The organism is Paenibacillus sp. G34 (genome assembly GCF_056856875.1).
This window is the reverse complement of record NZ_CM166469.1, coordinates 4,556,045-4,613,715: the sequence shown is the minus strand read 5'-3', so window position 1 is coordinate 4,613,715 and position 57,671 is coordinate 4,556,045. Positions and strand designations below refer to the sequence as shown.

Here is a 57,671-nt window from a genome sequence, read left to right as displayed (position 1 = left end):
AGTCGGGAGACGACAACAGTCAGATAAGCAAAGGCAGAACCGTTATAACTACAGATGGTGAAGTAGATGATATGAATTCTGTGATTCGTTTCTTGTTGTACGCGAGTGAGATGGATTTGGCTGGAATTGTACTCACCAGTTCGGTCTATCATTATGCAGGAGATCAGGAAGCAGGAATCCAACCGTTTCGCTGGACCGGTACGCAATGGATTTATGACATGATTGATGCTTACAGCGAGATCTATCCCAACTTGTCCAAACATGCGGAGGGCTATCCGGAACCGGAACAGTTACGGGCCATGACCAAAATCGGAAATATTACCGACAAGGGCGAGATGGAGAAGGAAACCGAAGGTTCCGTATTTCTCGAAACCCTTTTTCTCGACAACGATCCGAGGGATCTGATCGTTCAGACATGGGGCGGCACCAACACGACAGCCAGAGCGCTGAAGTCTATTGAAGAGAAGTACAAAGGTACGGCAGATTGGGAAACGATTCGTAAAAAGGTAAATGACAAGCTGGTCCTCTATATCATTCTGGATCAGGATGATAGCTACACCCACTATATTGCGGAGAATTGGCCTGAGATTCGGATCCTGAATGACCAGTCTAACTTCTGGCACTTTGCATATGCCTGGAAATTCCATGCGGAAGAAGTGAACAGCAAGCTGCACGGCGACTGGATGGTCAAACATATTTTGAATGGACATGGCAAGTTGCTGGATATGTATGCCACGATGGGGGATGGCAAAATGATTGAGGGAGAACTGGCTGAAGAACAGCGTGGCAGTGCCGAGTACCTCAAAAATAATCCGCAATATGACAAGTATGATTTCATCTCAGAGGGAGATTCTCCATCCTTCTTTTACCTGATTAATAACGGGCTGCGCAGTATGGAAGATCCATCGTATGGTGGATGGGGTGGACGCTTTGGTGTAGTCAACGACAAGCTGTTCCGAAACAATGTCCTGGATTATGATCCTTACACTAAAAGGTACGAAGCCGAATATTCCTTGATGCGATGGTTCGATGATATCCAAAATGATTTTGCAGCACGGGCAGACTGGGCGGTCGCAGATACCTTCGAAGGTGCCAATCACAATCCAAGGTTAACAATTAAGGAGGGATTGGATCTGAGTGTCCAGCCCGGTGAACAAGTTACGCTTCACGCTGAAGGCCAAGACCCGGACGGTGATCAGCTGACGTATAAGTGGTGGAGATATTTTGAAGCAGACACGTATGAGGATTCCAACGTAAAACAGGAAAAAGTCGAGCCTGAAATGGCAGGTGATCTACAGCTTGGCTTGCATCGTGAACTGGCTAAAGGAGAGAAGATCGATACCATCCCGTTAAAAGGAAGTCAAACCGATACCGTAACATTCATGGTGCCAAAGGACGCCAAATCGGGGGATACGATTCATATCGTTGCTGAGGTTCAGGACGATGGAGAACATCAATTAAAGCATTATCAGCGTGTGATTCTGACTGTGAAATAATTCATCATGGGTATACCAGGGGCATCGCTTGTCATGTAAATCATTGACGAGGGATGCCCTTTCGTGGTCATATGCTCCTGAACAGGGATCAATGAACAGAGAGAATAGTTAACGGGCTGTGAGAGCAAATAGGTTAATATTACTTATTTAAATCCCAACATTTTCCGTTATAATAATTGAATAGATGACTTGTGAAAATTTTTTAGCAGAGGTGAGTAAGATGACGGTTGATGTCCTTGTACGCAACAATGTAAATGTACTTGGTACAGGCGTTCAGACGATTATGTTTGCACATGGCTTTGGGTGTGATCAGGATATGTGGCGACATATCGTGCCTGCTTTTTTTGAACAGTACCAGGTTGTTCTCTTTGATTATGTTGGTTCCGGGGAGTCCCAAATTAAATATTATGATGCTCTTAAATATAATGATCTTCATGGTTATGCCCAGGATGTACTTGAGATTATGGAAGTGCTGGAACTTCGGGATGTGATCTTTGTCGGGCATTCCGTCAGCAGCATGATTGGCATGCTTGCCTCCATTCAGGCTCCACACTTTTTCAAAAATATCGTTATGCTTGGACCATCTCCGCGTTATTTGAACGATATGCCCGATTATTATGGTGGATTTGAACGGCGGGATATTGATGAATTGCTGGAGATGATGCAATTGAATTTTATCGGCTGGGCGAGTTATTTGGCACCTATTGTGATGCAAAACCCGGAACGAAAGGATCTGACGGAGGAGTTAGAGAAGAGCTTTTGTTCCCGTGATCCGCACATCGCTCGGCAATTTGCTGAAGTGACATTCCTGTCCGATTGCCGGATTGAATTGGATTTAGTATCGGTGCCAACCTTGATTTTGCAATGCTCGGATGATAGTATCGCTCCTGTGGAAGTGGGGGATTATTTGCATTCCCATCTGAAGAACAGCAGGCTCACTCAGATGAATGCCAAAGGACATTACCCTCATCTGAGTGAACCCGGCGAGACGATTCGATTGATTAAAGATTATCTGGCTAGTGCATAACATGCAGAAGAAAGGCTGTTTTTATGGACAATCAATTAGATACGGCACCTTGTGGATACTTCTCGATATCAGATTCAGGCGTGATCTTATCGATAAATCAAACGTTGCTGAGCATGATCGGGCGTGAACGGGATGAGTTGATGGGCAAACATATTGAATCCGTGATGTCCGTCACCAATAAAGTGTTTTTTCATACGTATTTCTATCCGTATATTCAGTTGTATGGTCATGTGGACGAGATGTATTTTTCGTTTCGCAATCGTGACCAGGAAGACGTCCCGGTGTTGCTCAACGGGGTGCGTCAGATGCGGGATGGGCAACATGTGGTGGACTGCGTAGTCGTCATTATGCGCAAACGGATTGAACATGAAAAGGACATTTTAAATACCAAGACCAAGCTGCAGGAATTATATCAGGCAACACAAGAGGCGAACCAAGAGCTGGAGCGTCTACATGAAGAATATCAAATCAAAGAACAGGCGCTGATTAAAGTCAATGAACAATTGGAGTTGATGGCGTCTACCGACTTATTGACAGGTCTCAAGAACCGCAGGTTTTTCCAAGAAAAAATGGCTCATCATCTATCGCTCTATCAAGAGGAACAGCGAGAATTTTCACTGCTTGTAATGGACATTGACCACTTTAAAAGCATTAACGACACCTACGGACATCCCATCGGTGATCTGGTACTAGGTAACTTGGCTACGCTACTGTTATCCATTTCGCGTGAGGTCGATGTGGTGGCACGTTACGGTGGTGAGGAGTTTGTAATCATTCTGGCGAATTGCGGAGAGGAACAAGCCGTTAGTATCGCAGAACGATACCGGTCACAAGTAGCTTCAGCGGATTGGGGGGAATATCACGTTACGGTGAGCATTGGCGCGGCAACGATCTCGGCAGCAGATACGGAGCTGTCTGTGTTTCAAAAAGCAGATGATGCGCTCTACGCATCCAAGACGGGCGGGCGAAATCGGGTAACCCATGCCGCTAGTTTGATCCGGCGTTAAGCCGGGCTAAGTATTATAAAAACGGATCAGTAGGCAGAGAGTCTTTGCTTACTTGATCCGTTTATTTATTAGTAAAGACGATGATTAAAAAGGAAGACAACGTCTATCTCGGGGCCAGATAGCCGTAGCTTATGGCTGGTGAGCCTGTTCGCAGGCGATAATCTCCCTTTGAGCTGTTCACAAACGCTGGATTGACGTAGCGTGAGTGTGTGTCATTACCTGTACCTTGTTGGTACGCTGCAACACCGGAATAGCTTTTATTTTTCCAAACCCAAAGGGCCTCCTGCGCCTCGCCGTTAACGTAATAAAGGTTGTGGTCGAACACATTGCCTGCATTGCTTGTGTATTCGTTGTAGATCAGCACGTCTGAGCTGTCAGCGGCAACAATATTACGGGTGAAGGTGTTATTTCGGGTGTGTGACTGGATCAGAAGCTGTCCGTTGCCTGCGTTTAACGTATCATTGTGTGCGAGTGTATTGTACATGATCTGGCTGTTTTCCGTTGCGCCCCGTTCTTCGTCATAACCTCCCATGGCGATGCCTGTTAGTCGATTGGCATAGATCAGGTTATCACGAACGGTGATGTTGCTGGTGGATCGACCGGCATGTTCTGAGGCTATCTCAATTCCGATATCATTTCGGTATACTTTATTGCGATCGATGATGTGATGGATGCCGCCGTCTACATAGATCGCTCCGGCCGAATTACTTTTATTCGGAAGTGGAAGACCGTAAGATGGATTGCGGGTTGATGTGATGTTATAGATGGTGTTGCCGCGAACGATACCGTTTCTTGCCCGATCATACGTGTCATCCTCTGAAATGCCCTCATATCCAATCAGATCAATACCGATGTTGTCCGTATCATGAATGGTATTGTTTATAATGGCGAAGGTGTCAACATTGCCGTTAACCGCAAGTGATTCGCTGGAACCTAACACGAGGTCATACAATTCGTTATCTTTAACGATGATATTGCGTAGAGCCTGTGGATGCTCTGTGCCGTAGATGGCGATTCCGTGTGCATCTCTGCCTTGCAGTCCAGCGCCTTTTGGCGTTGCCCGGTTAGCTATAGCATGAATCTGGTTTCCGAGAAGCTGCACGTTCTCCCCTGCTCCATGTACATAAATCCCGACAGGGACTTGTCCCGTCTGAGTGGTGGAGAAGCCACGAATCTCCAGATTGGAGATCGTAACATGGCTGACATTATCCAGTTCGATCATGCCTTCGACACCACGTACAGATAACTTCTTGCCATCGAGAATTGCTTTCTCTCCAGGATAACTGGAGATTAGCGTAGGTTTGCCTGAAGAAAGCCCGCTACGGGTTATTTTGACTTTTTGGGTGTAGACACCTTGGCGCAAATAGATCGTACTACCGGGAGAAGCATGATCCGCTGCATACTGAATCGTCTTCCATGGAGAATGGATGGTTCCGGGATTCTTATCGTTTCCCTCTGGTGAAATATAATAGATGGTCTGATCATTCGTTTCAGTATGGATAGCTGGTTGTTGAGGAATGGAGAAGGCTTGATCCTGGCAGCCCGAAGATGTGAACAACGTCAGGATTAGAGCAGGGAGCAGGATGAAACGAAACAAGGTTATTCCTCCTTTAATTACAATGTGAAAGCTAATTATATCAGATTTGAATGGTAGAATAAGCCATGATATGCTTGGAAAAGTCATGAAATGGAGAGGAGTCGTCAAATGATGAATAAACTGTCTGCTGAAGAATTAATCGATCAGGAAAATCATGCCTGGCCGGAGCTCAAAGCGCTTATGGATCAGGGGGAGAATACATATACCTATGTTCCGGCAAAGCCGGAGATGGGCAAGAATACGCTACACCAGCTCCAAGTGAGCACGCGTTCCTATCTGGGGGCTGTTGCCTATGAGACAGAGGGCATGGTGGTGGATCATGGATGGATTACGCTACTAGGCGCAGGCGGTGAAAGTGTATATGGCAGTCTGGCCAGCTGGAATGGCTTGAGTGCTGAACCTGCTGTAGAGGCACTAGCGGGCATGATGGTTGTGGCCTATGATGTGGCTGGAGGCTTTTTTGCACTGGATACCGGGAAGTTCGATGGCTCGGGACAGATTTATTATTTTGCACCGGATGCCTTGGAGTGGGAATCAACAGAGCTCTCGTACTCCGAGTTTATGACTTGGCTGGCTGAGGGTGATCTGCAATTATTTTACGAAACGTTTCGCTGGAAAAGCTGGCAGGAAGATATGGCGCAACTGGACAAAGACCAAGTGTTTGCTTATTTTCCTCCGCTCTGGACAAAGGAAGGTAGCGGAAAGAAAAGCAGCAAAACGCCAGTTCATATTGCTGAAGCCTGGAAAGCGGCACTCGAAGCGAAGTGAAAGGTACTTGCAGTCAGGTGAGTTGACGTTGGCTGGGTGAGTTCGTTTGGAATTGATCAACCTGAGAGAGGACGAATAGGGATGAGTGAGCAGAATGATTATGCAAGTCTGGCGCGTATTCAGTCTCATTATGGCATTGCTTTTCCGCAGGAGTATCTGGAATTTATTCAGCTGCACGGCGATGCTTCCTTTGATCTGATACAGGGCAGAGAGACGGAAGATTGGGAAATTCGTTTTCATGTACTGGATGATCAGTTTATCGCGAATAATGCTGCGTTGGTGGATGAGGTTAATCCTGATCCGCGGCGAATTATTCCGATTGCGTGGAGTGTCAGCAGTGGTAACAATTATTTGCTCGATTATCGGGAGAACAAAGCGTCCCCTTCTGTACTGGTGATGGAGCATGAACTGGCGATGGTACGAGAAGATGCGGAGAGTGAAGCAGAGACGATGGAAGAGGCACAGCAGTTGATGGAGGAAAACGTGAGGCTGCTTGCTGCTCATTTCCGGTCATTTGCCTCCCTTCTCCAGGTGCGGCCACCGCAAGTGCAAGAATAAGATTAGCATGTCAAGATAATCGATCGTAAAAATAGATATGTAAAAGTCAAAAAAAGGCTCGCAAACATATGCAGGCCTTTTTTGATTTAAGTAAAATGTGATTTTTCCAGAAGATCTATCCGGTGACATGAGCACGCTTCATTAGCTACCCGATGTTACAGAGGTTCGCGCTTGGTAAGTGAAGTAGCCTTACTGTGCCATAGCGTCAGTCCAAGCGAAATGAGACATACCACCAGCAGGCAGCCATACACCACGTGATAAGCTTCTTTTACCGTTACGCCTGGTATAGCGTGCAGTAGCAACCCGCACACGGCGACAGACACCGAACCGCCAAAGAACTGGATCAGTTGTAGCAATCCCATCCCTGAACCAATCTGGTTTCTAGGCAGTACACGTGAGGCTTCGTTATTCAGGGAAGCCATAGAGGCCGATAGTGCTGGCGAGAAGAACACATATCCGCCTGTAATGATCAGGGCAGACTGATCAAGTCCAAGCATGAACAAAACAAGAACGGCGGCCAGCATAGACTGTCCGATCAGCATAAACCGTATATTGCCATAACGGTCAATCCAGCGACCGACATAACGGGTACAAAATGCCGAGATGATCGCTCCGGGAGCGATTAACAGGCCAATAGCAAGGGGAGAACGATGATACAGATCCGCAAGCACTAACGGCATGAGGAACAGGTTCCCGAGATTGACTACCAGCACGCAGAAACCAATAATAATAAGCCGGGTGAAACCCGGTGTTCGAAACACCTGTGGGTTAACAAAGGGCAACCTTGCTCTGCGAATATACAGAATATGAGCAGCCAGAGAGGCTATGCCGATGACAAGCCATATCCATGAACGCTGTGTAATGGCCACGAGCAGGGTGGTCGCATTAATAATGGTGAGCAGAGCACCCGTAAGGTCAAATGGCTGCTCTTTGTTCGCAGTTTCCCGTGGTAAAAAATAGACCAATACCGGCAGGGCGAGCAGCACCAGCACCGTAATCGCAAACAACCCGTTCCAGCCCATGTACTCACTGATCAGTCCGCCGACAATTGGACCAAGACCAAAGGCCATCGCGCTGCCTGATGAGATGAGCGCCAGGGCTGCACCGCGCCGTTCTAACGGAATGTAACGGCTTGCAATGACCAGACCTAGGCCAGCCATAACCCCTGCCCCTGCGGATTGCAGAATACGCGTTGTAAGCAATAAAGCAAAGTTATGCGCGAACAGACCAAGTACGGACGAGCAACCGAGAATCAGCAGCCCAATCGTGACCAGCTTACGTACCGGTATTCGGTCAGACAAGCGGCTGTAAATTACGGTAGACAGGGCATATCCGATGGAATAACTAGAGATAACCCAGGACCCTAGGTCAGAAGTGATCTGAAGATCACGGATAATAACCGGCAGCGAAACGTTAAACATGGTCGTATTCATCACCACGATGAAGAGGCAGCATGTCCAGAGCGGCATTACAATTTTTTCTTTCACTTAACCATTCCTGTCTTGTATGAAGTTATTGTATGATATGAATAAGCCTTAGCATGTAACATATTGAGGATATTGAGGACAAAACAATATTTTATTTTACTCCTCAACTGTTAATATGGCAATAGTGTCATAGTTTATGAGTTCGGTACATAACAAGCAAAGCAGGGCTTGACCAAAATTTTGACTAGAATCAAAACAGTAGTACAGTGCAATGCGCACAACAAAAGTAACACAGCACAATTTTACATGAAGGAGATTAGTTCTATGAAGTCAGAATTATTAGAGTCCCACAGCGTGTTTCCAACCCTGGATATGAGGAGAACAGCTGCTTTCTACGAAGAAAAATTGAAATTTCGGGTGGTTGAATATTTGGACGTCGCAGAGCCCCATGTCTGCCTGTACCGTGATTCTACGGAGATTATTTTAACCCAAAGCAATGGACAGAAGGTCATCCCCAACAGAGAATTATACGGCTACGGATACGATGCCTATTTTATTACCAAACAGCAGGAAGAGCTCGAAAAAGAGTTGATCGATGCAGGTGTAACGATTGTTCGTTCCTTCCATCATTCTGATTATAATAACAAAGAATTTGTGATCGAGGATATTGACGGACGATGGATTGCCTTTGGTATCAAGCAGGGTTAGTAGAAGGTACTGGAATAGAAGCAAGACCCAAGAAGCAATACCCAAAAAGCAATACCCAAAAAGCAAGACCCGAGAAGCACCGAACAATCTATCTATGGTGTGAAAAAATAACCCGGATAAACAAACAGGCGCCCTTCAAAAAAGGGGCGCTGTTTGTTTATCCAATCTAGGCTGTAACGATGCAGAACATGCATAAAACCAACTGCATCGTCACAGTCTGTAATAACTAAGCCGCCGCAATTGGTTCGACGCGATTGCGAATCCACTTGATGACATCCATCAGGATGACGGCACCAAGTGCGAGTCCACCTGCGACCAGGAATTCATCCCAGCCGAAGGTATCAGGAATGGCAAAGATGCTGCGAACACCCGGAATCAGTGTAATGGCATAGAGGCAGAGACAGACCACAATCGAACCAAGCACGAGCTTGTTGGTTAGGAAGCCCACCTGGAAGATGGTCTGGGTGTTGGATCGTGCCGCAAAGGTTTGCAAACTGCGCGCCAGGATTAGTGTAGTAAATGCCATGGCGACACTCATCTCTTCCGAGATACCGAGTCCGATATACTGCGACACAATCACGGCAACGCCGATGAGCACCCCGCGGGTAATGACAGCCTGCAACGTTCCGCCTGCAAAAATACCTTCGTTAATGTCACGTGGCTTGCGCCGCATCACATCCGGTTCGGCCTTCTCCGTGCCGAGTGCAATAGCTGGCAAGGAGTCGTTAACAAGGTTAATAAACAGCAATTGTAACGCTGTGAAAGGATTGACCCAGCCGACAACCAGTGCGAAGAGGATGGCGATAATGGCGCCGAGATTACCGGCGAACAGATAGGCGATGGCCTTTTTAATATTATCAAATACCATCCGTCCAACGCTGACCGCATTCACAATGGATACAAAATTATCGTCAGTCAGGATCATCGCCGCCGCATCTTTGGCGACATCCGTTCCACTTCCCATGGCTACGCCGATATCGGCCTGTTTCAGTGCAGGAGCATCGTTGACGCCATCTCCGGTCATGGCTGCAACTTTTCCTTTGCGCTGCCATGCACGCACGATCCGAATTTTATTTTCGGGGGATACCCGTGCATAGACGGAGATATGCTCCAGCTGCCCATCCAGCTCTTCATCCGTCATCTTATCCAGCTCGGCACCGGTGATCGCGAGATCATCTTTGTTTGCCAGTCCGATATCAATACCAATAGCCTGAGCTGTAGTTTTGTGGTCACCCGTGATCATAATGGTGCGAATGCCTGCTTTTTTCGACTCCTCAATCGAGCCATAAACCGCTTCACGCGGGGGATCAATCATGGCTGTCAGGCCGACTAATGTCAGATCGGATTCGTCTTCGGGAGTGACCTCTTTTTTGTCATCAAAACGTTTGTATGCATAAGCGAGAACCCGGAAGGCACGTTTGGAGAATGCTTCATTCTTCTCTTCAAACTGCGTGCGAATCTCAGGAGTCATGGGTTGCACTTCACCATGGATAAATACATGACTACAGCGACTGAACAACACATCCGGGCCACCTTTGGTCAGCAAAGCAGTCTGTCCCTCAAAGGTATGCACCGTGCTCATGAGCTTGCGGTCCGAGTCAAACGGAAGCTCGGCTTCCCGTGGAAACTGATCCCGGATTTCGTTGTAATCCTTGTTCACGCTGTTGCTAAACGCAATGAGTGCAACTTCGGTGGGATCACCAAGCTCCTTGCCCTCCTGGTTGATGTTCGAATCATTGCAAAGTACGGCAATATGTAACAACCGACGTTCTTCTTCCGACCATTCGGCAGGATCATCGGGAAACTCGTCTTTTGTACCATGGGGAATGTAATAATCCACAACAGTCATTTTGTTTTGGGTAAGAGTACCGGTCTTATCCGTACAAATAATACTTGCTGATCCCAACGCTTCCACCGCGGGCAATCTGCGAATAATCGCATGTTGCTTGGCCATCTTGCTGGTACCAAGAGAGAGTACAATGGTGACGATGGACGAGAGAGCTTCAGGGATGGCGGCCACAGCGACGGCTACAGCAAACATCAGCGCATTGATCAGCGATGGTCCGATATTTTCGGTGCCTTCTGTCAGCCACACTCGTCCTGCTTCAATGGCAAAAATAAGAATCGACAGACCCAGGATGAAAAAGCCCAGTTTTTTGCTGAATGATTCCAGTTTGCGTTGCAGTGGTGTTTCCTTCGCCTCCGCATTTTCAATCAATTCAGCGATTTTACCGATTTCGGTTTTCAGTGCCGTACCTGTAATGACAATCGTGCCGCGACCATATACAACTAGCGATCCACTGAATGCCATATTGCGCCGATCCCCAATTCCAGCCTCTTCCGGAATCACATCCGCATGTTTTTCTGCAGCTTCGGATTCACCAGTCAGCATGCCTTCGTTGATTTTGAGACTGCCGGATTCCAGAATACGCCCGTCTGCCGGTACATAATCTCCGGCATCTAACAGAACGATATCACCTGGAACCAGTTCCCGTGCAGGAAGCGTCTGCTTCTGACCATCTCGAATGACCTTGGCCTCGGGGGCTGACATCTGGCGAAGGGCATCTAGTGAGCTTTCCGCTTTCTTGGTCTGCACCACACTAATGATAGCGTTAAGCAGAATGACGAGAAAGATGATCAAGGATTCGATCAGATGCCCAAGCACAACTTGTACAGCAGCTGCGATGAGCAGCACGATGACCATCGGATCTTTAAAATTTTCAAGGAACAGTTTCCAGATCGGTGTTGCATCTTTTCCTTTTAACTCGTTATATCCTACGGATTCTAATCTCTTCGTTGCTTCGGATGTGGAAAGACCTCTATCGGAACTTTGTACCTCCTGCAATACTTCGTCTGCACTGCGCCTGTAATGTTGCAATCGACCAGCTCCTCGGCATGTGATTTATATGTGTATTACCCGATTGGACAAAAACTAGAATCGCCAATGGATGTAGTTTTTTTCAGCATTGGATATGCAGTATGACGATGGGACTCGGCAGCATCCGTTATCTATGTCATTATTCATAATTCCAGTGATACTTATGCGTAGAGACAGTATCACTGGAATGAAAGTTTCCATTTTACAACAGGAGCTTTAATTACTCTTTAAATCAAACGGTAGCCCGGAGGCAGTTGGCCTGTACGCTGAATTCTTCGAACTTGGGCTGCCGTTAACCACTGGTTAGATGCGATCAGGGATTCAACATCCCCTCTTCTAAGAAAATCATCCAGTTCACGGATACTGCGATATCCCCGGAGAATTACAAAATTGTCACGGAAACGTGACCGATCAAACAAAACAAGCGTGGCATTGGGATTGGTAGAGAAGAATCTCAAACTTTCAATGCCTGTCAGCACGGCATCCAGATCTGCAATACCCAAGTTACCGCGATAAACTCTTCGTAAACCTCTAAAATTCTCCTGACTGTACACAGTGAGTATGATTGAATAGGAGTGATGGATTGGATAATCGTCTGTTAAAAGTACTAAAAGGGATAATATGGATGTTAGTTTACAAAACTGTGTGTAATATCACAATTGTCTACCTCCAGCTCTGTTACGCTATTTCATAACGAAGAGTTAATCTGGTTTGGAGGGAATTCATATGTTTTGTTATCAATGTGAACAGACGCCGAGTGGTGGGTGTAAAGTAATTGGGGTATGTGGTAAAAATGAAACGATTGCCAGCTTGCAGGATACAATGATCTTTGCCCTGAAAGGGATTGCGGCTTACGCAACACACGCACGGCAGCTTGGTTATACCGATCCTGAGGTGGATCGGATTACACACGAAGCTTTATATATGACGTTGACCAACTCGAACTTTAATCAACAGGAACATCTGGAGATGGCGATGAAAGTTGGTAATGCCGCTATTCGAATTATGGATGTACTGGATCGTGCCCATACCGATCGATTTGGTATTCCACAGCCGATCACGGTGAGTCAAAATCAGATTGAAGGTCATTGTATCGTCGTGACGGGTCACAATCTGTACGCCCTAGAAGAATTACTTCGTCAGACAGAAGGCAAAGGCATCAACATCTACACGCATTCCGAAATGCTGCCTGCGCATGGTTATCCGGCATTAAAGAAATATACTCATCTTAAAGGGAATATCGGTAAAGCCTGGTACGATCAGCGCAGACTGTTTGAGGAATTCCCGGGTGCCATTCTGGCAACAACCAACTGTGTTATGCCGATCAAAGGCACGTATGCAGATCGTTTCTTCTCTTATGAAGTGGCAGGACTTGAGGGAGTAACCAAGATTACAGGAGAGGATTTCTCACCTCTTATTGAGCGTGCGTTGTCATTACCTGCGGCGAACGTACAATCCGAGCAGGTGTTAACGACAGGTTATCACCATGAGACGGTGATTGGACTTGCACCGGAGATTATCCAAGCGGTCAAAGACGGACATATCCGCCGCTTCTTTGTCATCGCAGGCTGTGACGCACCGGGTAAGGGCGGTAACTATTACCGTGAACTCGCTACGTCGCTGCCGAATGATACGGTCATTCTCACCACGTCTTGTGGCAAGTTCCGTTTCAATGATGTGGATTACGGTACGGTGGGAGACACGGGCATTCCGCGGTATATCGACTTGGGTCAATGCAACAACTCCGGTTCAACTGTGAAAATCGCAATGGCTTTGGCCGACGCTTTTGGCTGCACGGTGAACGAGCTTCCTGTAAGCATTGTGCTGTCATGGTTTGAGCAAAAGGCGGTAGCAATTCTGCTCGGCCTGTTCAGCCTCGGCATTCAGGATATCCGGATTGGGCCTAAACCGCCTGAATTTATTTCGGAAGGTGTACTGGATGTGCTCGTAGACATGTTTGGTCTGAAACTGATCACAACAGCAGAAGAAGATATGAACGCAATGCTGGCTTTGTCTTAAGCAAGTGTAGTTATATGAATAGATTAGATAAAAGAGTCGTGCTCCCCGCACGGCTTTTTTGGTGTTGTTAGACAATTCCGGCTTAGGATTGCACAGAAATTGCTGTTCAGGTAGGATGAGTTCAAACAATAGCATTTGTTTAAAAACAACATGGCAGCCTGATACTGATAGACGATCTGATTACGGCTAACGTTGGATGTGAGTACGGGGAGTATGACGAATAGAATGCTTGATCAGGATTGAGCCTGCATGCGTGTAGGCTCTTTTTCAGGAGTATGATCGTGAAAGGATAAGGATATGCCTCAGAATATGGAATGGATCGCTCAGTGGAGGTCAACCAAGGCATTAAACAGTACATGGATATCCGCCGGGGAGCGGCATTACTTTGCCAGTCATAGCCTGATATTTATTCTGGATGGCAAAGCGACATGGAGTATTAATGGCCAATGTGTTCACGGCTCCTTTGGAGAATTAATTGCGCTTGAAGAGAAATCGGTTCTGGAGGTCATTGACGGAGGCGATATGGATCTGGCAGGATGGCATGTTCAGTTCGATACTTACGCTGTATTTGAGGAAGGAAGAGAAGTAGAGAAGTACGATTGGCATGTACCCTCAGGGGAAGCCTATCAGAAAGTGCAACTTCCAGGAGGAAGTCTGGCTAGCATTATTCAGCATATGAGTGAAGAAAACTCGGGTCAGGGAAGGGCGCCATGGGTTGGAAATCAGCACTTGTTATATGAACTGTTGAATAATCTCTATCAGCAAAAGCGGGATAACGAACTGAGACCGGAAGATGGTATACTCCGTTCCGTCGATTATATGCGGGAGCACTATGATCAGGTGATTACGAGGGGACAGTTGGCGCAGATCGCCGGCATTACGCCGTGGCACTATTCCCGCAAATTCAGTGAGCAATATGGTAAGTCACCCCTGGATTATCTGGCTCATTATCGGATCTATCGTGCTCAGGAAGAACTGTTATTAACTTCAGCCACCTCACAGGATATTGCTAAAAGGTCCGGGTTTGAGGATGCTCATTATTTCAGTCGTCGCTTCAAACAACTGACGGGGGAATCACCGAAACAATATAGACTGAATTTGAAGCATCGTAGAATAGTAGTGCTCTCCCCAATCTGTGCAGAGATGATGATTCATCTGGGTGTTATTCCATATGCCGTTATGGTCACTGAGATCCTGTTGTCTCCACATCAACGTGAGCAATTTATCGAGCATGGGGTGAGGCTGCTTGAGGTTACTCAATATGATATGGATCTGGAACTTGTGAGGCAAGTTCAACCAGAGATTATTGTGGGCAATAGCATGACAGAAGAGATTAAAAGAAAACTGCGCACAATTGCACCACTTTTGACAGGACTTCATCAGAACATAGAGCCTTTGCTCTATCAATTGGCAACTTGGTTCCATAAGGAAGAAGCAGCCCAAGGAATACAGTTACAATTGAAACAACAAGTTAGCGTAGCACAACAGAAGTTGCAACCCATCATTCAATCCGCCTCGACAGTTATGCTGCTAAGGGTAGAAGCTTTTGGTTACCGTTATTTGGGTGGGCACTCATACGGAATATCACAGTTGATATATGATCAGCTTGGATTAGCAATTCCGCAAGCACTGGAACAAGGTACAGCCTGGTTCAATCCTTGCTCACTTGACTTGTTGGTACAGGCCAATCCGGATTATCTGTTTGTTGAGAAACGAATGATGCAACATTTCAGTGCGGACAAGAATATGGGAAAACTGCTGGAGAGTCCTCTATGGAATGAACTGAAAGCGGTAAAAAACAACCGGGTATTCCACATAGATACTCATCTATGGGTCGACGGTCATGGCATCACGGGCCAATATCTGATTCTAAATCAGATGATCAGCAATCTGGTGGGTGCTTCTTCATAATAAGCACAATAATCCATCTGAATACGCACGATAAGCTATGGATGCAACACTTCTTATTTGATAATATTTGATAATAATTATCATTATCAATACATATAAGGGGCGAAGCATATCATGTTACGAAGTTTTAGAGGATTCGGTATCATGCTGGTGGTGATCTGCATTTTGCTGGCGGCATGTTCCAGCGGAACCAAAGAGGAGACAACAGCGGGTATATCAGGAACTCAGAGTGAGGAAGCAACAAGTACAACAAAAGTTGAACCGAATAGCAGTGAAACCAAAGTGGTGAAGGATCAGTTTGGAGAGGTGACCATCCCTGCCCATCCTCAAAATCTGGTTGTTTTTGATTCTATCTACGCCGAGTATTTAATTGAGATGGGAGTTACACCACAGATCGTGTTGTACACGCCAGAAGTTGAAGCGGAATATCGACCGGCTTATTTTAAAGAACACGGTGTTCGGACGATAGAAGTAGAACAATATCAATACAATTATGAGCAGTTGCTTGCGTTATCTCCGGATATGATTCTTACAGCCGGCGAGGGTATGGAACAGGGCGTATACGATGAATTATCCAAAATCGCTCCGACTGTGGCACTGGATGCCAATAGTGAAATGGAACGGGCGATGCCAAAATTAGCGGCCATCTTCGACAAGACTGAGGAGTCTGCTAAGGTTCTGGCCGAATTTGACCAGAAGGCTACACAGGCCAAAGATAAGATTGCAACTGCTCTGGGAGACAAGACGGTATTAGTTCTGCGTGTGGAGCATAATCGTTACCGTTTCATGGGTCCAAAAGGGGGAAGCAGCAGTGTCTTTTTCTATGAAACCCTCGGTTTGAACAGTCCGGAGGCCATTAAAGATTCTACAGATTGGTTCAGTCAGTTCTCTCTGGAATTTTTGCCTGAGTTGAATCCGGATTATATCTTCTTGGAAGACAGAACCCTCGTAGGTTATGACACGAAGAAATCCATGGAAGATCTGAAAGCAAGCCAGGTGTGGATGAATCTGAAGGCAGTGAAGAATGATCATGTTTTCCCACTGAAAACGAGTGAATTTGTATCCGGTGTGGGTCCGATCGGTTCGGTTAAAATTAATGGACTATGTTGTTGGAAAGTTGGTGCCTTAATGAATACTGAGAAGCAACTGGACATTTATGATATTACGATCGTAGGCGGTGGGCCTGCTGGAATGTACTCTGCATTCTACAGCGGAATGAGAGCCATGCGCACTAAAATCATTGAAGCCAAACAGGAACTCGGCGGATTTATGCGTACCTATCCAGAGAAGTTAATCTGGGATGTGGGGGGAATCGAGCCTGTACGTTGTGAGAAATTGATTGAATCTTTGGAGGTACAAGCGAGAACATTCGACCCCACTATTGTATTCGGCCAACAGATTGATCAGATGCATCGGCGTGAAGATGGTGTATTCGTGCTGACAACCAAGACGGGAGAGCAACATTACACACGCACCATCCTGTTATGTGCAGGTCGGGGAATGACACAGGTTCAAAAGCTGGACATTGAGGGTGCGAACCGTTATGAACTAACCAATCTGCATTACACGGTTACAGACGTTTCCCGTTTTATCGGCAAACAGGTTCTGATCTCGGGAGGTGGCGATTCTGCCATTGATTGGGCCAATGAAATAGCCAAAATTGCGAATGAAGTGATTGTGGTACACCGGCGGCATGAGTTCACTGCACATGAAACGCCAGTCGCCCAGATGAAAGCTCATGCTCAGGTCTTTACGCCCTATGGGATATCTCATTTATACGGTTCGGGTGACCGGATAAACCGTGTTGAACTCAAACATATGGAGAATGGGGAATTGAAACAGATCGACATGGATGAAGTTATCGTGAGTCATGGGTATGATCGTGACTTCGGCAATCTGGTACAGTGGGGACTCGAACGTGAAGATTATGGGGTGAGTGTTGATGCGCGCATGCGTACCAACATTCCAGGTGTGTTTGGAGCCGGTGACTTTATAACTTATGGAAGCAAAGTGCGACTGATCGCAGGAGCCTTTAACGATGCAGTGCTTGCAGTTAACAGTGCCAAGATGTATCTGGAACCTGCAGCATCCGATATGGCGGGTGTGTCTTCTCATAATGCCCGGTTCTTTGAGAAAAACAAAGCTATTACCAGCAGATAGACAGGCCAATGTATCTGTCAGGAATAGGAGAGAGTGCGAGATTCATAGGATGAAAGTCAATATCCTTGCCAGCCACCCGAGAAGTTCTTGGTGTGGTTGGCAAGGTTTTTTTGATGTGTTTCAAGTTATATTGGCCAGTTAAATGCGGGATTGCAAGATTAGGCGAATCGCCTGTTTTATTGATTGGAATCAAGGAAAGGGAAATATTTTTCTGTCATTATGGAATAATCAATCATCCATGGGGGGTCGCAACGATGTTGGAATATACATTTGAGGATATGAGAAAGATGAATCGTGATAAGTTGGGAAATATGGTGCCGCTGGAACTGTTTCGCACGATTAGGTTAATTGGATTAAATCAGGGTTTGCCGATGGGCGGCAAAGGCACCACACTTACCATTGGACGTAAAATTGGAGAGAATCTGCCTGTACATACGGTCGAGGAATTATTGCAAATGTTTGAAGAACTGCGGATTGGTATTCCTCGGGTAATAGAAAGAAATGAGCATAAGATCATAGTTGCTGTGGATGACTGTTTCTGTAAAGGACTGCCTACACTTGAAGATGAGAAAATGGTATGTGATCTGGAGGGGGCAATTCTCGAAGGGGCACTTACCAAGATGATGAAACGAAGGGTGACTGTAAAAGAAACCAAGTGTAACGTAAGCGGTCATGAACATTGCGAATACGAGATCAAGCTGTAATTACATGATATAATTATTGCAAGATGGCTTATAGAGAATTTAAGAAATTTAATTTGCACGGGAGGTAGCGATATGAAAAATATAAGACATTTAATATCTCCTCCTCTTGAGTTTGAGGTTTTGGAGCATGACGATGTAATTGCAAAAGTGAATGTCGATTATGTTAATCAAAAAGTTGAAGTATGGCAAGATGAAAATGTCTCTCCTGTTTTCTTGCCTTTTCCCAATAAGCAACAGATCAGTGTAGGGGATGTGTTGGATTACTTTGAATCCAGATGTTTTCCTCGAACCAGACATCATGCTGATCAGATTCTGCAATCGCTAGGACTGAAAGAATACGTTGCTTCAGACATTGTAAAACAAACACATGGTGTATTGTATGATGACTATATCTGGATTAGATTTTCTAATGAGGAGTTGTCTTGTGCCGATGTCCATCCCCGTTTTGCAAGTGAGCAAGGATTTACGACAGACATTTGTGAGTAGCAGTAAGGGTGACCAGTTGAAATGGAAAATTGAAAACAAGTGGGGGAAAGCAGATAAATTTGGTTATGAAGGATTAGCAGAGTGGGTAGCTTTTGAGTTAATCAGTCGATCAAATATTCCCCTTCAACTCAGGGTACCTTATAAAAGATGTGTTTTGGTTGAAAATGGGATTAGCTATCAAGGATGTTATTCAGAAGATTTTCTTCTCCCAGGTGAAAGTATTATAACGTTACATCGTATATTGGAAAGTTACGGTGTTAAATTCGATGAGTTGCAACAAGGTCGAGGGACAAGAGATTCTGTACTTTTATTGATTGAATTTCTAAAAAGTGTATTAAAAATAGATACATTAGAGTACTTTTCAATGATGCTGCCATTGGATGCAATTTTATTAAATGAAGACAGACATTTGAATAACATTGCTTTTATACATGGAACTAAAGGATACAGATTGTGTCCACTTTTTGATCATGGTCTAAGCCTTCTTTCAGATACATCTGACTATCCGCTCCACATGCCTACGAGTGTTGCATTACGTAAAGTTAAAGCAAAACCGTTTAGCAGTGACTTTTCAAAACAAGCACGTGCACTGGAGACCAGCATTCAATTCAATCGAATCTCTGTGATGGAATTCATTGAAGAACATGATAACGAACTGGGAAGAATTGCACAGATTTTGAAATCACAGATCAAAAAGTATGATCACTTGTTCGTTTAAATGCTGTATATTTAGTAACCAATTTTCGAACTCGATCAAAGAACCAAAAATGTGAATATATGGTGAAATAATCTATTGAATTCGTCCGGTATATCTCCTTTTCTTATATAATTAAAACAATAAGAAAGGAGTTGCCAAATGAAAAAATCGTTATGGATTATTGCCAGTGTGGCACTTGTAGTCGTACTCGGAACATACTTGATCGCCAATACAGTAGGCCAAAAGAAGACCGAACAGGCGGATGCACCGGATATCCGAAAGCTGGTTAAAGATATCAGTACAGGCCTAGAAACACCGCAGTCTGCTTCCATCAGTGCCACAACGTTAAACGTGACAGATTCAGGAAACCAGGAAACGTCCTACGATTTGCCGGAAGATGAGTTTTTCCTCTCCATTGCTCCTTATGTAGAACAGACACATCCCTGTGAGATTCATAGTTTAACGGGGTGCCAAGGAGAGATGGCAAATGAACAATTCAGTGTGACGATTCATGATTCCAATGGCAACACTTTGATGAAAGATGAAGTGTTGAAGTCCGGTGCCAACGGATTTATGGACTTTTGGGTGCCACGAGACAGAACATATCTAATCCGTATTGTTCAGGGCGGAAAGGTAGCTGAAACACAATTATCTACATACAAAACGGATCAGACCTGCATCACGACCATGCAGTTAATCTAAGCAGAGGTTCAAAACCTAGCAAACATTAAGCAAAGAATAGGCAGAAACAACGTACAAATTGATGCTATAAAGGTACAATAAAGAAGAGGAAAGGCTGCCCCAAGGGTCATGTCTTTCCTTTTTCTATTGGTAATCAATCATGAATGTGAAAATTATGAGGCAACGTTGACAAAAAAGAAGTTCATAGGTGATAATGATAATTGTTATCATATAAATACATACAAACATAGAGGAGATTAGAGATATGAAAAAAGGGTTACATGCACTTTTGATCATGATGGCATTTGTTTTGGTTCTGGCGGGATGTGGTAAAAATGCCACAACAACAGAACCAACTAAAAATACGGTTTCGGGCGGTGCTCCTGCTGAAGAGTCTGCTGGTCCGGTTACCGTGCAAGATAATCGTGGGGAATTTACACTGGACAAGCCTGCTAAACGTGTCGTGACACTGGAATGGACATACACAGAGGATGTTGTTGCTTTAGGAGTCCAGCCTGTCGGTAACGCAGATAATGCCAATTATAAAGTTTATGTAACGGATCAAGCTGCTCTGGATGATAGTGTTACAGATATCGGAACACGCAGTGAGCCGAATATGGAGGCTATTGCAGCACTCAAGCCGGATCTCATCATCGCCAACGCAGACAACAATTCGAACGTGTATGATCAGTTGAAAGCTATTGCTCCAACACTGGAGTTTGATCCATATAACGGCGATGGTTATAACTATGACAAAATGACGACCATTTTTAATACAATTGCAACAGCTCTGGGCAAAGAAGATAAAGCAAAAGAAGTGCTGAGCAATCTGGATCAGCATTATGCAGAAGCCAAAGAAAAGCTGGCTGCCGCTGGAAAAGAAAATTTCCACTTTGTACTGACACAGGCATTCACGTATCAAAATGCAGCTTCCCTGCGTATGTTCAGCGACAATTCGGTTGTAGCGGGTACCTTGAACAAAATTGGGTTGGTGAATGATTGGCAGCCGGACAAACTTGAAAACTACGGTTTCTCCACGGTAGGTATTGAATCTTTATCCAAAGTACAGGACAGCAATTTTATCTATATTACACAGCCAGACGATGATGTATTTGGCACAGCGATGAAAGATAATTCCGTTTGGAAGGGTCTGAACTTTGTGAAGGAAAAGCGTACGTATCAATTGGGAAGTACGACATGGACATTTGGCGGCCCGATTTCTTCCAAAGTACTGGTTGACGGTGTAGTTGAGGCGATTACCAAATGAGTCTGACTCAACAAGGAACGAAGCCAGCCACGAACTGGCGTATGATAAGCATCTATGGGGGCGGTCTAACCGCCCTTATCGTGCTTTTTTTTGTAAGTCTGTGTTATGGGGAAGCGGCCATATCATTGCATGATGTTTGGGGCGCGCTTACAAACAGACAGGGTACGCTCGAACATAATATGGTATGGGATCTGCGTATGCCGCGTACGGTGATCGGTATTCTAGCAGGGGGCGCACTGGCTGTTGCCGGGGCGTTGTTGCAGACCATTACCCGCAACCCGCTTGCAGCCTCAGACACACTTGGAATTAATGCAGGGGCTTATTTTGTAGTGGTGTTAGGTGCCATTCTTTTTCCAGGTGTATTGAGCCAGTCACCGTTTCTTTTTGCTGCTATGGGTGGATTGGTTGCAGCGTTCGCAGCTTATTTTATGGGCGGCGGTCGTACGTCAACGCCGGTACGGCTTGCGTTATCAGGAATGATCGTGTCCATGGTGCTTGGTTCATTTACAAGTGCATTGCATATTTTTTTCTCTATGGAAACTCAGGGCTTATTTCTATGGGGCTCAGGAACCCTGGTCCAGAATGACTGGACCGGTGTGAACTACGTCTGGCCTTGGGTCACAGGTGTAACGCTGCTGGCTCTGATTTTGTCCAAACAGTGGGATATGCTGGAGCTGGATGAATCGACCGCCTCTTCTTTGGGTCAGAGAGTTGGACTTGCTCGAACAGGTGGACTAATCATTGCCGTCATTCTGGCTGCAGTGATCGTCAGCGTCATCGGACCGATTGGCTTTGTCGGTCTGGTCGCTCCACATTTGGTTCGCCTAAGCGGAGTTCGCTCCAATCGGCTTTTGATTCCGGGTGTATTCATCTGGGGGGCAGCGTTGCTGGTAGGAGCAGATGTCCTTGCCAAAATGATACACAACTCCAGTATGGAATTGCCAACCGGTGCCGTGATGGCGATCATTGGTGCACCGTGGCTTATCTGGCTTGTGCTGACTCGCATGAAAGCAGGAAATGGTGCTGGCATGACGACATCGATGAGTACCGGTGGGCGCGTACGCCGTTTTACCTTCACACCTATGGCTATTCTGTTTTCTGCCATTACGATCCTATTGTTGTTCCTCAGTACGATGTTCGGTGGAATGCGTATTCCACTGGCCGATCTGCTACCGAGTTTGTTCCAGTCGGATGGGTTATTCTCTGGAATTGTGCATCTTCGAATTCCTCGTACCTTGGTGGCCGCAGGGGCAGGGGCAGCTCTTGCGATCAGTGGGGTACTGATCCAGATGGCCGTTCGTAATCCACTGGCTGATGCATCGATTGTAGGAGTATCTTCCGGTGCAGGGCTTGGTGCCATGATGGTATTCATCCTGTGGCCTGGGTTACCGATGTATGTATTGCCTGTTGCAGCTATTATAGGTGCCGCCATTGCCGCTGCGGTTGTATTCTCGCTTTCTTGGAAAAAAGGATTGAATCCTTCCGCCGTTGTATTGCTGGGCATTGCCATGTCGGCCATTGCTGGCGCAGGTATACAGATTCTGATTGTACGCGGTGCCGTGTACGGTAGCAGCGGTTATATCTGGCTGACAGGTAGCACATATGCCCGTACTTGGGATCAAGTCAAAGTGATCGGGATATTCCTGCTCATTTTGGTGCCAGTGGCCTGGTGGCTTGCTCGCAAGTTTGAACTGCTTGTCTTTGACGACAATAGCGCTTCCGGGCTTGGGGTGAATGTACGTCGCACTCGCTTGCTGGCAATGACTGTGGGAGTACTGCTCGCGGCTGGCGCGGTCGCTTGTGTGGGAACGGTTGGATTTATCGGTCTGATTGCACCACATATGGTTCGTTTGCTGACTGGACATAAACTGAGGCAGTCGATGTTTCTGTCCGCGCTGGCTGGAGCCGTGATGCTGGTACTCGCAGATACGATTGGCAGAACGGTGATGGCTCCAACGGAAATTCCGTCAGGCATTCTCATTGCGATCATTGGTACACCATATTTCCTGTATCTGATGTACCGTTCAAACTGGCGCAAAGCGATGAAGTGAAAATTGAACTAAAAAGCACCAAACCCGAATCAGAAGGGTTTGGTGCTTTTACTTTTGTTTCAAAAAATCTGTATTACTTACTACTTTAAAGGCTGATCAGCCTAACTTTTCAGGAATGAGCATACCGCTCGCTTCAACATAGTGAAGGGCTTGTTGCAGTTGCTCTAAATCCTGTACCAGCGCAAACCGCACGTATCCTTCACCTGAAGGCCCGAAGGCACTACCTGGTGTAACAATGACTCCTGCCCGTGTAACGAGATCTGTAGCGAATTGCTCTGATGAGTCATAGTGCGCGGGAATCCGTGTCCAGATGAACATCGTAGCTTCCGGTTTGCTGATTGGCCAGCCCAGTTTGGCGAAGCCTTCGCACAGCATGTCCCGTCGTTCCTCATAGATGGATCTTACCCGCTCTACATCACTCTGATCTCCTGTAATGGCGGCAATAGCTGCCTTCTGAATCGGGATAAACATGCCGTAATCCATATTGGATTTCAGCTTTTTCAGCATGGAGACAATCGCCTTGTTTCCCATACAAAAACCGATTCGTGCTCCAGCCAGTCCGTACGTTTTGGATAGGGAATTGAATTCAATTCCAACTTCCATAGCACCGGGATAGGCTAGAAAACTGCCACATGTTTTCTGGTCAAACACAAGCTCGCTATACGCGTTATCATGCAATACGATAATATCGTATTTCTTGGCAAAAGCGATCAAATCCTCGTAAAAGGAGTCCGGAGCCATCGCTGTTGTTGGATTGTTCGGATACGATACAAGCATGAACTTAGCCCGTTCGGCTACTGCCTCAGGGATGTCTTGCAATTGGATAACATAATGATGTTCCTCTTTTTGAGGCATATAATATAGTTCAGCCCCAGCCAAAAGGGGGCCATCTGCAAACACCGGATAACAGGGATCAGGTACCAGAACGAGATCACCTTCATCGACAATCGAGAGGGAGATGTGCGCAAGTCCTTCCTGCGAGCCGAGCAACGAGCAGATTTCTGTCGCCGGGTTCAACTCGACTTGATATCGATTCCTGTACCAGTCACTTGCCGCCTGAAGCAGTTCCTTCTGATCGTTAACTGCGTAGATATAGTTGGCCGGATCAGCAGCCGCTTCACCGAGTGCTTTCATAATGTGCGGAGCCGGTGGGATATTGGGTGTTCCGACGCTAAGATCGATGACAGGTTGCCCGTTGTCCAGCCGGCGGCGCTTTATGTCCAGCAATTTGGTGAAGATGCCTTCACTAAAGTGATCCATTCGTTTTGCAAATCTCATGATAAGTCCATCAGCCTCCAGTGCTCTTCGTACGCATGTATTTAATAATAAATGGATCGCGTACAAAAGAGAAGAGCAGGAGGGGAGTACAGCTTATTCCACTTTAAAATGACTCAATTCTTCCTGCAGTTTAGCGGACAGTTGATTCAACTGATTGGACAGATCGGCCACTTGTTGAATACTTTCCAGTTGTTCCTGTGTGCTTGCGCTAACTTCTTCCGTGGAGGCAGAGTTCTCTTCCGTAGTGGAGGAGATAATCTCCAGCGCCTGGAAAATCTCATCTTTATGCTGATGCACACTGGCAGTACTATTGGTGATTTGTGCCATACGTAGCTTAAGTTCTTCCAAATCTTGATTGATGCTGTAGAACACTTGCTTAGTGTCTTCTACAGACTTCGTGTTCTCTTCCGCAATCTTCATTCCTCGCATCGTGTGTTCCACCGAAAGGGAAGTTTTCTCTTCAATGATACTTACTTTTTTGTTAATTTCCTCTGTAGCCAGTGCAGTTTGTTCTGCCAGCTTACGCACTTCTTCTGCAACGACAGCGAATCCTCTGCCATGTTCCCCGGCGCGTGCAGCTTCAATAGAAGCGTTAAGCGCAAGCAAATTGGTCTGAGAAGCAATTTGCTTCACCGTATCCACAAAACTGGAAATTTCATTCCGGCTCTGATCAATCTCTTGAATAATGGAAGAAATGGATTGAGTAGAACTGTGGTTCTCCGCTGACCATTTGGACAGTTGCTCTACAACCGCAAGTCCTTGACCGCTTTGATCAACAGAGGTCTGTACCATAGATCCCATCGCCTGTGCATCAGCAGCGATTTCATCAATTTGGCTCGATAATGAGCTTGTTTTACGTAAAATATTTTCCGTTTCAATCGACTGATAATTGGTTGCATTGGCAATTTCATTGATCGCCGTAGATGTATCGTTCATGGTTACAGCGGTTCTGGATGATATCGACTGCAAGTCATTGGATGAATGATTCAGCACTTGAGCTGAATTGCCAACGATTTGCAACATGCTTTGAATTTTCTGCACCATGGAATTCAGGCCAGTGGCGATCTGTCCAATTTCATTATTGGATTTGATATCCAGTGTAACTGTCAAATCACCTTGTTCAATCTGCTTGATTTTACCCAATAGCTGCGGGATGGTGCGCAACAGACGACGCAGAGTAATGTAGCTGATAATGACTAGAAGAATTGTAGCTGCAGCAAACCCGCCAAGGGTAAGCCATGTGAATGTCCTAAGTTCTGATAAAACTTCTTTCTCCGAAATGGTGAGACCTACGGACCAGCCTGTATCCTTGCTTGTAGCATACCCGATGTAACGACGTTCCCCATTATCGTTTATAAGTTGGATGCCAGATTCACCAGCCATCATTTTTTTACCAACTTCACCCAGATCACCAGTAGTTTTCAGGATGTTCTCCTTCAACACTTTACTCTCATCCGGATGATACAGAATATCCCCATTCTTGGATAACAATATGGAATAACCTGTGTCCCCCAATGAGTAGCTCTCCATAATACTCGGGATATTACTAAACAAAATATCTGCCGCGGCAAAGCCAATCATGTTGTTGTTATCATCCTTAATTGGATAAAAAATGCCCATAAGTACTTTGCCTGCCGAGATGTCAATGTACGGATCAGAGAAATAAAGCCCATCAGCGTCTTTTACCGGCTGGTAGTAAGGACGTGCCTGAATATCGAAATCCGGTGCGGAAACAACTCCGTCATTTTGTAACCAGAAGCCTTTTCCATCCATGCCGGCAATCCAGGCATCATTGAATGAAGGTTCTGCTTCCACAATCTTAGCCAGTGTATCTCTTGTTTCAGCAGCATAAGTAGAAGTGGCTGCTTCTGCAGCTGATTTCGTTGTTTCTATGTATTGCCTGAATAATTTGTTAGTGGACATTTGTTTGACCAGTGAGCCTTTTTCTTTAAACAGTGCATCGAACTCACTGACGATGGCTTGTGTTTTGGTCTGGAGCATGGATTCCTGCTGTTTAACCAGAATGTTTCTTGTGCTTGTGAACATGAATGTTCCCAGTACAGCGAATACGACAACAATGATAATGAGCAGTACAGCAGCCAGAGTGTTGGCCATACTGGAAGTACGTGCTCCTCTGTTCCCCCGCTTTTTAAAAATGTTTGACATGTTCCATCTCCCCAGGTTTTTAATACGAAGTTCAAAACTTCTGAGTTATATGTCGGCATATAATATAGATTTGTGTATATTTTTGTCGAATTAAAAAAGAATTAAGAAAACTCCGGATCACAGATGGGAGATTGATTTGGTATAATATGTTTATAAAAAGTTGTAATTTAATTAATTCTTAACCATCGGAATATAGGTTGAATGAAATGCATGATGTGAACTGGACTGAACAGGACAGGGGGAAGGGGAATGACTCAATTTTGGCATGCTTCGATACAGGGAATGCCCTGGAATGAAGAAAAAATGAACCAGGCGGTGCAGCATTTGCGCCGCAGGGCAACGGTTCATTTTCGTGTTGGCGTGGATACGTATGAGGATTTGACTGAACTGGACATGAACGTTTTTGCAGTCAGGCCTGATCTGATTCTTCACATATCCAATACGGATATTGAAGCGAAATATCCATCAAACTTTCTAGGACGTTTAGCGCAGTTGAAACATGTGTCTGCCTTACAGCTGGACTGTGCACAGGTGCAGGATCTGACCATACTAGGAGCCTTGAAGCAATTGGTATTTCTGAGATTGAACTCACCCGCGAAAGCAACGGATCTGTGTTTTATTGAACAATATCAGCAGTTAGCTTATCTTGAACTGCACGGCAAATTCAAAAAAATGATCTCCTTAGAAAAATGTCAGTGTCTGGAGACCATCATCCTGAACTGTCCGGTGGATAGTCTCGAGGTGTTAACACAACTGCCGAAGCTCGAGTATTTGTCTCTGGATCATTGTGAGTTAAAGAGCGAGCTGGGAGTGTTGGCACAGTCCACCATCCGTATGCTCAAGCTTAGCTCGGTGCGGAAATTGATGAATATCCAGGGACTGGAGCAGATGCACGGACTTGAGTATTTGCATGTATCCCTGCCCAAATTGGAACAATGTTGTGATTTCTCGCAGATGCCCCTGCTAAAACAGCTTGAACTGAGTTACATGAAATCGCTCCAAGATATCGAGTGTTTATGGACAGCCCGTGCACTTGAGGTCTTGGAGCTGAAGGAAATCAATACAGCCATCAAAGCGGCTTCATTTGTTAGACTGGCAGAGCTTGATCAGCTTCGACAGGTGGATTTCCGTTTTATTGATTTTAATAAAGGGCGCATTGCAGCTATACGAGAACAGCTTATCCAACAAGGGAAGTCACATGTCATCTATGAACATATTCCCGAACAACAACGAATCCAGTCAATGGCCATTGAGCATGTTTCCCGATATTTAATGTGAAAATCCAGCGTTCAAATTCGATAGAATTCAGCCCTTTTTACTACGTATTCATATCGGTAAGAGCAGGTACGTTAATCTCTTTTACACAGGCCGCTCTGGACAAGCTAACGATACACTGCACGATGGACACCATATCTTGAACAGGAATGCGTGTCCCGTCATACTCTGACAGCGCGCGTTCCATTCCATCTTCGTAGGGAATCTCTGCTGCCAGTTCTCCCGGATTAATGCACGTTACGGCGATGTGATCCCGCCGGGTATGTTCTCTGAGTGCTTCTGTAATTCCACGGATGGCAAACTTGGAGGCAACAAAAGAAACCTGAGTGCTACCAGCATTGCTTAAACCTGCTGTGGAGCCGATAAGAATGATCTTGCCTGCTGCAGACTTGCGAAGCTGAGGCAGTAGAGCTTGAATGCATACAATGGTGGACGTTATATTCACATGGATCAGCTCTTGAATATCGGAAGGCTCATCCTGATCAAAGGTGTAGTGTTCCTCAAATCCTTCCTTTTCCCAAATACCTACGTTATAAATAAGCACATCCAACGTTTCGCCCTGTAGCTGCTCTGCAATCTGTTTGGCGGCTTGAAGCTCCGAGAGATCGGCCTGAATCCATACGCGCTGTACACCGTCTTCCAGTTGCAGACTTTCTGGTTTGCTGCGGGATACAACCCACACTTTATCTCCTGCCTGCGGCACTCCGCGGACAAATGCGTCCCCTAATCCTTTACTAGCACCAAATACAATATATTTTTTCATATGTAAAAACCTCCAGACGATACAGATTGGATTCACACTCAAGTGTCCTGTTTGTTATGCCAAAGGAGTTACTTCATAGGAGTGTGGCATTTAAGAATCCAACCTACATCAAAATTAATAATGATAATGATATTTTACTATATAGGAGGGATATGGGAGATGAAGGTTACATGAGAGATGCTTCATTCGTAGAGCTTCCTTTGTTCATCGGATAACAAAACAATGTCTTCTCCGCGTTGTTGCCTTAGCGCGATATTATCCCTTCCCCAAGTACACATCACATCCACAATCGTATTCGCTGTGACACCATATTCCGTAAGACTATACTCGACCTTGGGTGGCATTTGCTGATACACATGTCTTGTGACAAGACCATCACGTTCCAATTCGCGTAATTGTTGAATCAGTACTTTTTGGGAAATGCCGGGCATGCTGCGCTCTAGTTCTCCTGTTCGTTTGACACCTGACATTAATAAACAGATGATGATCGCTTTCCACTTACCGCCAATGATTTCGAGTGTAGCTTCAATGCCCAAACGATATTCCTTCATTCATATCACCTCGTTGGATTTATACGTATTTACAGGGATAACTATTTATTTTCTCACAGTTACAAAGCAGAAGTCCATACACACCTTGAGGTAAGTATCTTACTTCATTGTGTGTATTTTCTTTTGGAGTGACGGGGTGGATAATGAACCGTAATCAAGAAAAGAAATCAGTCTGTTTTAAAGAGAGGAAGGCATGCAATGAAAACACTGATTATTCTGGCACATCCGAATATGACAACTTCAAGAGTAAATCGTCGCTGGAAAATGGAGCTGGAGCAGCACGCAGATGAGGTGCATATTCACGAATTATACGAGACTTATCCTGATTGGAACATCAACGTTGTTCGCGAACAGGAGTTACTGGAGGCGCATGATCATATTATTTTGCAGTTTCCGTTCTATTGGTATAGTTACCCGCCGCTGCTCAAAAAATGGCTGGATGATGTGTTCACGCATGGATGGGCTTATGGATCGAAGGGCAATCGATTGCATGGAAAGCGGATGGGACTGGCCATGACAATCGGAGATCAGCGGGAGAATTACGGAAAAGGACAGCCGGTAGGTTTTAGTGTAGAAGAACTGATTACACCGTTCAAGGCAAGTATGAATCATGTGGGCGTTACGGCACTGCCGCATTATGCTGTCTTTGGTGCCTCATTCCAGGCAAGTGATGAAGAGATTGACCACAGTGCTAAAGCGTATATCCAATATATTAAAGCGTTCAAGTGAGATGTTTTTATAAAAATAATGAAAATGACCTGGCTCCGCACATAGCGGAGTTCCAGGCCACAGTTTTATTGCAAGTGTACTTCAAGTGTACCTCGATTCGCAGTACTGATTCTAAAAATCAGCAGTACGTTCATCACGCTTACTCCACACGGAAGAAGTCAAAATCAGCATAACCTCCGGTAGATTTGGTAGCGTAGTTAAACAATGCAAAGCGGTAACCCATAAAGTGTGGCAACGTATAGGACATCTGTAGTGTATTGCCAATGGTTGTCCAGTTCGTTCCATTCAGACTGTAGGCGAAATAGGCTTTATCTGTCTGATTGGTGAAGTCACAGATAACCCGCAGATAAATTTTGTTCTGGTTCAGGGGCACACTTGCCACCTCTGTCATCGTGCCAGAACTGGCATTTGTCATTACGATTGACTTGGTATTACCTGTCATCTTGACACCCACAAAGCCATATTTGGCCTGAAAAGCGGCTAGGCCGGCATAATCGCCATCCTTCATACCCGCCGTTTCCAAGGCGGTAATGCCTGTACTTTTTGGCCCAAACGTGCGTTGTGTCAGTGTATTGCGAGCCTCCAATATATTTTTGCTGAGCTTGCCTGTGGTCAGCCGCATGAAGCCGGGACGCTGGCTCAAGGACCATTTTGACGGGTCAGGATTATGATTCCACTGCCAGAACTTCGAGAGAGTAGATGTGCCCGAGGGCGCATTAAACTCATCTGAACCGAAGATTTTAGCGGCTGGCTGTCCTTCCACAGGCATGTTCATCGTCAATGGAACTTTCCCATTAACTCCGAATACAGGCCAGTTATCGGACCAGGTTATCGGTACTAGATATGGAATACGTCCAACGGCTCCTCGATCGCGAAACAGGAAACCATACCATGAACCAGATGCGGTATCTATGATCCCTCCTTGCGCGATGCCTGAATCTCTGAGTACCACTTTGCCCGTATAGGGCCCTGTCAATGAGTTTGCGCGATAGGCAAGCTGGATTCGTCCATCACCGGAAGGCCAAGCAATCAGGAAGACGTAATACATACCGTTAATCTTCTGAATGTGCGCGCCTTCTGCTTTTACAATCATATTGGAGCCAGCAATATTACTAGCATTCGGGATCAACACTTGATTCATACCGCCGGATTTCACAGCTTTGGCATCAGGTGTTAACTCGACGATGCTGATGTTATCACTGCCGTGGACAAGAAACGTACGGTTTCCGTCAAAGAGCAGGGAGGGATCATGGTAATAACTGTTCAACGTGTAAGGCGTCCACGGTCCGGTTTCGATGTTACTGGTCTGATAGATGTAAGTCCTTCCTGTGGAAAGGGAACCGAATGCGACGTAATAGGTGCCATTATTGTAGCGAAGGCTACTGGCCCAAGACCCGCGCCCGTATTCGTTCTGACCGTTATTCAGGTTCTGTACATCACCATTGCCAAGTGTGTCATATACATAGTTCACAATGCTCCAGTTGACCAGATCGGTTGACTTCATGACAGGAACGCCCGGGTTCATGTGCATGGTGGTGCTGGTCATATAGAAGGTATTGCCCACGCGAATGACATCGCTATCCGGTACATCTGCATAGATGACCGGATTGTTAAACGTTGCCGCAGAGGCAGACTGCGGGGTCAATGGCAACGATGTTAACAGCAGAGGAAGTGTGAGCAGGAGCACCCCGATTTTTTTCCACATAACTACTCCTCCTGGAATGTCAAAATCCACAGAAAATAGATAAATTAATTACGAAATTTCAAGATAATCGATGTAAGCATCCCAAGTACCGTTATCCGTTGTCACAACCAGCTTGATCTCCTGATTTCCTGTGGCGTGTGTGATGTTTGGCAAAGTTTGAACCGTTGGCTGTGTTCCGGTAAAAAAGAACGAACCAGCGGTTACCCCGCCGATAACGAGATCAACACGGGCTGTACTATTGTTGTTGGAAGCACCCCGAAGAGAGAACTGATGTGTAGGGTTAGCAAAAAATTGATTGTACGATGCAGAATCATTATTCGCATAGAGTGCCACACCGTTAAATGGAGAACTAATCAACCCGGCATATTGACCGGCAAGGGTCATGCTTTCCGCTTCAACGCGAGTCACGTTTGGATTTGGATTCGGGTTGGGATTTGGATTGGGGTTACCACCGGAACCGGAAGTAAACTGCCAGTAATCCAGATTGAACAGATTTCCGTTACCTGAGCCTGTAAACACCAGATATAGATGATGACGTCCGGTTGTATTGGTGATATTGGTTTCGATCTCACGCCAGTTCTGCATGCCACCCGTCGAAGTGACGTTAAGCGTGCCGATCAGTGTACCTGTCGGGCTGCCAAGGCGAAGTTCGATGTTACCATTTCCAGTAGAAGCTACGTTGGCCTTGAATTTCGATGCACCTGTTGAACCAAAATCCACATTACTTACAGCAACCCAGTCTCCATTATTGATATTGGTTACATTTTGGTTAGCCGTTGGTCCACCGCTTGCTTGAGTCGGCTGTGTATTGATGCCAGCTTGCCAAGCAATCGTCTCGGCTTCCACTCTGTTATACGGATTAAGGTTAGCTGTCTGAGGCACACCTGTCATGTTCCCCTGTACTTCTTGAATCGATCCGTCTGCGTTATGTGTCAGTCTGTTGATGTGGGTAGAACGATATCCTTTGCCATCACCGAGGAAGGCTTTACTCACTGTTTGTGCATGATACGCGACATACCATTGGTTATTGAACTGGAACACGGCATGATGGTTGTTGCCACCTACACCGAAGAATGTACCCGGATTTTTGAGGAAATGTCCTTTGTATGTGAACGGCCCCATCGGACTGTCACTTACCATATATCCGATTTCACCTTTTGGGTAGGCTGCCGGATGGTTTCCAGCAAAGTTGATGCAATACGAGTAATAATATTTGCCGTTGTACTTATGGATACCGGAATCTTCAAACATATAAGGTGCATCAATAGTCGTAGCACTGCCAACCACACTTGTCATGTCGGCGCCAAGACGAATAACTCGTGCTGTTTTTGGATTTGCAATGGAAGCTGCATTGGTATCGTTCGGAATACCGCCACCTGCATACAGATAAGCGGAGCCATCGTCATCGACAAGCACAGCCGGGTCAAAGAGCCAAGTTACGCCCGACATCCCAGGAGTTCCGTGGGTAACAAGTGCCCGTCCGATTGGATCAGACCATGGGCCGATCGGGGAATCTGCTGTCAAAACACCGATTCCTGCACCGGAGTTGGCGAAATACAGGAAAAACTTATCTTTACCTGCAATTGTTTTCTTGGCCATTGCTGGCGCCCAGGACTGGCTTGCCCATCTGGCAATGCCTTGTCCATTGTTAGCATTGTTTGCACCGGCTACCGGAATATAGCCGTGGTCCGTCCAGTTCACCATGTCAGCCGAGGAGATTACGCTGATTCTTCCGATGGTGCCGTAGTTATTTTCGCGGACAGAGCCATCATTGTTGTAGAGGAAGGTATCACCTGTCATGTAGACGTAGACCCGATTGTTGTGAACAAGCACGTAAGGGTCGGCTCCCAATTTGTGATCAACTAGTGGATTGGCATTTACAGGCGTTTTGGCCACGGCATTATTCGCTGCATAGCTGGACTCAGCGGGTAGAATGGAAAAAACCAGAATTAGTGACATCAGCAGAGCTAGTGGTTTACGGATGATCATACGTTCGCCTCCATTGAATTAGTGTGGGATAGTGTTATTGGGTGTTACCCTTAATGGTTGGACAGAGCTGTTGGATGAGAGAGTTACAGTGAGAAGAAAAAGAAGTAGGATGAGTTAATGTTCTTTATCACACCTCCTTTCAAAGAAGAGATCGATTGAATCATTCATGTTTGTGATCTATGGCTTAAGCCATACAACCTGTACAGAGAATAGCTATCTACTGTAGCAAGTTGACAGCGGTAACCCAGGAATAGGGTGGGGGAAGTACGAACTTGTGTGTGAAAAAGTATATAATTTGTCCTGTTGTGCAATGTAATCGCTTTCAATAGAATGGTTTTAAAAAGAAAAAAACAGAGTTGTGACTCGTTTTATGTAATTATTTTTCATTTTTGTTTTAAAATGTTTTTTGTGGTTGACGATATCATATCACATTTCTGTCACAATACAATCACTTTCTATCAAAATTTGTAAGAAAAAGTGGAGTGGAAGGTTGAATGCTTTATTTCAACATATTGTGCAACATGTCAAATCGGTATTTTTAACACTTCATATGTCTTTATGATTCATTGGACTCGAGTATAAACAGTAGGTTTATTCAATGTAAGAGTGACATTAATAAGATCTATCCAATGGTAGCCGTAGCTCCTTCATTTCGTGAGGAACGGTCATTTTTGTGTTGAAATACATACATCAGGATTATACCTATTTACAAGCTTTATAGGATGAAATTTTAGATGTTCATGGCAGTTATGGTTTGATAATGGTGAACTGTCCCCTGTCTATGGTCCACACCGCTGATCTAGTGAATGAATATGACTAATATGTGATCCATGATGTCAAGAAAAGCTAGAGTAAGAGGCTCACAAAAGGTGGGATGGGAAAATGGCTATATTATCAACTGGACCGATCGAGAATAATGCCGTTTCCGGGGTAAGGCCGACACAACAGGTAACGATCAGATTGGTGAGTCGGGCTGCTGTAGATGCGGCAAGTGTATCTGTTCAGGGTTATGTGCTGAGTACAACAAGAACGCTGTATGTAAGTGAATTGATCAGCATTGCACCGAATGAAGCAGTAACCCGAAATTATTTTGCAGATGTAGATGCATTTGAATTTGTGTTTGGAATAAGTGATGAACGAGTGGGAGACGTCGGAATCTCAGTGTGGGGCAAAGATTCGTCAGGTCAGTTGGTGGATGCACACCGGGTAGTGGAACACGAAAAAACAGTTCAAGATTTGTAGAAAAAAAGACTTTTTTCGAAAGAAGGGAATATAGCGATGAGCTTTTTATCGACAGGGCCGATCGAAAACAACGCTGTTAGTGGTGTAAGACCAACTCAATCCGTGACGGTTAGAATTGATAACCGCAGTGATGTAACAGCCTCATCTGTTCTAATAGAAGGGTATTACATGAGTGGCGGGTTGAGAGTGTTGTATGTCAGTGAATCTTTGGACATCGCACCTAATCAAGTCATAACGAATAACTACTTTGCTAATCTGGATGCATTTGAATTCACGTTTACTACAACAGCGACGGTAAATGATCCTGTTCAAGTTTCAGTATGGGGTAAGAGTAGCACGGGTTCTTTGGTAACAGCACATCGTTTGGTTTCTTCCGAATTGTTGGGTGAAGTGCTTGGTACGACTGGAGTTACAGGAGCTACAGGTGCAACCGGAGCAACGGGTGCGACTGGTCCAGCAGGAGGAGCTACCGGAGCAACGGGTGCGACTGGTGTAACTGGCGCAACTGGAGCAACGGGCCTGGCGGGAGTAACGGGTGCAACCGGAGCAACAGGTCTTGCGGGAGTGACGGGCGCAACCGGAGCAACAGGTCTGGCAGGAGTAACGGGCGCGACCGGAGCAACAGGTCTGGCAGGAGTGACGGGTGCAACCGGAGCAACAGGTCTGGCAGGAGTGACGGGTGCGACCGGAGCAACGGGCCTGGCGGGAGTAACGGGCGCGACCGGAGCAACAGGTCTTGCAGGAGTAACGGGCGCGACCGGAGCAACGGGTCTGGCAGGAGTAACGGGTGCAACCGGAGCAACAGGTCTGGCAGGAGTGACGGGTGCGACCGGAGCAACGGGTCTGGCAGGAGTAACGGGTGCAACCGGAGCAACAGGTCTTGCGGGAGTAACGGGCGCGACCGGAGCAACAGGTCTTACAGGAGTGACGGGTGAGACCGGAGCGACAGGTCTTGCGGGAGTAACGGGCGCAACCGGAGCAACAGGTCTTACAGGAGTAACGGGCGCGACCGGAGCAACAGGTCTTGCGGGAGTGACGGGTGCAACCGGAGCAACGGGTCTGGCAGGAGTAACGGGCGCGACCGGAGCAACAGGTCTTGCGGGAGTGACGGGTGCAACCGGAGCAACAGGTTCTGGAGCGATTATCCCTTATGCATCTGGGTTACCAGCTTCGTTGACTACTGTTCTGGGCGGACTTTTGAATACCTCCAGCTTGGTTGGCTTTGGTAATAATGCGTCTGGAATAACGATTAATGGAGGAATCATCGATCTCACCGGCGCTGCCGGAACTTTGCTTAACTTTGCGTTCTCGGCATCACGAGCAGGGACGATTACTTCACTGGCTGCTTATTTTAGTACGACAGCTGCACTTAACCTGGCTCTGTCTACAGTAACGATAACTGCACAATTATTCCGTTCGACTACACCAAATAATACCTTTACGGCTGTACCAGGAGCACTGGTCACCTTGGCACCAGCGTTGACTGGCGCATTGTCATTAGGCACAATCGCCAGCGGATTGACCTCAGGTCTGAGTATTCCGGTAGCCGCTGGTGACCGTCTGCTTATGGTCTTCTCAGCATCAGTAACCGCCGGAGCTGATCTGGCTGCAACAATTGCGGGATATGCAAGCGGCGGTCTTACTATCACTTAATGAAATCTTTTACAGTAAAATTTGTAAATTAAAGAAAAAAAATAACCTTTTGCCATATGGTGAGAGGTTCTTTCATCTAAGTTGACTTATACGTATGCTCACTTCATTTACATGCCGAGTCTGTAGTTATTTTATAACGAAGAGGATACCAGAATGTGGAGTAAAAGGATTGTTCTATTTTTAAATTCCACTTACAATATTTAATGTAGAAAAATACATAATTTAGGGAGAAAAGAATGAGTAGAAAATGGTTGGTAGCGTTATTAAGTGTGATCATGTTGTTAGGTGTAGTACCTGTATATGGGGCTGAGGATTCCGCTAAAACTTTAGTATGGGAAGGTTATGAAGATGACGGAGATTTGATGGGCATCAACGTTACAACATTCACAGGTAATAGAAGCAAAACAGAGTCTATATTCCCTAAGCGAGTTTCAGATGTAAAATGGGTTGGAGAGTGGATCTATTTTCTGATTGAAAATGAGCAAGACCCTTGGAATCGTCAGATGGCTAAAATTAAGAAAGATGGATCGGCATTAACCTCACTTAACAAAGAGGATAATTTTGCAAGGTTTACTGCTGTAGGAGATACGATTTATTTTGTTAAAGATGAAAGGACTGCGGAAACGCCAGATGCGTTGTCTTTCGGCTCAATGAAAACAGATGGTTCAAACGAACATACGATATTGTCTAAATCTCCTTTTTATAATTTTAAAATAAACAACGGACATATCTATTATACAAACAGGGATAATGACAAGTTTTATCGTATGAATTTAGATGGTACAGGGTTGAAGAGCTTATCTTCTAAAGGTGTGGAGTTATACGAATTTTATGGGAAAGTTATGTTTTTTTTGGAGATCGTAGATGGAGGTTATAGCTACAAAGGTCATTTTTCCGATTTAAATGCAAATATAAAAAAAACATTTGCCTCTAAAGAGTATATTGATCCCGTAGCATATATAAATAATAAGTTTTATTATCGAAGTTTTTCGGTAGACAAGAATGGCAATAATAAGAGTGACTTGTATCTTTATAATCGTTATACAGGCAAGAAGAGCAAGCTGCGTTCTTTAGACGCAAATGATCGATTTATAGGTACAGTAGGCGATGGTCTTGCATTTCTTTCTTTTGAGAAAGGCACGATTTATAAGCTTGGATATGATGGTAAAATCAAAAAGTAATTCATTGCAGAAAAAGGGATCTCTCGCTAAAAAGGCTTGAGGTCCCTATTTATGTGTCCGTAAAATTGAGCCATTATTTTATGATTCGATCAGAAGGTTAAAATCGGCAATAGAGCTTCCTGGGTTTCACTTCGAATTTGTTAAGCTGTCTACGACAAATTGAAGCTGGGCTTCCAGTGAAATGGGATCACTGAATACGAAGCCTCGGCTATTTTCACGATAAACACGATTGTTCTTGACAGCAGGAAGGTTCTCCCACACCTTGCCTTCAAATATCGGAGCAACATTTTCTTCACCAGTCCAGCCACTAATAAAAATGTAATCCCCTGCGTATTGAGGTAACAATTCCAGAGAGAGCTTGGCCCAGCCTTTTCCACTGTCAATGGCCTCTTTTTGAATTATAGGGGGTGCTTTCAGATCAAACTCTCCATAGATAATATCTCCACCTCGGCCAAAGCTGCCATAGGCATAAAACTCTTTGGCACTTCCTGAATCAAAGATTGATACAGAACGATCACCAACAGCTTGTCTCACCAGCGGTTTGTATTTAGCAATTTTGGTATCCCAGTCTGCAATCCACGCGTTTGCCTGTTCTTCTCTGCCCGTCATTTTGCCAAATTCGATCAATTGCTTGCGAAAAGGAACTCCGTATTCCACGGCAACGGTCGGTGCAATTTTGGACAGTTTTTCTATCGTTTCTGCATCATTCCAGACCACGATTAAATCCGGCTGCAGCTCCATTATTTTCTCGTAAGGTACGTCATTTCCAATATTTACGACATCATCAAGCTTTCCTTCAGTATAACTGTTGAAAGATTCGTCCCCAGCTCCAACGGGTTTAAGCCCAAGGGCTAACAAGTGCCCTGTGAATGCGCCTGCCACCATAACTACACGTTGAGGATTTTTGGGGATCTGCACGTCGCCGTTAATTGCAGTGTAAGTTACTAACTCCGAATTGTTGCTTGTTGCCGTGCTAGATGTCGTATTTGTGCCAACCGCCGGACTTGATGTGCTGCCACTCGTTGAAGCTGTGCTTGCTGGTTTGGCGCATGCAGTAACTAAAAGAGTCAGGCACAACAGCAAAGTAATGCCGACGGGTAATTTTCGTTTATACATCCGTAAATCTCCTTTTTCGTCTTTTTGATAATGATTATCATTACTGTTATCAATATAACGACGAAGTTTACGGGGAGCAATGGATGATCCAAGCTTTATAATAGGATGATCGGCGTTTTTTGCTGAGGAAAATCCCTCGCTTTTAAATTGTTTTGGCGTAATACCGGTTTGTTTTTTGAACATTCGAATAAAGTAGGATACATCTGGATATCCGACGGTTGCCGCAATTTCATGTAGAGACAAGTTTGTTCTGAGCAGAAGTTCTTCTGCTTTCATAATCCGAACGCGTATCAAATAGTCAATAATACTTGTGCCAGTTTCACGCTTGAAGCATTTTGAAAGGTAGGGCCCGCTATAGTGAAAGGTTTGTGCGAGTGTTTCCCTGGTCAAGGGTTCAGCATAGTATTCCTGAATGTAACGTATGAGCTGAGAGGTCAAGTTGGGTGATGTTGTTGTAACTTGCTGCTGATCCATTTGTTTAAATAAATCGTAGACGAATTGATAAAACAGCGCTTTGACATGTAGATGCTCTAACCGCTTTGAAGTATGCCATTCGCTAAGCATTTGTTCGGCCAGTTTGTAAAGGATAGCGGGGTGGAGAGGAACAAAGCCATATTGAAGACGGAATGGCACCAGTTGATCCATCTGTCCGATGACATGCCTTTCAGCAGATTTTGGCAAGAAAGCTTTATAAAGAATCAGATAATAATGAAAGGTATCCTCTGTGAGGGTAATATCCAGACGTGCGCCTTTGCCTCCATGTAATATATAAAAAGGTTTTGAGACATGCTGAGTTCCGTCTAAAGTTACAGTTGCACTGCCATGAGTTACGTACAGAAAGGCACTCGCTGGAAAGAAATAAGGAGCAACACGATCACCGGCTTCAATAGTAATATACCGCACATCCATGAGGTTTAACGTCGCCCAATTCCAGACTAGCAGCTGTTCTTGTATATCTATGCTTGCTTCCAATGGAGAGAGTCTCCCTTCCTTAAACTAAAACTATAAAGCCCGTCATGATGGAATTATTGTAATGTATCTAAAACTATTTTCAATGGTTACGTATGATTTGAACAGGATATTTTCTCCACCTAACAAAGAGAACCAGGGAGATCACCCTCAAGTGTGGAGTCTTCTGCTAAATTTAGAAGCGGGTTAATATCAAAAAAACCACCCCTGTCCCGCAAAATGAAGGGAGAGAGGTGGTTAGTTACACGAACGATATTTAAAACTTGGATTGATGATTTTTTAATTTAGCGTATCAGTGGTACAGCTTCAATTCAGCAACAGACCACCACCACTCGGCAGTGTCCCCAGTCAAAGCAATTTTGACATATCGTGCCTTCTGGTTCGTGAACATCACGGAGATCAAAGGATCTGTTCCCACAGCTTCTGAAACCGAATCCCATTGCTCGCCATTTGTTGAAGTGACGATTGTAAAATTGCGGGCATAGTCATTGGTGCTACTACCTGAGTCCATAATTAACCGGCTGAAATTCTGGATGCTTCCCAGATCAATCTGAATCCATTGGTCTGGTTGTTGTGTAGATGCAGAGGTCCAGCGTGAGTTAAGATCATCATCCAGCAGTGCGCTAACGTCTTCAGATGTGGAAGCAGTAACTGTCCAAGACGTCCGATCCAGTTCAGTAGGCAACAAATGATCCTGTTCTCCGGGTGTCCATGGCATCTGATCAGCAGTATATACTGTGATTTCAGCTACAGACCACCAGTGAGAATCCGTTCCGGTCTGAACAATTTTGATATAGCGTGCCTCATGGGGAGTGAAAGCAATAGAGAGCACAGCATTTTCTCCTTCGCCTGTAGCTACAGCTTTACCCCAATTCATGCCATCCAGTGAGGTGAATACTTCAAAACCACGAGCATAATCGTCACTGCTGTGGGCACTATCCAGTACAATCCGGTTCACCGTCTGGGGATCACCCAGATCCAGCTGAAGCCACTCACCACCCGTTTGTGTCTGACCCGAAGTCCAGCGTGATTGGTCCGAACCATCCAGTATCGCTGTTGCAGTTTCCTCATTGGAAGATGCTGTGACGGACCATCCATCCGGAACCAGACGTTTTTGCTTCCCTGTTCCATAGTGCTGAACGAACAACTCAGAGACCGACCACCATTGGTCGGATTCACCCGTCTGTATGATCTTCACATAACGAGCCTGTTGCTCAGCGAAGGAGATAGAAAGACGTCCTGACGCTCCTTCGCCTCCAGCAATGGATGTTCCCCAGTTTTGCCCGTCATCGGAAACGAAAATGCGATATTGCCGCGGATAGTCATCCTTGGCGTTCCCAGAGTCCAACTCTACCGCATCAAAAAGACTCGTTTGTCCAAGATCAATCGTGATCCACTGTCCCTCCGTTTGCTTTCGCCCGTTCGTCCATAACGTCTGTTTATTGCCGTCTAACATGTGAGCTGTGACATCCGTTCCTTGTGTGGAGGATGCGGTTACGATCCAGGTTGAGCGATCAGGCAAAGGGGTAGGCTTTGGATGCTCAGGATCTTGGGCCAATTTTCCGAATCGGGCAAGCTTGAGTTCCGAGATCGACCACCAGCTGTCTGCGGGAGCAGTCAAAACAATTTTGATATAACGCACAGTCTGCATCCCCAAATCGACGGACAAGCTCGGAGATGAGCCTGTTCCCTGTGCAATCGGCTTACTCCAGTTCTCATCGTCCTTGGAAACGTAAACTTCATACCCATGGGCATAATCACCCCAGTTATTGCCGGAGTTCATAAAGAGAGTATCCATCATCTGCTCGCTACCCAGGTCAATATGGAGCCAGTCTCCAGGCTGTTGCGTTTGTCCAGATGACCAGCGGGTAGCCAAATCCCCATCAATCAATCGTTCCACTGCTTCCGAACTGGAAGAGGCGGTAATCGTCCATGTGCTGCGATCGAGATAGGTGACGCCTTGTGAGGCATCCGGTTCCTTGACTACCATATGCTCCAATGGATTGACCTTTACTTGAGCCTTCGCATATACGGTAGCTGAACCCAAAGCCCCGTCCGCATTATAAAAGTGAACCGTTTTGGCGGTATCGGACGGATTCCAGATTTGCGCTGTGTAGACGCCGTCCTTTTCGTAGACGGTTACTGCCGGAGAATCAGCCCAAATATCCATTGTACGTGTTCCCGTGGATGCCATACTATGCATGAACCAATATGCGTTAAAGACCTCGTTTTGCTGCATGTCTTTCGTATTCCACTTTGCAAGAGCGGCCTCCGGGTCCCCGATGGATTGGAAAGGCCAGATGATGTGTTGCCATGTGCGCTCCTGCTGACCACCCAGATCCTTGATCAGACCGTTGTAAAGTGCGGCTGTATTCTTCGGATCACGGCCATAATAGGTCATCCACTCCGCCGGCGGCAGCCAATGAATGCCGTAAATATGCTCGGCGTCGTTGGAGAAGTACGTGCCATACAGGTAAGCACTGCCGTATACATGCCCTACAGTAGCGTGTTTGTATCCTTCCAGCCAGTTGTCTTCATCGTAGTTGAACCAATATTGCTCAGCTGCTTTTTCTTCGGTGACAAAGCCCCAGATGCCTGTATCGCGATAGGCTTTATTCCCTGTGACCTCGCCCCACATATATTGCCCAACCCAACTGAACAGGGCTTCGCCCGCAGCTTCCTGATTGTTTCCGCTGCGATTATCGGCATAACCGCCTGCCCAGGAATGGCCTGAATAGGGATCAAAATTACGCATCCATGGGAATTGGTTGTCTGTGCGCGAAGGATTGGCGTAATCCCGGATCAGCAACTCAACCATATCTCCATAATCCTCTACAAATGTTGGATCATACATAGCTAGCACCGCAGATGCAAAGACGTAATAGCCATACGTAAAATGATGATCCGTTAGCCCGGTGTTGACCCCGAACCCGCTTCCGTAAGGGAAGATCGTCCCCCATTGCTCCGAGTAATAAAAATAATAGGAGTGCAGACGTTCATCCGGTGAGTAAGTGTACCAGTCTGTCAAAATGTTTCTTAACAGGGAAAGGTAGTGGTCCCGACGTTCGTGATCTCCAAGCTGATCGCTAATGAGCACACCCAGCGCAAGAGGATGAAGCTTTTTCCCCTGCCAGTAGGGATCTTCGCTCATTAAATTGCCTGACGTATCTGCATCAAGCTGATCCAGATAACTGATTAATTGCGCGCGTGAGTATGTCGGATCGTCTGGCTCCACGAATTGCGGAATAATGCCGTAGAAACGATCCTGTGTCGTAAAGCTGTTGCCTTCGCTTACTTTCATCATCCCACGAATGGAAGGATAAGTGAGCTCCGTGAGTGGAGTTGTTGCAATTTTCCACTGGTGCGGAAACAAAGCCATTAATGTGCTGCTGGAAAAGTTGGCACGCTTTGTTTGTGTAACGGAGCTGAAGGTCGTTGTAACTTGGGAAGTGCTCTCGTTATAGTTGTAATCAACCTTCGTATCCGTCACAAAAGCATAGGCATGCTGGTAATAGTATGATAATTCTGATGCAGACGGCAGGGTAGCCAGCGACAAATAATTTTCGCTTGATCCCAGCTTGATCTTAAGTGTATTGCCGAGCTTTATGAGTGTGGTTCCTTCTGGTGCATAGAGGCCGTAATTTCTTGTAAAGGTTTGGGGCGAAGGAGCCCTGTCCTGATTGGTGACTTCTACACCAATATGATCTCCAGTCCATGATTCACCGTCTTGCAGTACAATCTCACGGTTTTGATCATCAAACAGACGTGTGATGTTCGGTGAACGGAGCAGGATCGTGTCCGGGTTCTCGAACGTGTTGTACAGGAAAGGGGAGCCTTTGACAAAGGTTGTATTGACCTTTGCCGTGTCATCATCGCTCATGATGATGTTTGCGGAGTAATCTCCGTATCCGGCTACCTTGGTATTCACCTTGGCCGGATTCATACTGCTTGTAGTCAGGATAAGGTCTGCTTCACCATCTGCATCCATCGAATTGCCGTCAGCAGAGAGGTATCCTGCACCAGGATTCAAAATATGAAGTCCCTGTTTGGTGTATCGATTTTTGAACGGAAGTGTAACGAGACTATTTCCATCGCCTAAATCTGAAACAAGAATTGACTGCCACCAGTCATTAGATGGAATCGGAGCGGTGATGTCGGCTGTGCGATTTTTCGGGTTTTTAGGTTGTAGCATCGTGATGTCATTAATGGCATAACTTCCGGCCCCAACCTGTACTGAGCTCATTTCTGGGATAGCCGGGATGGTGTAGACCGGTTGTTCATCACCTTGAATATACTCATATACATCAAAGGCATAGAGCGAATATCCGTTGGTTGTACCTCGGCCAAGCCCTGCAAACTTGACATATCTGGCTTCTGCATATACAGGAATGTCATCTCGTCCACCGTTACTGTGTAACTCCCGAACCAACGTAGTCCATTGCTCTGCATCGTTGGATACCTGAATGTCGTATGCGCGTCCAAACGCATTTTCCCATTGCAGCGAAATTCCTCCGATTTCATGACGCTCGCCAAGGTCCACAACAATCCATTCCTGATCCTTGTATATGGAAGACCAGCGTGTACCTGAGTCACCGTCTGTCACATTGCGAGCTTCATAATTGCGCTTTTCCATCTTGGCCTTATCTTCGGCAGAGCGGCTAGGTTCATCAATCTCTTCCGACGATGCCATTACCGATTTACCAAGGGCAAGGTTGGTAGCAACTGGTTTTGGAGGTGGATTTGCTCCGCCCGTTCCATACACATTGAACTCGTATAGAGATACACCGTAGGCTTGCTGTGCTCGTTCATGACTGAACAAACGTACATATCGTGCATTTGCGGAAACCTCAACTTCCGTCAGACCGCCTTGCCCCTTCGTTGTGGAGTATATTTGCTCCCAGTTAACTTCGTCGTTAGACACTTCGAGGTCAAAGGCGGATGCATAGGCATTTTCCCACTCAATTGAGATGTTGGAGATGGAAGCAACTGCACCCAAGTCAACATAGATCCACTGAGGGTCTTGCTGCCAAACACTTTCCCATCGGGTATTTTTGTTGCCATCCACGGCATGATCGGCTGTATTCCCGCCAAGGGATGAGGAACTATAGACCGGTCTGTTGAGGGATAAGAGATATGACCCCTCTGCTGCAGCGTGTGCTACCTTGCCTGGCCATAGCGGTACACTGCTAATCAACAATAGCATAGATAACAGCAAGTTTACGCAGATGTTACGTTTGTTTCGTGTGTGACTCGTTCGTCCCTTCATATCTTCTTCTCCTTTGTTAGCTCTTGTCTGTTCATCAGACAGAACTTTCTCTTTTTCCTAACAACCTGTTATATGTATGATTCTGTTCTCCCGTGCCGCATGCCTGAGATCGATTTCAGGTTGAAAACATGGGATATGCGGATGTTCATTTGTTGTATATCGATCTTTTGGAGTGGATTATAAAGTTTTTTTAATCGTTTTCGGAGAAAAGGAGACATATGTCCTAGAGGAGATAAGTATGGTGTGTAACTATGAAATGCCGAATTAGGATTACGGTCGGATAGCAATATAGTAGTACTTCCTGCTGTCGGTTAAGTGTGACATTATCCTCCATGAGCAATTATGTTAGAGGCAATTTATATTACAGAACGTCAAAAAGCTCGCGAGCTTCATGATTTCTATATGAAAATTGAATGAGGTCTTTAAACATAAATCAATGACTTTCTTTAAAATAAATTGATTTATCCACAGTAGCCCAAAGCATATGCTATTATCCTAGATAGAGATGTTTTCTTGCTGGACCAGAGCAGTTTGTTCCAATTCAAATTGTCGGAATGTTTGATCTTTGGAGGGAAATCATGAAGCGTGCTTATCTTTTTATCTTGCTCGTGGCTATATCGATAACTAGTGCATGCGAGCAGACTGATCCTAGTGTGGATCAAGAGAATAAGAGACTTCCTACTGCCGAAACGGGGAAGGGAGAATCAGTGAGTCTATCTACATTGGATTCCCAGAAGGCTTATGATCTCTGTGTAGAGGCATTATCTGGGTATTACAAAGCCATATGGAACGGTCTGGAATTTGACGTTAGCAGGTATATGGATGACCCAAATCTAAAACAATATTCAGAAAAAAAGATCAAATCACAATATAATCTGTTTCGCAAGAACAATCTAACCTATAACCAAGTGAGAGAGGTCAAGATGGAAGCTGATAAAATAGATTATATTAAAGGGGAGCAAAGTTTTTATTATCTAAAACTGAATGCGCGTATTATTAAGGATGTAGGGAACTACGCTGAGCCTTCTGAATTTCTAGTACAAAATAGGAATGGTAAGATAATTATTGTTGACTGGTACACATCTGGCAAGGATAGTTACGATTCCATGATGCGTGGAGAGAATCAGGTAATTAATAATCCTGCCATCTGGAAGAATAGCGAATGGGTGGATAAATTAAAATAGTGGATCAGGTACTGTAGGACCGTAATACTTGTTATAAACTAAACCCTGGCTTCAAAGCCCGAAGTCTGTGTTAGTGTCCTTCCCTTCAGGCTGTCAGTAGAGTATCGACAAGTAGTAGTCTCTGAATGTAGTCTCTTTTTTTATCTGCTCGGTCCCGCAGTATGTTGAATAATCAGTGATTCGGCATCAATGGTCACCGTAAGATCGAAAAAACGGTCAGTGTGTCCCTCTCTCCAGTCCTCACGAATATCTTCGGAATAAAACCAGAAGCGAAGTAGCCGCCGCTCTGGATTTTGAAGAAGTTCAACAGCACAGTCAATGGAGCATATGGACAGATCAAGCGTAAGTGGTGGTGACCACTGCTGCACTGCGTCAGTCCATTCTGCTACAAGTTGCTGCGCGGTTTCAATAGCAATGAGCAAATGGAGTGTATACTCTGAATCGGCCAATTGACCCGCAATCATTTCCTGCTGCTGGATGTTTGGGGCGTATAGAAGTGCTGGAACATCCTTGCGGTCGATATTAAAGATGCTGCTTGGAAATTGCAGATTGGAATGTATTCCATGATGTGACTCCGGCATAGTTGTACACCTCTCCTAAAACATGATTTTTTCATATTCTCCATTATATCTAATAGGTTATTTTAAAACAGAATGAACAAGCCATTTCAAGCGCATTTTCATTTACATGATAGGGATATCTTCAGAAATATCGCTCCTTTATTCTTTTCTATTTTTCAAAACACATGAAAGCAGGTGCAAATATTAATACTCATGTCTTAATTTATGATGGGTTTGTCAACTTTGAAATCATGCTCGCAACTTATTTAATGAAAACTCAAGGGGAAATTATAACTGTGGGGTTAAGTTCCGATATGGTCAATTCTCACGAAGGTTTTGCAGTTAAACCCCAAAAAGATATAAAAGAAGTGGATTGGGACGAAGTAGAAGTACTGATTATTCCGGGAGGTGATATTGGAGAAATTGAAGGGAATAAGCAGCTAACATCAATTATCAAGAAGTTAGACATTAATGGAAAGTATATTGGTGCTATATGTTCAGCAGTGGAACTTATTAAGCAAGCAGGGGTTTTAGAAGGGAGGGAGTATACTGACAACCATACAAACCATGTCGATACATATAAAGTTAGTCGGAATATAATAACTGCAAAAGCTAACGGGTATGTAGATTTTGCAATTGAGTTAGGGAAAATGTTGAATATTTATTCAGACAAAGAGGATTATGATGAAACCGTTAGATTTTTTAAGTGTTTTGAAAATAATTAGTGAATGTTTAATGCTATAATATCGGTGAAAAGGAGTGTGAAAAAATGGATATTCAACAAGCTACGGAAGAAAAGCTTGAACGTGCAATGCAAAGGGGTGTCCCAATGGATGCCGCCATTCTTGAGGATCTTATGCATAAAAATTTACTTACTGAAGAGGCAGTCCAACGTTTATCAGATCAAAGAAATTATCATAGTAAAGAGGCTAGAGAAAATGTAGTTCCAGTGCGCATTGCAGATGATGTTATGAATATTATGGATGCTTTAATTACAAGCGGGCACTCAAATAGCCGATCGGAAGCCGCTTCTTATTTAATAATGTTGGGAGTCCAAAACCATTATTCTTTATTGAATCAACTCTCAAAAGAGGTAGTAGTTTTGGAAGAACAGCAGAAAAAAATTAAAAACCTCGTTGAAAACTCATTCATATTTCCTGAATTGCCTCCTCATGAATCAATATAATCAGCTATCAGCTCTACCTAACACTGAAGTTATTTGATGGTAGTTTCAGGGGAGCGAATAAGAGAATAATACATTCTCGTCTCAAATAAGTCTAAGAACGTTATCCAGTAGAAGGCTGGAAGCTTTGTGTGCAAAGCAGACTTGGTCGTTATAGATGATGAAGAGCTCACAACAAGCCTACTTTAACACGTTTTATGAATAATAAACTAAGGGAAATCATTGTTATCCCTATGCTAGTTATTAATTTAATAAGAAGACTTTCATCCATCACCCAGGAGATTGAAAAACTATTGATTACACTGTGAAATAAAATGCATAACCAGATACTTTTACTCAAGTAGTAGATGACTGCGAGTGAAAATGCCATTCCGATAACAAGAATGCTAAAAAGTCCGAAATTCCAATGATACTGACTGGTCCCCTTAATAAAAAATAGGGGGAGATGCCATACAGCCCAAATGAGAGCGGTAACAAGGGTTGCACCAATAAATCCAATTTTCTTTTCAAGCAGAGGTTGTAAAATATAACGCCACCCTAATTCTTCTAACCCTCCTCCAATAATCATAATTGGAATAGATAATATTGCCATATATACGGGTGAACTTGGAGTGATACCTCCTAGAAGTGCTGGAATACCAAAATATGCAATGGTAAGTATAAGCACATAGATGTATGTATTAAGAGGTTGTTTAATTGCAAAAGCTTCTTTTATAAAAGTTTTGAATCCTGTTATTCTACCGTAATGTCTTAAAATAAAATAGGAAGCAATCGTTGGACCACACCCACCAATAGTAAACAGGATCATTCCCAAGGGGGTTCTTAATTCTAATAGTTCAATCTGACTAGCTAACATTAATACTCCCCATGAACAATAAGTGATGAGGAAAGTCCATAATATGTATTGAAATAGTATTTTGGTATTGCTTATCTTCATATTAGTTTCCACCTTTTAACATTGCAAGCTAGCATCAGCAACGCATTTTTTCGTCCTGTTTATAGTATAAAGAGTGACTGAGCTTCCTACCTCAAGCCGTAGAAGGAATCGAACTAAGTCCATAGAATGAATTTGCGAATTGTAATCATTGACGAATGTCTAAATCATAATAGAGCAAATTTATTTAAATATCCGCAATGCCAAAGAGCCCGCGTTCTCCGCAGGCTCCTTGTTTTGTCGAATTATAAACAGAAAATATTGCAGATGATTGCATCGTCTTTCCAAAAGAATAGTTCGACGTCCCCAAATATGTCCGGCAGTGGCATCGATCGGTTATCCTTAGATTTTCGCAGGTGCTTCAAACCCATGAGAGGATGCCTCAGATTCGTTAGCGCTCGCTCCATACTTTGATCCAACTGGCGGCGAATCCAGAGTACAATCCTCTCGCTCTAATTCAGTTCTGTCTGTCCACTTGCGAGTCGGTCTGCGATCTCTTCGGCTTGCAGAATGGAGGTGTAGGGATCAGCGGTGAAATATTTATGGATATCCAGTTTGAAGATATGGTTGTTCTGCACTGCAGGCAGGTTGTCCCATACGTTAGGTAACAGGGAATGATCCTTTGTGCCTTCTGTAACCATCATCAGCAAGTAATCACCTACATACTCTCCGAATACCTCTGCACTAGCTTCCAAGTTTTCTTTACCTTGGTCCAGAATATCGGACTTCACCTTGGTTGCTGGCGTCAGTCCTAACAATTCATAGGCTGCTCTTCCACCACGATTGGCACTATTGCCGATAATGGCCGGGTTCTTCAAAAAGTTAAAATCGGCAACGGTGAAGGTGGAATCTTCCGGAATTACACCTTTAATTTTGGCCTTAGCCGCTGCAAGCCGAGGAAATGGCAGAGCGGATTATGGAACATCAATTGTCGCTGACACAATGAGCAGTAGGGCTTATTGATTAGATGATTCCATATATGCTTACTCAACATCTGAGGCAATATTGAGGTACCCAAAGCGATATATTTTTTAGCAAGCCTACAAGGCTCAACGCTCCAAATAGTTCCGTGATTCTGGATAACGGTTGGCTTACTTCCCCTGTTGCCATCGGATTCCCTTCATAACTGATAAAGTCGTTCGAGCTCATTCATATTTCAGCTTCGTATGTATTGTTTATGGTAAAAATATTGACATTATATCGGGATTTACAATATTTATCCTGAAATATAGCTTTAATATGTTATATTTATTGACAATAAAATATTGTTGTAATTATTTTTATATGTTACCCTGTATATGTGTTAGGAAATATTACATATTATAAAGGGGGAGCGTAATGTTTATTAACCGAACCATTAGGAAGCTTGGGATTTCAGTAGGGATTGTAGGTATGTTTACATTTGTTCTACCTTCAGTGGGTTTTAGTATGCCGCTGCAGCCGACAACCATCGATAAGGTAGAAGGTGATTATTATGTAACGTCTGCGATTGAGAACATTCGCTGGGGATCACTGCCTAATCGAGATAGCTCTCCGATTCTTACTGTACCATCAGGAAGTGCTGTAACATTTGATACAGTATCTCATGAGGGACTGATCGAGGATCAAGGGAGAAATCCAGTGGAGTACTTCGGCAAATATGGTATCTCCCCCGATGGCGTGTTGGATGATGCCAAGGCAATTGCGGCTTCTCCAATTAAGCATGATTATGTAAAAGACGGACCTCATATCATCACTGGGCCAGTAGCCGTTGAGGGAGCGATGCCAGGAGATGTTCTTAAAGTAGAAGTCCTCTCGTTGCAAACTCGAGTTCCCTATGGTGTCATTTCTAATCGTCATGGTAAAGGTGCCCTTCCTGGCGAATTTCCAGAAAATACAGGGCCACAAGAGGGAGCTAGCGCAACAAAACCGGAACTATATAATAATGTATCTATATTTACGCCTATTGAAGAAATCAACGGCAATTGGTATGGCGTATTACCAACAAAAGCTGGCAAGAATGTGCGTTTCCCGATTAACCCGTTTCTAGGTGTTATGGGGGTTGCGCCAAATACCAGTGAAGTTGTGAGTTCGATCCCGCCTATTGAAACAGGAGGGAATATGGATATTAATGAGTTAGGTGTCGGTTCAACTATTTATTATCCGATTCAAGTTAAAGGCGGGTTATTCTATACTGGAGATCCACACTTTGCTCAAGGAGATGGAGAAGTAGCGTTAACTGCATTGGAAGCTTCCTTGAGGGGGACAGTTCGGTTAACCGTGTTAAAGAAAGGTGATCCATCCCTCCCGCATCGTGGAGAATTCACGCAACCCTTTGCTGAAACTGAGGATTACTGGATTCCGATTGGACTTGATCCTGATTTGGATGAAGCAATGAAAGAATCAGTACGTGAATCGATTCAATTTTTATCCGATAAGCTTGATATGGATAGAAGTGTAGCTTATGCGTACCTATCGGCGGCAACGGATTATGAAGTATCCCAGGTCGTAGACCGAACCAAAGGGGTTCATGGACTCATTCGAAAGGCCGATTTCCTTGAATATGTTGATGTTGCAATGAATGTAGGGGGTACAACAATCAAACCGATTGTTCAAAACGATGAGTTCTACGTACCGATTCGAACCATTTCGGAGCTTTTGGGCGGTACAATAGTGTGGGATAATAAGACGCGTACAACGAAAATTAAATTAGGCACGAAAGATATAAGTGCTCAAATTGGTTCAGATGTGTATTCAATTAACGATAAACTAGTGTTCAATAGTAAAGTGCCAAAGCTTTTAAATGGCGAAACCGTAGTTCCAGTGTCTGTTATTAATGAAATACTAGGTGCTTATGTAAATTGGACAACGATCGACAAGACGTTAACAGCAAACGTATCGTTAAGTAAAAAGCAATAATCGATTTCATTATTCAATCGTGGTGGACGGATGTCAATCGCGATTTTTTTCTGTTATCGTGACTCAAAGAAGGACTGACTGGGAGTTTGTTAACTCTCAGTCTAGTCCAGAAAGACTTTTCTCAGAATATCAATAAAATTTTTATTCTTCCCATAACCCGCTTGCGATTGTGATCGAAGATGTGTCTACATCAATTCAGACATTTCGACCTAGACCACCGAATCTTATACACTAAATCCACCGTCCACAGGCAAAACGACTCCAGTAACAAAAGATGAATAATCACTAAGCAACCAAGCGGCTGCATTAGCAATCTCAATAGGTTCGGCCGGACGTCTGAGAGGTGTCTTCACGCGAATCTGTTCAATGATATCGGGGTTAATAGAAACCCACTGCTGAATCATATCGGTCATTGTAGTCCCTGGTGCAATTGCATTGATACGGATACCCGCTGGCCCGTATTCGACCGCTGCTGTTTGAGTTAGACTGTTTACCGCCCGTTTAGATGCCCCGTAAGCTCCCAAGCCCGGATTTCCCTTCAGACTACCCACGCTGCTGGTGTTAACAATAGAACCTGACCCTGAAGTCTCTCAAATATCTAAATGCCGTTATAAAGATCAAAGAAAGTGACAAATACTATGTCTTCTATCTTACGTTTAATATCTCTAAGATTTTTATATCTAGCAAGCTCATTTAAAGATGACTGAATCGAATTAATATCCACTAATATGCCAAATTCTTCTTTTAGCTTATCAATTAAATTACTCGCTGTACTTATAATATAAATTTTCTTATCTTCTTCTGCTAAATCAGTGAAATTATATACCATATCAAACCTTGACTTTAATGGGTCTGGTATCATATCTCGATATGTTATTTGGGACATATTTGAAGTGAATACAATAATATATCCAGATAGATCATGTTCTACCCCATGTCGATCAGTAAACTTCCCATCCTCAAGCAATTCATAAAAAAAATTGAATACACTTGGAGTAGCCTTTTCAAATTCATCTATCAAAATTATCCTTGATTTTGATGTTTTAATTTTATTTATTAATTCGCCACCTTCTTCACTTCCTACATAACCAAGAGGGGGGCCTATTAAACTATTCAAAACACCTTCTGTAGAATAATTACCAAAATTTATTTTTATCAGCTGCTCACTCGGAAACATTATGGTAGATGCAACCTTAGCGAACTCCGTTTTTCCTATTCCAGAATCGCCACAAAGAAAAATTGATAGTATTTTTCTTTTAGATAATGTGCTCAAAAAAGTGAATTTTAATAAATTATGACTGAAATCATCTTTGAATGGTTTATGCCCCTGTAATTGTTTGTTTATTTGTCTAGATATCGAATTAATCTCTTCTATATTAACTACTTTATCATTATCACTGATAGTACTAGTGTTATCGGTTTCACTTTCGATGTATTCTAACTTGTTAAAAACCAAAGGAAAATACTGTAGAGCCTCCTCAGAAAATTCATCAGTAATTAAAAATCTTATTTTCTCGTTTGTTGCAATATGATAGAGTAATACTTCAAAATAAGAAATTAAATCCCTTCTGACATTAAAAAGAGGGATTATTGACGATATATCAACAAAATCAACATTAGTGTCCTCAGTTGTATCTCTTATGATCTGAGGATTATATTTTAATGATCCTCCATTAAATTCATCAACCAGGTTGAATAAAGATACTATTTTATTATCATGAGATAATTCTCTAAACGTACTTTTCATTCTGTATACGAACAACTTTAAAGGCGGTATAATTTTTAAATTTTTATTAATTATTTCATTTTGGTTTTGTTCTGCTTCTCGGAATTCAAAACTTATTTTATCATTATCAAAAAGGTATGGATATATATCAACTAATGAATTAAAATATTCAGATCTAATGCAAAATATGGCATTTTCAAATTCGTCTAGTATTGTAAGTAAATACCTCTCAATATAAAAGCTGTTCAGAGTTTCCTCTTTAATAACATTACTAATATCTATAACAAGATTACTCCTAGAAGCAAAATCGAGATTCTCCAAGTGATCTATATTGTCGCAAATATGAATTAAATAACTAAGGCTAATAAACCTCCTATCAGAAAGGGAATCTCTCATATCCGATATTTTATTTCTATCATAAATATATAATAATGCTTCCATTTCAATTTTTCCTATCTATGTTTAATTCTTGTATAATTCCTATTACATCAATTAAATTTAATTTTTCGCTCAATTTATTATGACTAAAGTCAAATGCTACCGCTACCTTTTCTCTAGAGGCATTACTAGATTTCATGATTACGTCGGACCCCTCTTCCAACTCATTTTGATATGATTTTGACATTAGATCTAAAAACTTTGATGATGTGCTTTCTCGCTGAGAGTAGTCAATTTCTCCACGGTATATACCCATTAAGCTTAGTTTTCCTAATTGCAAGTCATTATGTTGATATCCATTTTCAAAGTTATCGTTATTTTTGAACGGCAGTTGAATGATAAATTCTTCCTCTACATCATCAGTTTTGTATGAAAATATATAGTCTATAGTAAAGTCATCGAGCATTTTATCCATCATTTTGTTGAAATTTATCTCTAAATTATCATTTGATGAATTCTTGATATTACTATCTCTTAAAGTATTTAATAAGAATACCGTATCATCAATATTCCTTGGTCTAAGTTCTATGTTCTTAAAAACAACTAAATCGCCAGTTTTCAGCTTATTTCCACTTTGTTGGTTATTAGTCTGTATAGTTTCATATATTTTTCTAAGCATTATGGACTTCGTATTTTTCACATCAAAACTCTCATACACTTTCTTTTTAGAATTATCTTCCTTTGCATAACCAATCCCAGTCGTCAGAGTATCAGGGACATTTAAGCTAAGTGATGAGTTATATTTGAGTAATTCTTCTGAGATCTGTTCTTTTTCTACTGTTTTCATAATCTTGTTATCAATTAGCATTACTATCTCATGGACTTTCGATGTATTAATATAAAACAAATTAAATAAGCTATTATTATCATTAGTCACATTATCTTCTTCAGTGACTATCATTTTTTTATTAACTACAATTAAATTAATAAAATAAATCATTACAATAAGAAAAGATAGCAGTTCTGCATTATTGGTAACCCAAAGATTGATTTTATCAATATTGATATAGAAATATAATACAATTAATGCTCCTGAACATATAGCACCTAAAAATCGAGAATTTAAATTTGATTTTCCCAAAAAATTATTAATCAACATATAAAAGAGATAAAATACCACTGGTATTACTAACCAATATTTTTCAATCCCAATTTTAGTGAAATTATGATATATAACAAATTCTATTAAAGCGAATATTAGAACAAATGTAATGTAATTCAGTGATTTTTTCCAGAATATTGTAGACTTTATATTTTTCATTTTCTTCTCCAATCATCATGAAATCTGTATATTATGCAAAAAAACTTATTCATCCGTTTAACTCAAAAGTTATAACTTCCTTAGAGGGTGCTCTTTCCACTTTGTTAAAGTGTACAATTTCAATTACATGATTAATAGTTTGACGACTTATATATTCCTTTCTTTCATCTTTAATTGAATACTCGTCTCGGTTTTTTTATTCCATTCAACAATTATGCCTAGGGGTACCGTAATCATTGTCAGGCACTGACTCGGTTGCAACAAGCTATGTAAAAATTTTGTTTTCAATTTGGCATGAACAGCAAGATTAAGTTGTTCATGAAAATGTTTAATCTCTGAATGCTGTCCATCTATGTGAAGAAGATTCCAAACAACCTATAGAACTGAGACACATCTCTAATTTCGTCACAAGAAAGATCGAATTGAATCGATTCGTGACCATTACGAACTAATCTAAAATATTGGCTGTCATGATTTCATTTAGACTAAATGAAGTCACCGAAACACTACACATACAGGAATATAGTACCACGTTTTTATATATTTTGTTGATTTGTTGTTGTTGACTTTACTTCTTGCCTCTCAATTGTTGCTTACAATTCTATTCCGCTAAGACTATATGCACAAGTGATTACATCATTTCAACCACTATGCTGAATTTTCGGATTTTAAGCCGTCTTTTGCAGGGATATATGGTATTTAAGGGGACTTTGGGAGAGGGATAGACGTCGAATACATAATATAGCTTTAGCATGACTAGTTAGTCAAAGGACTTCTGGGACTAAATAAATTGTTTTCAGTCTACGAACATTGACTTACTGTTGGTTTTGATCCTGCTCAGCCTAATGAAAAAAAAGGAGTACACTGCTACATGGGTGATGTACTCCGGATCATTCCTGAATATTTTATTTAAACCTTTATTCTTCCCCCGCCGCCACCGCATTCCCCTCATAACTAATCCAGTCGCTCCAGCTCCCGGAATACAGCTTCACATTCGAGAATCCCGCTTCTTCCAACGCAATTACGTTCGGACAGGCGGAGACACCTGAGCCGCAGTATACGATAATCTCTCCATCCTTATCCAGCTTAGAAAAATAAGGCAAAAGACCTTGATTTTTAAATTAAATAATCTCATAGAAGGAAGATATAGGTATTTGTCGAATACATAATTTAGGTATTTTATACTAATTGGTGAAGTGGGAGTGGATGAATTGAAAATACATAGTTTAAAAATAAAAGGTTTTAGAAGACACCTTGATTCTGAAGTGAACTTTTCTGATGCTACTTTTTTAATTGGGGAGAACAATATTGGGAAGAGTTCTGTATTAGCTGCGTTAAATATTCTTTTGAACGATATAAGAAAGTTGCCTGAAGAAGACTTTTTTTCGTATCGCGATGTTGAGACTGGCTCTAATTTTCAAATATCTGATGAAATTGTTCTTACAGGGGAGTTTCGAGATATTCCGCAAGAAGCTAAGAGCTGGGTGGGGTTTAAAGGACGAGTATTGAACTATGTAGATGAGAATGGCGAAACTAAATTGAGAATTGTTTATAGAAAGACGTTTAAACCAAATACTGATTATATTGTGGAAATGCGAGAACAATTAAAAAGCTTGAAACCGGAATTCGAAGGATGTATTTCAATCCAAGAATATATCAATGCTGGATTGGAAAGTTCTTTATTAGAAAGTTTACTCCCAACTATTGCTCCAGCAAAAAAATTAACAGCTAAAGAACAATCTCTAATCAAAGAGTTGGAGGATCTGTACGATTATAATGAATCAGACGAAGAATGGTTTAAGAATCCGGGAGGAATTCCTGCTAATGTTCTTACGAAGTTACCAAAATTTCTTTTAATACCTGCTCAGGATAAAGCAGATGAGTTATCGGGCACCTCTGGAACGCTTATTTCTACTTTAACGCAATTATTTAACGATGTCAGAGAATCTTCAGATAACTACAAGCAGGCTCAACAATACTTGGATTTGTTAGCTGCTGAGTTAAACCCAGATGATCAAGAAAGTGAATTTGGAAAAATGATGGTAGAGTTAAATAAAACTGTAAGTGGTGTTTTTCCAAATACTGGACTAAAAGCTGTTACTAGTTTAACTGATGCTGATAAGGTTATCAAACCGCAGTTTAAAATATCAATGTTTAGTAAC

42 protein-coding genes and 3 pseudogenes (2 of these 45 running past the window's edge) are annotated in these 57,671 nt (G+C 43.7%); 26 read left to right on the top strand and 19 right to left on the bottom strand.

Going from position 1 to position 57,671, the window contains the following annotated elements:
• The 3 genes from AC1VYS_RS20975 to AC1VYS_RS20965 all read left to right on the top strand — a co-directional run.
• Positions 1 to 1,496 carry the 3' portion of a DUF1593 domain-containing protein gene (locus AC1VYS_RS20975; RefSeq protein WP_482911303.1) on the top strand. 139 nt of this gene lie to the left of the window's left edge, so 1,496 of the gene's 1,635 nt are visible here — the last part of the coding sequence; its start codon lies beyond the left edge, outside the window; its stop codon occupies positions 1,494 to 1,496.
• Positions 1,497 to 1,716: 220 nt separating this feature from the next.
• Positions 1,717 to 2,523: an alpha/beta fold hydrolase gene (locus tag AC1VYS_RS20970; protein ID WP_482911302.1), complete on the top strand. Its 807-nt coding sequence runs from the start codon at positions 1,717 to 1,719 to the stop codon at positions 2,521 to 2,523.
• A 23-nt stretch (positions 2,524 to 2,546) separates the two neighbouring features.
• Entirely contained in the window at positions 2,547 to 3,530 is a 984-nt protein-coding gene (locus tag AC1VYS_RS20965) for a sensor domain-containing diguanylate cyclase (protein WP_482911301.1), read from the top strand.
• Positions 3,531 to 3,633: 103 nt separating this feature from the next.
• Here the strand turns inward: AC1VYS_RS20965 and AC1VYS_RS20960 are convergent, their stop codons facing one another.
• Positions 3,634 to 5,127 (bottom strand): right-handed parallel beta-helix repeat-containing protein, encoded by a 1,494-nt coding sequence (locus tag AC1VYS_RS20960; RefSeq protein WP_482911300.1) that lies wholly within the window; start codon positions 5,125 to 5,127, stop codon positions 3,634 to 3,636.
• Positions 5,128 to 5,238: 111 nt separating this feature from the next.
• Between AC1VYS_RS20960 and AC1VYS_RS20955 the strand changes: the two genes are divergently transcribed.
• Together AC1VYS_RS20955 and AC1VYS_RS20950 are read left to right on the top strand one after the other, a co-directional pair.
• Positions 5,239 to 5,895, top strand: a complete 657-nt coding sequence (locus AC1VYS_RS20955; protein ID WP_482911299.1) for a DUF2625 domain-containing protein — start codon at positions 5,239 to 5,241, stop codon at positions 5,893 to 5,895.
• A gap of 81 nt (positions 5,896 to 5,976) precedes the next feature.
• Complete coding sequence (locus AC1VYS_RS20950; RefSeq protein ID WP_482911298.1) at positions 5,977 to 6,453, top strand: SMI1/KNR4 family protein; 477 nt, start codon at positions 5,977 to 5,979, stop codon at positions 6,451 to 6,453.
• Between the two features lie 155 nt (positions 6,454 to 6,608).
• Here the strand turns inward: AC1VYS_RS20950 and AC1VYS_RS20945 are convergent, their stop codons facing one another.
• A complete protein-coding gene (locus tag AC1VYS_RS20945) occupies positions 6,609 to 7,940 on the bottom strand; it encodes an MFS transporter (protein ID WP_482911297.1) in 1,332 nt (443 codons plus the stop codon).
• A gap of 264 nt (positions 7,941 to 8,204) precedes the next feature.
• Between AC1VYS_RS20945 and AC1VYS_RS20940 the strand changes: the two genes are divergently transcribed.
• A complete protein-coding gene (locus tag AC1VYS_RS20940; protein ID WP_482911296.1) occupies positions 8,205 to 8,588 on the top strand; it encodes a VOC family protein in 384 nt (127 codons plus the stop codon).
• A 226-nt stretch (positions 8,589 to 8,814) separates the two neighbouring features.
• Here AC1VYS_RS20940 and AC1VYS_RS20935 read toward each other — a convergent pair whose 3' ends face one another.
• Together AC1VYS_RS20935 and AC1VYS_RS20930 are read right to left on the bottom strand one after the other, a co-directional pair.
• Positions 8,815 to 11,466: a cation-translocating P-type ATPase gene (locus AC1VYS_RS20935; RefSeq protein WP_482911295.1), complete on the bottom strand. Its 2,652-nt coding sequence runs from the start codon at positions 11,464 to 11,466 to the stop codon at positions 8,815 to 8,817.
• Positions 11,467 to 11,693: 227 nt separating this feature from the next.
• Entirely contained in the window at positions 11,694 to 11,969 is a 276-nt protein-coding gene (locus AC1VYS_RS20930; protein ID WP_482911294.1) for a hypothetical protein, read from the bottom strand.
• Between the two features lie 223 nt (positions 11,970 to 12,192).
• Here AC1VYS_RS20930 and hcp point away from each other — a divergent pair, with 223 nt between their 5' ends.
• From hcp to AC1VYS_RS20880, 10 genes and pseudogenes are all read left to right on the top strand, one after another.
• Positions 12,193 to 13,485, top strand: coding sequence for a hydroxylamine reductase (gene hcp / locus AC1VYS_RS20925; RefSeq protein WP_482911293.1), 1,293 nt, complete (start codon positions 12,193 to 12,195; stop codon positions 13,483 to 13,485).
• A 297-nt stretch (positions 13,486 to 13,782) separates the two neighbouring features.
• The gene (locus tag AC1VYS_RS20920; protein WP_482934407.1) at positions 13,783 to 15,396 is read left to right on the top strand and encodes a helix-turn-helix domain-containing protein; all 1,614 of its coding nucleotides are present in this window, start codon (positions 13,783 to 13,785) and stop codon (positions 15,394 to 15,396) included.
• A 114-nt stretch (positions 15,397 to 15,510) separates the two neighbouring features.
• Positions 15,511 to 16,383: pseudogene (locus AC1VYS_RS20915) on the top strand (ABC transporter substrate-binding protein); the annotation flags it as partial.
• A 141-nt stretch (positions 16,384 to 16,524) separates the two neighbouring features.
• Positions 16,525 to 17,556 (top strand): NAD(P)/FAD-dependent oxidoreductase, encoded by a 1,032-nt coding sequence (locus tag AC1VYS_RS20910; RefSeq protein ID WP_482915081.1) that lies wholly within the window; start codon positions 16,525 to 16,527, stop codon positions 17,554 to 17,556.
• A 254-nt stretch (positions 17,557 to 17,810) separates the two neighbouring features.
• Entirely contained in the window at positions 17,811 to 18,260 is a 450-nt protein-coding gene (locus AC1VYS_RS20905) for a V4R domain-containing protein (protein ID WP_090915093.1), read from the top strand.
• Positions 18,261 to 18,332: 72 nt separating this feature from the next.
• Complete coding sequence (locus AC1VYS_RS20900; protein WP_482911291.1) at positions 18,333 to 18,746, top strand: hypothetical protein; 414 nt, start codon at positions 18,333 to 18,335, stop codon at positions 18,744 to 18,746.
• Positions 18,691 to 19,464 (top strand): HipA domain-containing protein, encoded by a 774-nt coding sequence (locus AC1VYS_RS20895; protein ID WP_482934406.1) that lies wholly within the window; start codon positions 18,691 to 18,693, stop codon positions 19,462 to 19,464. Before AC1VYS_RS20900 ends, AC1VYS_RS20895 begins: the two co-directional genes overlap by 56 nt.
• A 138-nt stretch (positions 19,465 to 19,602) precedes the next feature.
• Positions 19,603 to 20,145: a CueP family metal-binding protein gene (locus AC1VYS_RS20890; protein WP_482911289.1), complete on the top strand. Its 543-nt coding sequence runs from the start codon at positions 19,603 to 19,605 to the stop codon at positions 20,143 to 20,145.
• Positions 20,146 to 20,389: 244 nt separating this feature from the next.
• Positions 20,390 to 21,391: an ABC transporter substrate-binding protein gene (locus AC1VYS_RS20885; protein WP_482911288.1), complete on the top strand. Its 1,002-nt coding sequence runs from the start codon at positions 20,390 to 20,392 to the stop codon at positions 21,389 to 21,391.
• 2 nt (positions 21,392 to 21,393) lie between these two features.
• Positions 21,394 to 23,442, top strand: coding sequence for an iron ABC transporter permease (locus AC1VYS_RS20880; protein WP_482915080.1), 2,049 nt, complete (start codon positions 21,394 to 21,396; stop codon positions 23,440 to 23,442).
• Positions 23,443 to 23,538: 96 nt separating this feature from the next.
• Here the strand turns inward: AC1VYS_RS20880 and AC1VYS_RS20875 are convergent, their stop codons facing one another.
• Both AC1VYS_RS20875 and AC1VYS_RS20870 read right to left on the bottom strand, forming a co-directional pair.
• Positions 23,539 to 24,720: an aminotransferase class I/II-fold pyridoxal phosphate-dependent enzyme gene (locus AC1VYS_RS20875; RefSeq protein WP_482911287.1), complete on the bottom strand. Its 1,182-nt coding sequence runs from the start codon at positions 24,718 to 24,720 to the stop codon at positions 23,539 to 23,541.
• Positions 24,721 to 24,813: 93 nt separating this feature from the next.
• The gene (locus AC1VYS_RS20870) at positions 24,814 to 26,886 is read right to left on the bottom strand and encodes a methyl-accepting chemotaxis protein (protein WP_482911286.1); all 2,073 of its coding nucleotides are present in this window, start codon (positions 26,884 to 26,886) and stop codon (positions 24,814 to 24,816) included.
• 249 nt (positions 26,887 to 27,135) lie between these two features.
• On the opposite strand from AC1VYS_RS20870, the gene AC1VYS_RS20865 reads away from it, so the two are divergent.
• Entirely contained in the window at positions 27,136 to 28,164 is a 1,029-nt protein-coding gene (locus tag AC1VYS_RS20865; protein ID WP_482911285.1) for a leucine-rich repeat domain-containing protein, read from the top strand.
• A 40-nt stretch (positions 28,165 to 28,204) separates the two neighbouring features.
• Here the strand turns inward: AC1VYS_RS20865 and AC1VYS_RS20860 are convergent, their stop codons facing one another.
• Positions 28,205 to 28,924: an SDR family oxidoreductase gene (locus AC1VYS_RS20860; RefSeq protein WP_482911284.1), complete on the bottom strand. Its 720-nt coding sequence runs from the start codon at positions 28,922 to 28,924 to the stop codon at positions 28,205 to 28,207.
• Positions 28,925 to 29,106: 182 nt separating this feature from the next.
• Positions 29,107 to 29,475 carry a winged helix-turn-helix transcriptional regulator gene (locus AC1VYS_RS20855; RefSeq protein WP_482911283.1) on the bottom strand — a complete coding sequence of 123 codons (369 nt, stop codon included), beginning with the start codon at positions 29,473 to 29,475 and terminating at the stop codon, positions 29,107 to 29,109.
• A 198-nt stretch (positions 29,476 to 29,673) separates the two neighbouring features.
• Between AC1VYS_RS20855 and AC1VYS_RS20850 the strand changes: the two genes are divergently transcribed.
• A complete protein-coding gene (locus AC1VYS_RS20850; RefSeq protein ID WP_482911282.1) occupies positions 29,674 to 30,204 on the top strand; it encodes an NAD(P)H-dependent oxidoreductase in 531 nt (176 codons plus the stop codon).
• A gap of 139 nt (positions 30,205 to 30,343) precedes the next feature.
• Here AC1VYS_RS20850 and AC1VYS_RS20845 read toward each other — a convergent pair whose 3' ends face one another.
• Positions 30,344 to 31,909, bottom strand: coding sequence for a glycoside hydrolase family 43 protein (locus AC1VYS_RS20845; protein ID WP_482911281.1), 1,566 nt, complete (start codon positions 31,907 to 31,909; stop codon positions 30,344 to 30,346).
• Between the two features lie 48 nt (positions 31,910 to 31,957).
• A complete protein-coding gene (locus AC1VYS_RS20840; RefSeq protein WP_482915079.1) occupies positions 31,958 to 33,895 on the bottom strand; it encodes a carbohydrate-binding protein in 1,938 nt (645 codons plus the stop codon).
• 885 nt (positions 33,896 to 34,780) lie between these two features.
• Here AC1VYS_RS20840 and AC1VYS_RS20835 point away from each other — a divergent pair.
• From AC1VYS_RS20835 to AC1VYS_RS20825, 3 genes are all read left to right on the top strand, one after another.
• Complete coding sequence (locus tag AC1VYS_RS20835; RefSeq protein ID WP_482911280.1) at positions 34,781 to 35,140, top strand: hypothetical protein; 360 nt, start codon at positions 34,781 to 34,783, stop codon at positions 35,138 to 35,140.
• A 36-nt stretch (positions 35,141 to 35,176) separates the two neighbouring features.
• Positions 35,177 to 36,793 carry an exosporium glycoprotein BclB-related protein gene (locus AC1VYS_RS20830; protein ID WP_482911279.1) on the top strand — a complete coding sequence of 539 codons (1,617 nt, stop codon included), beginning with the start codon at positions 35,177 to 35,179 and terminating at the stop codon, positions 36,791 to 36,793.
• 236 nt (positions 36,794 to 37,029) lie between these two features.
• Positions 37,030 to 37,974, top strand: a complete 945-nt coding sequence (locus AC1VYS_RS20825) for a DUF5050 domain-containing protein (protein ID WP_482911278.1) — start codon at positions 37,030 to 37,032, stop codon at positions 37,972 to 37,974.
• A 126-nt stretch (positions 37,975 to 38,100) separates the two neighbouring features.
• Here AC1VYS_RS20825 and AC1VYS_RS20820 read toward each other — a convergent pair whose 3' ends face one another.
• Positions 38,101 to 40,062, bottom strand: a complete 1,962-nt coding sequence (locus AC1VYS_RS20820) for an AraC family transcriptional regulator (RefSeq protein ID WP_482911277.1) — start codon at positions 40,060 to 40,062, stop codon at positions 38,101 to 38,103.
• Between the two features lie 289 nt (positions 40,063 to 40,351).
• Complete coding sequence (locus tag AC1VYS_RS20815; protein ID WP_482911276.1) at positions 40,352 to 45,325, bottom strand: discoidin domain-containing protein; 4,974 nt, start codon at positions 45,323 to 45,325, stop codon at positions 40,352 to 40,354.
• A 578-nt stretch (positions 45,326 to 45,903) separates the two neighbouring features.
• On the opposite strand from AC1VYS_RS20815, the gene AC1VYS_RS20810 reads away from it, so the two are divergent.
• On the top strand, positions 45,904 to 46,509 hold the full coding sequence (locus AC1VYS_RS20810; protein ID WP_482911275.1) for a hypothetical protein: 606 nt from the start codon (positions 45,904 to 45,906) through the stop codon (positions 46,507 to 46,509).
• Between the two features lie 140 nt (positions 46,510 to 46,649).
• Here the strand turns inward: AC1VYS_RS20810 and AC1VYS_RS20805 are convergent, their stop codons facing one another.
• Entirely contained in the window at positions 46,650 to 47,090 is a 441-nt protein-coding gene (locus AC1VYS_RS20805) for a hypothetical protein (RefSeq protein ID WP_482911274.1), read from the bottom strand.
• Between the two features lie 164 nt (positions 47,091 to 47,254).
• Here AC1VYS_RS20805 and AC1VYS_RS20800 point away from each other — a divergent pair, with 164 nt between their 5' ends.
• Positions 47,255 to 47,794, top strand: a complete 540-nt coding sequence (locus tag AC1VYS_RS20800; protein ID WP_482911273.1) for a DJ-1/PfpI family protein — start codon at positions 47,255 to 47,257, stop codon at positions 47,792 to 47,794.
• A gap of 44 nt (positions 47,795 to 47,838) precedes the next feature.
• On the top strand, positions 47,839 to 48,255 hold the full coding sequence (locus AC1VYS_RS20795; protein ID WP_482911272.1) for a hypothetical protein: 417 nt from the start codon (positions 47,839 to 47,841) through the stop codon (positions 48,253 to 48,255).
• A 166-nt stretch (positions 48,256 to 48,421) separates the two neighbouring features.
• Here the strand turns inward: AC1VYS_RS20795 and AC1VYS_RS20790 are convergent, their stop codons facing one another.
• Both AC1VYS_RS20790 and AC1VYS_RS20785 read right to left on the bottom strand, forming a co-directional pair.
• The gene (locus AC1VYS_RS20790; RefSeq protein WP_482911271.1) at positions 48,422 to 49,189 is read right to left on the bottom strand and encodes a CPBP family intramembrane glutamic endopeptidase; all 768 of its coding nucleotides are present in this window, start codon (positions 49,187 to 49,189) and stop codon (positions 48,422 to 48,424) included.
• 449 nt (positions 49,190 to 49,638) lie between these two features.
• On the bottom strand, positions 49,639 to 50,004 hold the full coding sequence (locus AC1VYS_RS20785; protein WP_482911270.1) for a TroA family protein: 366 nt from the start codon (positions 50,002 to 50,004) through the stop codon (positions 49,639 to 49,641).
• Positions 50,005 to 50,524: 520 nt separating this feature from the next.
• On the opposite strand from AC1VYS_RS20785, the gene AC1VYS_RS20780 reads away from it, so the two are divergent.
• Positions 50,525 to 52,084 carry an acetamidase/formamidase family protein gene (locus AC1VYS_RS20780; protein WP_482911269.1) on the top strand — a complete coding sequence of 520 codons (1,560 nt, stop codon included), beginning with the start codon at positions 50,525 to 50,527 and terminating at the stop codon, positions 52,082 to 52,084.
• Positions 52,085 to 52,308: 224 nt separating this feature from the next.
• Here the strand turns inward: AC1VYS_RS20780 and AC1VYS_RS20775 are convergent.
• From AC1VYS_RS20775 to AC1VYS_RS20760, 4 genes and pseudogenes are all read right to left on the bottom strand, one after another.
• A pseudogene (locus tag AC1VYS_RS20775) lies at positions 52,309 to 52,656 on the bottom strand (SDR family NAD(P)-dependent oxidoreductase); the annotation flags it as partial.
• Between the two features lie 26 nt (positions 52,657 to 52,682).
• Complete coding sequence (locus tag AC1VYS_RS20770) at positions 52,683 to 54,251, bottom strand: AAA family ATPase (RefSeq protein ID WP_482911268.1); 1,569 nt, start codon at positions 54,249 to 54,251, stop codon at positions 52,683 to 52,685.
• A gap of 1 nt (position 54,252) precedes the next feature.
• Positions 54,253 to 55,509 carry a hypothetical protein gene (locus tag AC1VYS_RS20765; RefSeq protein ID WP_482911267.1) on the bottom strand — a complete coding sequence of 419 codons (1,257 nt, stop codon included), beginning with the start codon at positions 55,507 to 55,509 and terminating at the stop codon, positions 54,253 to 54,255.
• Positions 55,510 to 56,426: 917 nt separating this feature from the next.
• A pseudogene (locus AC1VYS_RS20760) lies at positions 56,427 to 56,630 on the bottom strand (sulfurtransferase); the annotation flags it as partial.
• A gap of 81 nt (positions 56,631 to 56,711) precedes the next feature.
• Here AC1VYS_RS20760 and AC1VYS_RS20755 point away from each other — a divergent pair.
• Positions 56,712 to 57,671: the beginning of an AAA family ATPase gene (locus tag AC1VYS_RS20755; protein ID WP_482911266.1), read on the top strand. 969 nt of this gene lie beyond the right edge of the window; 960 of the gene's 1,929 nt are visible here — the first part of the coding sequence; its start codon is at positions 56,712 to 56,714; the stop codon falls past the right edge of the window.

Excerpts from the sequence above, each read along its gene's own strand:
- AC1VYS_RS20970 (WP_482911302.1), top strand. The coding sequence starts at position 1,717 with ATGACGGTTGATGTCCTTGTACGCAACAATGTAAATGTACTTGGTACA.
- AC1VYS_RS20965 (WP_482911301.1), top strand. The coding sequence starts at position 2,547 with ATGGACAATCAATTAGATACGGCACCTTGTGGATACTTCTCGATATCA.
- AC1VYS_RS20955 (WP_482911299.1), top strand. The coding sequence starts at position 5,239 with ATGAATAAACTGTCTGCTGAAGAATTAATCGATCAGGAAAATCATGCC.
- AC1VYS_RS20950 (WP_482911298.1), top strand. The coding sequence starts at position 5,977 with ATGAGTGAGCAGAATGATTATGCAAGTCTGGCGCGTATTCAGTCTCAT.
- AC1VYS_RS20940 (WP_482911296.1), top strand. The coding sequence starts at position 8,205 with ATGAAGTCAGAATTATTAGAGTCCCACAGCGTGTTTCCAACCCTGGAT.
- hcp (WP_482911293.1), top strand. The coding sequence starts at position 12,193 with ATGTTTTGTTATCAATGTGAACAGACGCCGAGTGGTGGGTGTAAAGTA.
- AC1VYS_RS20920 (WP_482934407.1), top strand. The coding sequence starts at position 13,783 with ATGCCTCAGAATATGGAATGGATCGCTCAGTGGAGGTCAACCAAGGCA.
- AC1VYS_RS20910 (WP_482915081.1), top strand. The coding sequence starts at position 16,525 with ATGAATACTGAGAAGCAACTGGACATTTATGATATTACGATCGTAGGC.
- AC1VYS_RS20905 (WP_090915093.1), top strand. The coding sequence starts at position 17,811 with ATGTTGGAATATACATTTGAGGATATGAGAAAGATGAATCGTGATAAG.
- AC1VYS_RS20900 (WP_482911291.1), top strand. The coding sequence starts at position 18,333 with ATGAAAAATATAAGACATTTAATATCTCCTCCTCTTGAGTTTGAGGTT.
- AC1VYS_RS20895 (WP_482934406.1), top strand. The coding sequence starts at position 18,691 with ATGTCCATCCCCGTTTTGCAAGTGAGCAAGGATTTACGACAGACATTT.
- AC1VYS_RS20890 (WP_482911289.1), top strand. The coding sequence starts at position 19,603 with ATGAAAAAATCGTTATGGATTATTGCCAGTGTGGCACTTGTAGTCGTA.
- AC1VYS_RS20885 (WP_482911288.1), top strand. The coding sequence starts at position 20,390 with ATGAAAAAAGGGTTACATGCACTTTTGATCATGATGGCATTTGTTTTG.
- AC1VYS_RS20875 (WP_482911287.1), bottom strand. The coding sequence starts at position 24,720 with ATGAGATTTGCAAAACGAATGGATCACTTTAGTGAAGGCATCTTCACC.
- AC1VYS_RS20870 (WP_482911286.1), bottom strand. The coding sequence starts at position 26,886 with ATGTCAAACATTTTTAAAAAGCGGGGGAACAGAGGAGCACGTACTTCC.
- AC1VYS_RS20865 (WP_482911285.1), top strand. The coding sequence starts at position 27,136 with ATGACTCAATTTTGGCATGCTTCGATACAGGGAATGCCCTGGAATGAA.
- AC1VYS_RS20860 (WP_482911284.1), bottom strand. The coding sequence starts at position 28,924 with ATGAAAAAATATATTGTATTTGGTGCTAGTAAAGGATTAGGGGACGCA.
- AC1VYS_RS20855 (WP_482911283.1), bottom strand. The coding sequence starts at position 29,475 with ATGAAGGAATATCGTTTGGGCATTGAAGCTACACTCGAAATCATTGGC.
- AC1VYS_RS20850 (WP_482911282.1), top strand. The coding sequence starts at position 29,674 with ATGAAAACACTGATTATTCTGGCACATCCGAATATGACAACTTCAAGA.
- AC1VYS_RS20845 (WP_482911281.1), bottom strand. The coding sequence starts at position 31,909 with ATGTGGAAAAAAATCGGGGTGCTCCTGCTCACACTTCCTCTGCTGTTA.
- AC1VYS_RS20835 (WP_482911280.1), top strand. The coding sequence starts at position 34,781 with ATGGCTATATTATCAACTGGACCGATCGAGAATAATGCCGTTTCCGGG.
- AC1VYS_RS20830 (WP_482911279.1), top strand. The coding sequence starts at position 35,177 with ATGAGCTTTTTATCGACAGGGCCGATCGAAAACAACGCTGTTAGTGGT.
- AC1VYS_RS20825 (WP_482911278.1), top strand. The coding sequence starts at position 37,030 with ATGAGTAGAAAATGGTTGGTAGCGTTATTAAGTGTGATCATGTTGTTA.
- AC1VYS_RS20815 (WP_482911276.1), bottom strand. The coding sequence starts at position 45,325 with ATGAAGGGACGAACGAGTCACACACGAAACAAACGTAACATCTGCGTA.
- AC1VYS_RS20810 (WP_482911275.1), top strand. The coding sequence starts at position 45,904 with ATGAAGCGTGCTTATCTTTTTATCTTGCTCGTGGCTATATCGATAACT.
- AC1VYS_RS20805 (WP_482911274.1), bottom strand. The coding sequence starts at position 47,090 with ATGCCGGAGTCACATCATGGAATACATTCCAATCTGCAATTTCCAAGC.
- AC1VYS_RS20800 (WP_482911273.1), top strand. The coding sequence starts at position 47,255 with ATGAAAGCAGGTGCAAATATTAATACTCATGTCTTAATTTATGATGGG.
- AC1VYS_RS20795 (WP_482911272.1), top strand. The coding sequence starts at position 47,839 with ATGGATATTCAACAAGCTACGGAAGAAAAGCTTGAACGTGCAATGCAA.
- AC1VYS_RS20790 (WP_482911271.1), bottom strand. The coding sequence starts at position 49,189 with ATGAAGATAAGCAATACCAAAATACTATTTCAATACATATTATGGACT.
- AC1VYS_RS20780 (WP_482911269.1), top strand. The coding sequence starts at position 50,525 with ATGTTTATTAACCGAACCATTAGGAAGCTTGGGATTTCAGTAGGGATT.
- AC1VYS_RS20770 (WP_482911268.1), bottom strand. The coding sequence starts at position 54,251 with ATGGAAGCATTATTATATATTTATGATAGAAATAAAATATCGGATATG.
- AC1VYS_RS20765 (WP_482911267.1), bottom strand. The coding sequence starts at position 55,509 with ATGAAAAATATAAAGTCTACAATATTCTGGAAAAAATCACTGAATTAC.